The organism is Aurantimonas sp. (genome assembly GCF_964217435.1).
GTDB classification, from domain to species: domain Bacteria; phylum Pseudomonadota; class Alphaproteobacteria; order Rhizobiales; family Rhizobiaceae; genus Aurantimonas; species Aurantimonas coralicida.
Map to the genome: position 1 here is coordinate 166,927 of NZ_CAXPJM010000002.1, position 41,727 is coordinate 208,653.

At 64.9% G+C, this 41,727-nt stretch carries 35 protein-coding genes (1 of these 35 only partly in view); 18 read left to right on the top strand and 17 right to left on the bottom strand.

The features are described from left to right. From ACEQX1_RS00850 to ACEQX1_RS00890, 9 genes are all read right to left on the bottom strand, one after another. A protein-coding gene (locus tag ACEQX1_RS00850) for an amidase (protein WP_370195579.1) crosses the window boundary here: on the bottom strand, positions 1-318 show its beginning. 1,056 nt of this gene lie to the left of the window's left edge; 318 of the gene's 1,374 nt are visible here — the first part of the coding sequence; the start codon lies at positions 316-318; its stop codon lies off the left edge, out of view. Next, positions 318-494, bottom strand: a complete 177-nt coding sequence (locus tag ACEQX1_RS00855) for a hypothetical protein (protein ID WP_370196417.1) — start codon at positions 492-494, stop codon at positions 318-320. Before ACEQX1_RS00855 ends, ACEQX1_RS00850 begins: the two co-directional genes overlap by 1 nt. 20 nt (positions 495-514) lie before the next feature. Next, on the bottom strand, positions 515-1,252 hold the full coding sequence (locus ACEQX1_RS00860; protein ID WP_370195581.1) for a DUF1028 domain-containing protein: 738 nt from the start codon (positions 1,250-1,252) through the stop codon (positions 515-517). 31 nt (positions 1,253-1,283) lie between these two features. Beyond that, positions 1,284-2,015: an ABC transporter ATP-binding protein gene (locus tag ACEQX1_RS00865; protein ID WP_024350980.1), complete on the bottom strand. Its 732-nt coding sequence runs from the start codon at positions 2,013-2,015 to the stop codon at positions 1,284-1,286. Continuing rightward, positions 2,012-3,829: an ATP-binding cassette domain-containing protein gene (locus ACEQX1_RS00870; protein WP_370196418.1), complete on the bottom strand. Its 1,818-nt coding sequence runs from the start codon at positions 3,827-3,829 to the stop codon at positions 2,012-2,014. The genes ACEQX1_RS00865 and ACEQX1_RS00870 overlap by 4 nt, the downstream gene beginning before the upstream one ends. Next, positions 3,822-4,658 carry a branched-chain amino acid ABC transporter permease gene (locus tag ACEQX1_RS00875; RefSeq protein ID WP_370195583.1) on the bottom strand — a complete coding sequence of 279 codons (837 nt, stop codon included), beginning with the start codon at positions 4,656-4,658 and terminating at the stop codon, positions 3,822-3,824. The genes ACEQX1_RS00870 and ACEQX1_RS00875 overlap by 8 nt, the downstream gene beginning before the upstream one ends. 86 nt (positions 4,659-4,744) lie before the next feature. Continuing rightward, entirely contained in the window at positions 4,745-5,896 is a 1,152-nt protein-coding gene (locus tag ACEQX1_RS00880) for a substrate-binding protein (RefSeq protein WP_370195584.1), read from the bottom strand. A gap of 30 nt (positions 5,897-5,926) precedes the next feature. Next, entirely contained in the window at positions 5,927-6,796 is an 870-nt protein-coding gene (locus tag ACEQX1_RS00885) for a nitrilase family protein (RefSeq protein WP_370195585.1), read from the bottom strand. A 250-nt stretch (positions 6,797-7,046) separates the two neighbouring features. Then, positions 7,047-7,628 (bottom strand): cupin domain-containing protein, encoded by a 582-nt coding sequence (locus tag ACEQX1_RS00890; protein WP_370196419.1) that lies wholly within the window; start codon positions 7,626-7,628, stop codon positions 7,047-7,049. A 1,342-nt stretch (positions 7,629-8,970) separates the two neighbouring features. On the opposite strand from ACEQX1_RS00890, the gene bcsA reads away from it, so the two are divergent. From bcsA to ACEQX1_RS00910, 4 genes are all read left to right on the top strand, one after another. Further along, a complete protein-coding gene (gene bcsA, locus ACEQX1_RS00895) occupies positions 8,971-11,130 on the top strand; it encodes a UDP-forming cellulose synthase catalytic subunit (protein ID WP_370196420.1) in 2,160 nt (719 codons plus the stop codon). A 46-nt stretch (positions 11,131-11,176) separates the two neighbouring features. Further along, the gene (locus ACEQX1_RS00900) at positions 11,177-13,474 is read left to right on the top strand and encodes a cellulose biosynthesis cyclic di-GMP-binding regulatory protein BcsB (protein ID WP_370195593.1); all 2,298 of its coding nucleotides are present in this window, start codon (positions 11,177-11,179) and stop codon (positions 13,472-13,474) included. Beyond that, complete coding sequence (locus ACEQX1_RS00905; protein WP_370196422.1) at positions 13,471-14,565, top strand: glycosyl hydrolase family 8; 1,095 nt, start codon at positions 13,471-13,473, stop codon at positions 14,563-14,565. Before ACEQX1_RS00900 ends, ACEQX1_RS00905 begins: the two co-directional genes overlap by 4 nt. Positions 14,566-14,789: 224 nt before the next feature. After that, positions 14,790-16,670, top strand: a complete 1,881-nt coding sequence (locus ACEQX1_RS00910) for a hypothetical protein (protein ID WP_372521412.1) — start codon at positions 14,790-14,792, stop codon at positions 16,668-16,670. 175 nt (positions 16,671-16,845) lie between these two features. On the opposite strand, the gene ACEQX1_RS00915 is transcribed toward ACEQX1_RS00910, so the two are convergent. The 4 genes from ACEQX1_RS00915 to ACEQX1_RS00930 form a co-directional block, all read right to left on the bottom strand. After that, entirely contained in the window at positions 16,846-18,105 is a 1,260-nt protein-coding gene (locus ACEQX1_RS00915) for a glycosyltransferase family 4 protein (protein ID WP_370195594.1), read from the bottom strand. 4 nt (positions 18,106-18,109) lie between these two features. Further along, a complete protein-coding gene (locus ACEQX1_RS00920) occupies positions 18,110-19,366 on the bottom strand; it encodes a polysaccharide pyruvyl transferase family protein (RefSeq protein ID WP_370196423.1) in 1,257 nt (418 codons plus the stop codon). After that, entirely contained in the window at positions 19,363-20,706 is a 1,344-nt protein-coding gene (locus ACEQX1_RS00925) for a glycosyltransferase family 4 protein (RefSeq protein WP_370196424.1), read from the bottom strand. Before ACEQX1_RS00925 ends, ACEQX1_RS00920 begins: the two co-directional genes overlap by 4 nt. A gap of 101 nt (positions 20,707-20,807) precedes the next feature. Further along, entirely contained in the window at positions 20,808-21,614 is an 807-nt protein-coding gene (locus ACEQX1_RS00930) for a Crp/Fnr family transcriptional regulator (RefSeq protein ID WP_370195590.1), read from the bottom strand. 299 nt (positions 21,615-21,913) lie between these two features. Here ACEQX1_RS00930 and ACEQX1_RS00935 point away from each other — a divergent pair, with 299 nt between their 5' ends. The 8 genes from ACEQX1_RS00935 (at position 21,914) to ACEQX1_RS00970 (ending at position 30,703) form a co-directional block, all read left to right on the top strand. Then, positions 21,914-22,621 (top strand): sugar transferase, encoded by a 708-nt coding sequence (locus ACEQX1_RS00935; protein ID WP_188077187.1) that lies wholly within the window; start codon positions 21,914-21,916, stop codon positions 22,619-22,621. A 129-nt stretch (positions 22,622-22,750) separates the two neighbouring features. Beyond that, positions 22,751-24,247, top strand: coding sequence for a hypothetical protein (locus tag ACEQX1_RS00940; RefSeq protein WP_370195591.1), 1,497 nt, complete (start codon positions 22,751-22,753; stop codon positions 24,245-24,247). Further along, on the top strand, positions 24,244-26,052 hold the full coding sequence (locus ACEQX1_RS00945) for a Wzz/FepE/Etk N-terminal domain-containing protein (protein ID WP_370196425.1): 1,809 nt from the start codon (positions 24,244-24,246) through the stop codon (positions 26,050-26,052). The genes ACEQX1_RS00940 and ACEQX1_RS00945 overlap by 4 nt, the downstream gene beginning before the upstream one ends. Positions 26,053-26,056: 4 nt before the next feature. Continuing rightward, entirely contained in the window at positions 26,057-26,701 is a 645-nt protein-coding gene (locus ACEQX1_RS00950; protein ID WP_370193493.1) for a methyltransferase domain-containing protein, read from the top strand. Beyond that, a complete protein-coding gene (locus tag ACEQX1_RS00955) occupies positions 26,698-27,591 on the top strand; it encodes a glycosyltransferase family 2 protein (RefSeq protein WP_370193492.1) in 894 nt (297 codons plus the stop codon). Before ACEQX1_RS00950 ends, ACEQX1_RS00955 begins: the two co-directional genes overlap by 4 nt. Continuing rightward, entirely contained in the window at positions 27,485-28,720 is a 1,236-nt protein-coding gene (locus tag ACEQX1_RS00960) for an acyltransferase family protein (protein WP_370196426.1), read from the top strand. Before ACEQX1_RS00955 ends, ACEQX1_RS00960 begins: the two co-directional genes overlap by 107 nt. Before the next feature lie 49 nt (positions 28,721-28,769). Beyond that, positions 28,770-29,645 (top strand): hypothetical protein, encoded by an 876-nt coding sequence (locus ACEQX1_RS00965; RefSeq protein WP_370193490.1) that lies wholly within the window; start codon positions 28,770-28,772, stop codon positions 29,643-29,645. Next, positions 29,642-30,703 (top strand): glycosyltransferase, encoded by a 1,062-nt coding sequence (locus ACEQX1_RS00970; RefSeq protein WP_370193489.1) that lies wholly within the window; start codon positions 29,642-29,644, stop codon positions 30,701-30,703. The genes ACEQX1_RS00965 and ACEQX1_RS00970 overlap by 4 nt, the downstream gene beginning before the upstream one ends. A gap of 68 nt (positions 30,704-30,771) precedes the next feature. Here the strand turns inward: ACEQX1_RS00970 and ACEQX1_RS00975 are convergent, their stop codons facing one another. After that, positions 30,772-31,596 carry a glycoside hydrolase family 16 protein gene (locus ACEQX1_RS00975; protein ID WP_370193488.1) on the bottom strand — a complete coding sequence of 275 codons (825 nt, stop codon included), beginning with the start codon at positions 31,594-31,596 and terminating at the stop codon, positions 30,772-30,774. A 187-nt stretch (positions 31,597-31,783) separates the two neighbouring features. On the opposite strand from ACEQX1_RS00975, the gene ACEQX1_RS00980 reads away from it, so the two are divergent. Next, positions 31,784-33,268 (top strand): polysaccharide biosynthesis C-terminal domain-containing protein, encoded by a 1,485-nt coding sequence (locus ACEQX1_RS00980; protein ID WP_370193487.1) that lies wholly within the window; start codon positions 31,784-31,786, stop codon positions 33,266-33,268. 36 nt (positions 33,269-33,304) lie between these two features. Then, on the top strand, positions 33,305-34,684 hold the full coding sequence (locus ACEQX1_RS00985) for a polysaccharide biosynthesis/export family protein (protein ID WP_370193486.1): 1,380 nt from the start codon (positions 33,305-33,307) through the stop codon (positions 34,682-34,684). Between the two features lie 12 nt (positions 34,685-34,696). Here the strand turns inward: ACEQX1_RS00985 and ACEQX1_RS00990 are convergent, their stop codons facing one another. From ACEQX1_RS00990 to ACEQX1_RS01000, 3 genes are all read right to left on the bottom strand, one after another. Beyond that, a complete protein-coding gene (locus tag ACEQX1_RS00990; protein ID WP_370193485.1) occupies positions 34,697-35,029 on the bottom strand; it encodes a hypothetical protein in 333 nt (110 codons plus the stop codon). 673 nt (positions 35,030-35,702) lie between these two features. Then, complete coding sequence (gene galE, locus ACEQX1_RS00995) at positions 35,703-36,710, bottom strand: UDP-glucose 4-epimerase GalE (RefSeq protein ID WP_370193484.1); 1,008 nt, start codon at positions 36,708-36,710, stop codon at positions 35,703-35,705. 312 nt (positions 36,711-37,022) lie between these two features. Continuing rightward, positions 37,023-37,460 carry a PA2169 family four-helix-bundle protein gene (locus ACEQX1_RS01000; protein ID WP_188077200.1) on the bottom strand — a complete coding sequence of 146 codons (438 nt, stop codon included), beginning with the start codon at positions 37,458-37,460 and terminating at the stop codon, positions 37,023-37,025. 132 nt (positions 37,461-37,592) lie between these two features. Between ACEQX1_RS01000 and dsbD the strand changes: the two genes are divergently transcribed. The 4 genes from dsbD to ACEQX1_RS01020 form a co-directional block, all read left to right on the top strand. Next, complete coding sequence (gene dsbD / locus ACEQX1_RS01005; RefSeq protein WP_370196427.1) at positions 37,593-39,482, top strand: protein-disulfide reductase DsbD; 1,890 nt, start codon at positions 37,593-37,595, stop codon at positions 39,480-39,482. A gap of 1 nt (position 39,483) precedes the next feature. Next, positions 39,484-40,290 (top strand): prolipoprotein diacylglyceryl transferase family protein, encoded by an 807-nt coding sequence (locus ACEQX1_RS01010; protein WP_370195693.1) that lies wholly within the window; start codon positions 39,484-39,486, stop codon positions 40,288-40,290. A gap of 1 nt (position 40,291) precedes the next feature. Continuing rightward, the gene (locus ACEQX1_RS01015; RefSeq protein WP_370196428.1) at positions 40,292-40,972 is read left to right on the top strand and encodes a L,D-transpeptidase; all 681 of its coding nucleotides are present in this window, start codon (positions 40,292-40,294) and stop codon (positions 40,970-40,972) included. Between the two features lie 249 nt (positions 40,973-41,221). After that, the coding region (locus tag ACEQX1_RS01020) for a glutaredoxin domain-containing protein (protein ID WP_370196429.1) at positions 41,222-41,727 on the top strand (506 nt) is incomplete at its 3' end.

A 41,727-nucleotide genomic window follows, 5' to 3' on the forward strand; every position in this document is an offset into this window, starting at 1 on the left:
GCCGTCCTCCTTCGGAAAGGCGATCTCGGCAGCCGTACCGGCCGTCGTCGGCATGTCGGCCGTCAGGTAATTGTCCTTGACCGCGATCGGGATGCCGTGGAGCGGGCCCAGTGCCCGACCGTCGCGCACGGCCAGTTCCGCCGACTTCGCCTGCTCCAGCGCGTCGCCGGCCAGATGGACGAAGGACTGGAGCGTGCCGTCGCGGGCGGAGATCCGATCGAGGCAGGCCCCGACGAGAGCCACCGGTGACAGCTTCGCGTCACGAATTGCCCTTGCCACCTCGCCGATCGGCGCATCGAAGGCGGTGTCGATGTCCATCAGGCGTTCTCCCCGCGGCGCAGGGGCCGGAACACGATGGCCGGGTGGGTCTCGCCCAGATCGAGACGGCGCAGCGCGGCGATCTGTTCGGCGATCGCGGTGTAAGCCGTCCGGACTTCCGCCACCCGATCGGCGCGGATCAGCGTCTCGGGATCGATCATGCGTTCGTCCTGCATCGGCTCTCTCCTCGTTCCGGTCACGGCTCGCGGCCGCCGCCGCCGCCCGGACGGTCCGGCGGTGATTTGAGCAGGAGGTCCATCACCTCCTGCGGGAAGGCGCTCGGCCGTTCGCGCCGCGGCATGCCGTCGACAAAGGGCAGGAGCTGGAGCTTGGCGATCTCGAAGGTCCGGCGTAGCCGCGCCACCGGATCGGCATCCTCATCGACGCGCAGGTCGAGCCGCGCATAGGCTTCGCCGGCATAGACCAGCAACGCTGCCGACTGCTTGCCGCGCTTGTCGCCGCCGGCTGCCTGAGCAGCTTCGAGGCAGCGCATCAGTCGTTCGCCGAGCGGCTCGTCCGCCGTTTCCCGGAAGCTAACTTCCATGGCGACGATGACTTCGGGGCTGGTCAGCATGTTGCCCTGCGCGGCATAATCCGTGCCGGTGGCCGCGGCATGGGCAGGCGTGCAGGCGTCTCCGGTCCAGGACGCGGAGCCGCCGGCCGCGTCGACGACGCCGACCTGCCTGAGATGCGCTTCCGGATCGGCCGCCATGGCTGCCGCGAGCGCGGCTTCGGCGCCCGCCCCTTCCCCGAGCGCGTCGAGAATGGCCGAGGCGAGATAGGGATTGACCCAGGACTGGGTCGTCACCGCGCCGAGGCCCGGCCTCACATAGGGGCACATCGACCCGACGGCCGGGACCGCAGAGGCCACCGCGACGCCCAGTTCGCCGGTCCGCGCGCATCGCGCAACGATGGAGAAGGTGTTGGCTTCCATGGCAGTGACGCAGCTCCCGTCTGGCTTGCCGCTAGATCCGCAGATGCTGTTCGAGCGTCGCGGCGGTGTCGGCGTGGGCCGCATCCCCCTGCTCGACGATCTCGCCGATCTTGAGGATCGCGTAGCGGTCGGCGACCGACAGGGCGAAGGGCAAGTTCTGCTCGACCAGGAGCACGGCGACGCCGTTCTTCTCCTTGGTCTGCCGCAGCACCTCAGCCATCTTGGTGACCATGGAGGGCTGCAAGCCTTCGGAGATCTCGTCGATGAGCATGATCTTCGGCCGGGCGACGAGGCCGCGCGACAATAGCAGCATCTTCTGTTCGCCGCCGCTCAGCGTGCCGGCGCGCTGGCGAAAGCGCCGGGCGATGACCGGGAAGGCTGCTTCCACGTCGCCCATCCGCTCGGCGAGCAGCCTGTCGCTTTCCACGCCGAGGCGGAGGTTTTCCTCCACGGTCAGGTCTTGGAAGATCGCGAATTCCTGCGGCGTATAGGCCACCGACTGGCGCGCGATCAGGTGCGGCGGACGGTTGGTGATCTCCTCCCCGCCGAGGCGAATGGTGCCACGCGACGCCCGCACATAGCCCATGATGGTCTTGAGCAGGGTCGACTTGCCCATGCCGTTCTTGCCGAGGATCACCAGGATCTCACCGGGGGCGATGCCGAAGCTGACGTCGCGCACCACGGTTGCCGCGCCGTAGCCGCTGCTGACATTCTCGACGGCAAGCCAGTTCTCGCGGGGCGTGAGGTTCTGTGCTGCGCTCATGCGGCGGTCTCCAGATTGTGGCCGGCATAGACCGCCTTGACGAGATCGGACGAGACGACCTCCTCGACGCTGCCGTCGAGCAGGAGCTTGCCCTGGTGGAGGACGACGATCCGGTTGGAGATTTCCCGGACGAAGTCGAGATCGTGCTCGATCAGGAAGACGCAGAGCCCGTATTCCTCGACAAGGCGGGTCAGGACGTGGCCGATGGCGGTGCGCTCGGACTTGGTCAGCCCGGCGGTCGGCTCGTCGAGCAGCAGGACGCGCGGCTCGGTGGCCAGCACCATGGCGAGTTCCAGACCACGCTTCATGCCGTGGGACAGATAGCGGGTCTCAAGGCCCAGCTGCTGGTCGAGCCCGGTTGCCCGCAGGATCTCCAGCGCCGGCTCCGGCAGCGTCACCCTCTGCCGCCGTACGAAGGCAGAGGCGCCGTCGATGCGGTAGCGGGCCAGCCGCAGGCAGTCACCCACCGTCAGGCTGTCGAACAGGCTGGTGTTCTGGAAGCTGCGACCGACGCCGAGCCCGACGATCTTCTGGGGCGAGCGGCGACCGATCTCGGTGCCAGCGACGGTCACCTCGCCGCTGGTGCGCTCGGTGCCGTTGCTGATGCAGCGCATCAGCGTCGTCTTGCCGGCGCCATTCGGGCCGACGATGCGCAGAAGCTGCCCTTCGCGCGCTTCCACCTCGATGCCGTCGAGGACGGTGAGGCTGCCATAGCGACACGTCAGGGCCGCGATGCGGATCGGCGCAACGGACGTTGCCGTGGGCCGCACGCCGGTTCCCTCGGCCGCGACCAGACGCACGCCGGTGGCGTGATGGCCCTCGCCTTCGGGGTTGGAGCGCGCGCGATACCGGCGCCAGGCACCGGTGACCAGCGAGGCGAAGCCGTTCGGCAGGAGAATGATGACCAGCACGAAGACGACGCCGACGATGAACTTCCACAGGAACGGCAGGCTGCCGGACAGATACGAGGACGTCACGTCGATGCCGATGGCACCGAGGATCGGACCGAGCAGCGTGCCGCGTCCGCCGAGCGCCACCCAGATCAGCGATTCCGTGCCGAGAAGGAAGCCGCCGAGTTCGGGCGCCACGACGTTGGTGAAGGCGGCATAGCCGAAGCCGGCGACCGCGCCGATCGCGCCGCATGCGACGAACAGGCCGATCTTGATGCGCGAGACCGGGATGCCGAGATAGGCGCAGCGGTCCTCGTTCTCGCGGATCGCCACGAGGATGCGGCCGTAGTCGGAGCGCACGAAGAGCCAGGCGACGGTGGCGACCGCCACCAGCAGGATGCCGGCGATCACGAACCAGGTGTCGATCGACCAGTAATAGGTCGGGAAGCCCGACAGGCCGCTGCTCGAGCCGGTGAACCGGCCGCCCGCGAAGATGATCTGGACGAGCACGATCGGCAGTGCCAGCGTCATGATCGAGGAATAGAGCGGCGAGGCGCCATGATAGAAGGACAGCAGCCCCACCAGCCAGGCGGTCACCGCCGCGGCGACGATGCCGATGACCAGCGCGAGCGCGAACCAGCCCGGACCGAAGCCCCAATGGGTGGCGACCAGTGCGCAGGCATAGGCGCCGATGCCGAAGAAGGCCGACTGGCCGAAGGTCAGGACGCCCGTATAGCCCCAGACGAGATCCACCGTCAGCGCCAGGACGCCGAGGAAGAGCGCCCGGATCAGGACGTTGGTCATGTAGGTGTCGAGATAGAGCGGTGCGGTCGCCACGATGACAAGTGCGACTGCGGCCCCGGCGAGCGTCGTCCAGATCTGGCGCGACGAGCGCTGCGACGCGTTCGGAATGTTGTCAGCCACGGGACAGTCCTTGGGGTTTGATACGCAGGATGACTGCGGCGAGGACGACAATGGTGATACCGCCGAGGATCGGGCTGACGAAGGTGCTGACCAGCACCTGAGCGCCGCCGAGGAACAGCGAGGCGAGCACCAGCCCGGGGATCGCGACCCCGGAGACCAGCACCAGCATGAAGGAATTGACCAGCCAGGGCAGACCCATGTTCGGGTCGACCGAGAGCAGCGGCGTGATCAGCGCGCCGGCGGCGCAGGCCAGCGCGGCACCGAGGCCGAAGGTCATCGCGCGCACCCGGACGCTGTCGATGCCGAGGCCGCGGGCAAGGTTCTCGTTCATGATCACGGCCCGGGCGTGAAGGCCGAAGCGGGTGAGATACAGAAGCGCGGTCAGAAGCCCGCCGATGATCACGGCGACGGCGACAAGGATCAGCCGCCAGGATGAATAGGTCGTGGCGAGGATATCGGTCGTGCCGGAGATCGGGCTGGCGGCGAACTGCACCTCGCGGCCGAAGATGAAGACGATGACCTGCGCGATGACGATGCCCAGCCCCCAGGTGGCGAGGATCGCGTCAAGCGGGCGCGAATAGAGCGGCCGCACGATCAGGCGCTCCACCACGACGCCGAGCAGGAAGCCGACGATGGCGGCGGCCGGAATGGTCAGCCATGGACTGAAGCCGGCATCGGTCACCACATGCGCGGCGTAGCCGCCGACGGTCAGGAAGGCGCCGTGGGCGAAATTGATCAGTTTCATCACGCCGAGGATGATCATGAGCCCGGCGGCCACGATGAACAGCATCGACGAGGTCGTCAGAATATCGAGAAAGAGCGTCGCCATCCGGTCTCCAGCGGCCTGTGCCTGTCGGGTGGAGATGGCCGGCGGACATCGCCCACCGGCCATCTCTCATGGTCTGGGTGGTCGGCTCAGAGGTTCGGGCACTGCTCGCCGGGATCGACATTGTCGAAGGTCTTGATGACCTCGACGCCGCCGGCATCGGTGACCTGGCCGAGATACATGGTCAGCGGCGTATGGTGCTGCTTGTTCATCTGGATCGCACCACGCGGGCCGGTGAAGGAGACCTCCGGCAGGGCGTCGACGATCGCCTGGGGCTCGACCGAGCCGGCCTTCTCGGCGGCGGCCTTGTAGAGATAGATCGCCTCGTACTGCGGCACGGACAGATCGTTAGGGGTCTTCAGCTCGTTGCCGAACTTCTTCTCCATGGCGGCCAGGAAGGTCTTGTTCTCCTCGCTGCCGATGCCGGTCAGATAGGACTGGGAGATGAAGATGCCGGCCGCGTCGGCGCCCATGTTCTTGGCGGTGCCCTCGTCGACGGCGAGGTTGCCGTAGGGGATCGAGACGCCCGAATTGCGCAGCTGCTTGGTCAGGGTGACGTTCGGCGCGCCACCGGCCGTCGAGGTGATCAGCGCATCGGGATTGCTCGACTTCAGATCGCTGATGATGGCGGTCCAGTCGGAGCCGTCCATCGGCAGATACTGCTCGCCGAGCACCTCACCACCCCGCTCGGTGATGTAGTCGCGGGTGAATTCCAGCATTCCGCGGCCGAAATTGTAGTCGCTGCCGATCAGGTAGAAGGTCTTGGCGCTGAGGTTGTCGACGAAGTGGTCGACGATCGGCTTGACCTGCTGCTCGGGCACCCAGGCATCGACGAACATCCAGGGGCTGCAGGACCGGCCCTCGTAGAAGGATGTGTAGATGAACGGCTTGCCGGCGCGGTTGACGATCGGCAGGCCGGCATTGCGGGCAGCGCTCGTCTCCATTGAGATCAGAACGTCGACGTCGTCCTGGAAGACCAGCGAGTCGAAAGCGCGCTGGGCGCCCTGGGCGCCGCTGCCGTCATCGGCCACGACCAGTTCGACCTGCCGGCCGAGAATGCCGCCTGCCGCGTTGATCTCCTCGACGGCGAGCTCGCTCGACTGGACGACGGAGGGCGCGACGACGCTGTTGGCGCCGCTGAGGCCGACGGGAATGCCGATCTGGATCGGCTCCTGCGCCGAGGCGCTGCAGGCCATGGCTCCCAGAAGCGCGACGCTTCCGGCTAGACTCTTGATGTTCATGACGTGTTTTCCCTGTTTGAGAGGCCTGTTTCAGTACCAGCCGGGCCGAACCGCCGTGCCCAGCATTTCCCCGTAAAGATCCGTCCGGCGATCGCGCATCACCTGGTTGAAGTCGTTCCAGTTGCGCTTCCTGCGGGACTGGGAGAGGTCGCAGATGGCGGTCACCAGTTCCGGCTCGCGCGCACTTGCGGGGCCGGCGACCGGCCAGCCATTGTGGTCGACGATGAGGCTCTGGCCGATGAAGGGCTGGCCACGCTCGGTGCCGACCCGGTCGCAGGCGGCAACCACCATGGAATTGCTGTGCGCCGCGCCCATGCACAGGACGTTCGCCATGGCCGGCATGCCGCCCGGCTGCTCGGCCATCGGCACCCAGTTGGTGGGCACGCAGACAATGTCGGCGCCCTGCAGCGCCAGGAGACGCCAGGCCTCGGGGAACCAGCCATCGTAGCAGATGAGCACGCCGATCCGCCCGAAGGGCGTATGGAAGACCGGAAAGCCCAGATCGCCGCGCTCGAAATAGAGGGCTTCGTCGGCCCACAGATGGTTCTTGCGATAGGTGCCGATGACCCCGTCGGGGCCGATGACGATCGCGCTGTTATAGAGCTTGACCCCGTCGTGCTCCAGGAAGCCGGCCACGATGTAGAGGCCGCGCTCGGCCGCCAGCGCCGCCCAGCGGGCGATGGAGCTACCGGTCGAGACCTCCTCAGCCAGGGCATAGGCTTCTTCGCGGCTTTCCAGGACATAGCCGGAATTGCACAGCTCCGGCAGGACGATCAGCCGGGAGCCGGAATCGGCGGCCTCACCGATCAACTTCAGGCTGGTCTCGACATTACGCTCGATCTCACCGATGCGCGGCTCGAACTGCGCACATGAGATCTGGATGCCTGCCGCCTGCGCCATGAACCTTCGCCCTCACCTTCGCGTTTGTGCCAACCCGCACCGGCCCTTGCCGGCATGCCACGAACAGCGGCGCGCCAAGGGCTGCGATGGGGAAAGCCTACCCGATCCGGGTGCGCGTTCAAGTGACTTGAACGGATTTCTGAAAGAAATTTAGGCGCGCACAATACGCAGGCAGCCTGCCGAATACGCGGGCAGAACCGGCCAGGGCGGCAGCGCCGTGGGCGCCGCGCACTACCGGCGAATGACGTGCTCAGAAAGTAGGCGGTGTGTTCACCCAGAGAACCCGCGCGACCGTGTCGCCGTCATTGCGATATTCGTGCGGACGCTCGGAGCGGAAGGCGAACGAGTCGCCAGGCGCGAGCACATGGGTGACGCCCTCGACGGTCAAGGTGAAGGTGCCTTCGAGCACGAAGCCGATTTCCTCGCCGACATGCGAGAAGGCGCCGTCGGTCGAACCGCCGGGATTGACGATGTGGATGTTGGCCTCGAGCACGTTGCGGGGCGCGGCGGGCGGGAGCCGCTCCAGCATGATGCCGGCGCCCCGGCGAGACTGGCCGACGCCGATGACCTGTCGCTCGCCGGCCCGATGGACGATCGCCGCGTCCTCGTCCTGCGGTTCGAACAGGAAGGCGATGTTGATTCCCAGCGCATCCACGAGCTTGCGCAGCATCGTCAGGGTGGGATTGACCCTGCCCGTCTCGACCTTGGACAGCATGCTTTCCGAACAGCCCACCGTCGCAGCAAGCTGCTTCAGCGAGAGATTGTGCAGGTTGCGCATGTGCCGGAGCTTGCGGCCGACATCCTGCGGCACCGAGTTACGCATCTGTTGCATCCGGCAAACAACCTCAACTTGGCGGACGGATCGCTCCAGCTACAACCGAACCCATCCATGGCTCGGGCCAGATAACCGCAAGTGGCATGCAACCGGAACCCCTCGTCGCCCTGCAAAGTGTGATGCGAGGATCGCTGCCGCGTGGCTCGACGCTCGGGGCGATGACGATCCTCTTTCTCGGACCGTCCGAAGTGTTGCAGGATACCGCAATCCTTTGCCGGGACAGGCGCGTGCGCAGCGCGAGCGACCTTGCGAACCGGATAAGGACCCTCTGTAGGTCCACGCGGCGCGCGCTGTGGCACATGCCGCTTCCTGTCCGCAGCCCGACCAGGCAGTGGCCACCACACTCCCAGCACTTGACGGCGAGATGCCCGCGTGGCGCGATCGAGCCCATCAAATGCGAGGTTCTCGATGAAGATGGTCGCCGTCGCTTGCTTGGCTACGCTCGGCTTCGCAACGAGCACGCAGGCGCAGCTCCTCAGCCCCCTGCGAATTGTGCAGTGGAGAACGCCGGTCAGCCCGTTTCAGCCGGACAGCGTCGGGTCGCTTCTTCGTCTGATGAGTCGGGGGGAAGCGTACGCACCGCCCTTGCCGCGCCATCTGGAGTTCCGCAACGACCTGGTTCGCATCACGACGGCATCGGGATCCGCATGGCATCTGATACCACTCAGCCCAGAGCCTTCTCATTGCGGCGGAGCCTGGTGCGGGATGGTGGATCAAGATGCGCGATAAGGCGTCGACGCCGCATTAAACCGCGTCCCGCGGGCGGAATACGTGCATGCCATCTGCCGCAAAGCTCACAGGAACTGATGGTCCCGCCGCCTATCGACATGGAATGTACGGCGGCACCTTGGGGAAAAAGCCATCGGCCCCTTTGGCCTTCACAGAATGCTCCTCGCGCACCAAGGCCATAGCGCCGTAGCCACGATTGCCGCACCCACACCAATCGAAGTGCTTCTCGCACAGCCCTCCGCGGCGAAATCCGTCTTCCACGATGGCTCGTAATGGTCGTTGGCGCGGCAGAGCCCGGCCGGACGCCATCACACCACCGTTCGCCGCTCATCCACACGCCTCAAGCGGAGGCAGTATGTGCAAATTATGCACAGCCGATGCCGAATAAATTCTCATTTTCCTCAGCGTAATAATGATATATCTCTGGATTAACCAGACATTAAATCAGGAGTTATCGAAGATTGACGCAAGGGGCCCCGCCCTGTCTAAACCTACATATTGATTTCGCGAGTTAATCCAGCACGCTCTCGCGCAAAAAGTAGTTGAGGTTTCGATGCTCAGAACTATCCTAGGTTGCATCTGGCTAATTTGCGCGTTGCTCTTCTTTATAATGGTTCAGCAACCTGTAAGCGTAGAAGCGCAATGGCTGATTGCAATTACCGCACTGGCCGTAGCTATTGGCATATACACACTTCGTCTGAGCGGTACATGGAAATATATATTCCTTGGCGCCGTCAGCCTTGTGGTTCTTCGATATGCGTACTGGCGCACGACATCGACCCTGCCCTCCGCGGACGATCTCACCAACTTCATCCCGGCCATCATCCTCTATGGCGCCGAGATGTATTGCCTGCTGATGCTGGCGATGAGCCTCTTCGTGTCTGCCGATCCGCTCGAACGCCCGCAGGCGCCGCAGTATCCGGACGAAGAGTTGCCCAGTGTCGACGTGTTTGTGCCCTCCTACAACGAGAGCTCCGACATCCTGTCGCTCACCTTGGCGGCTGCGAAATCCCTCGACTATCCGCAGGACAAGTTGCGCGTGTATCTGCTGGACGACGGCGGCACGGACGAGAAGCGACTGTCGTCGGATCACAAGACCGCGCTCGCAGCGCAGACGCGTCACGAAGAACTGCAGTATCTGTGCCGTGATCTCGGCGTCGGCTATCTGACCCGGCCCGCCAACGTTCACGCCAAAGCCGGCAATCTCAACAACGGACTGGCGCATTCGTCCGGTGCGCTGGTGGTCGTGTTCGATGCCGACCACGCACCTGCCCGGGAGTTCCTGCGCGAGACCGTCGGGTTCTTCAAGCGCGATCCCAGGCTGTTTCTCGTCCAGACGCCGCACTTCTTCTCCAATCCCGACCCGTTGGAGAAGAACCTGTCGACCTTCCGAACGATGCCGTCGGAGAACGAGATGTTCTACGGCACGATCCAGAAGGGCCTGGACAAGTGGAACGCCGCGTTCTTCTGCGGTTCGGCTGCGGTGCTGCGCCGCTCGGCTCTCGATCAGGTTGGCGGCTTCTCCGGCGTGTCCATCACTGAGGATTGCGAGACGGCGCTCGATCTCCATTCGCGCGGTTGGAACAGCCTGTATGTCGACCGGCCGATGGTCTCCGGGCTGCAGCCGGAGACCCTTGTCAGTTTCATCGGCCAGCGGTCGCGCTGGTGCCGGGGCATGATCCAGATCCTGCTGCTGAAGAACCCGGCATTCCGGTCCGGCCTGACCTTGGCACAGCGCATCTGCTACATGTCGAGCGGCATGTTCTGGTTCTTTCCGTTCGTCCGCCTCGTCTTCCTGGCCTCGCCGCTGCTCTTCATCCTGTTCGACATGAAGATCTTCGACGCCTCGGTGGACGAGTTCGTCGCCTACTCCCTCACCTACCTCTTCGCCGGCGAATTGCTGCGCAACTATCTCTACGGCCGCGTGCGCTGGCCCTGGGTGTCGGACCTCTACGAGTACATCCAGTCGGTTTATCTGGTGCGCGCCATCATGAGCGTGCTGATCAACCCGCGGCGCCCCACCTTCAACGTCACGGCGAAGGGACTGACGATGGACCGGGACCGCCTTTCGGACCTGTCCTGGCCCTACTTCGTGATCTTCGGCGCGCTCCTGCTCACCATGGGTGTTGCGATCTATCGCTATCAGACCGAGCCGGAAATCGGCGGCATGCTGCTGGTCGTCGGAACCTGGAACCTCATGAACCTGGTCGTCGCAGGCGCGGCGCTTGGGGTCGTTACCGAGCGGATGGAACGCCGGCAGGCGCCGCGGATGCCCAGTGCCCGCAAGGGCGAACTGGTCGTCGCGGGAGCAACGGTTCCGGTGGTGATCGAAGACGTATCGCTGGGCGGCGCCAAGGTCGCGGTGCTTGGCAGGCTCCCCGAAGCGATCGATCGCGAGGATGCTCGGCTCCTCGTCTGGACCCAGGACGGCACCCGCGAACTGGGCTCGCTGCCGGTGACCGTGAAAAGCTTCGGCGGTGGCGAGGACGGTCTGGGCCTGGGACTGCGGTTCCGCGCCGGCGTCACGCACTACCCGCTGATCGCCAACCTGATGCTGGCCGATCTCGGTCCGGTCCGTGCCGCCCGTCTGGCCCGGCGCAACCGCCGCGGCATCCTCGGGGGAAGCTTCGCCTTCATCGGCTGGAGTCTCGCCTACCCGCTGGGCGCGTTCCACCATCTCATCTTCGATCGCGATGCGAAGCAGCCGGCGTTGGAGGCGGACACCGCACCGGCCCCGGCGGCAGCCCGGCCGAACTCAGCCAACGCCTGAAGGTATCACCATCATGATTTTCTCCAGGACCCTCCTGTCGACCACCATGCTGGCGGTCGCCAGCCTCGCCCCGCTCGCGGCATCCGCCCAGCCTGCCAACCCTTTCGCGGCACCGGCGCCTGCCATCCCGGCCCCGCCCGCGGCGGTTACGGCTCCTGCCAATCCGGGCGTATCCGCAACCCTGCGCAGGTTCAACGCAGGTTCGGCCGAACTGGCCTTCGCCGGCGAGCGTGTGGAACGGGCCTACCCGTTCTACGTCACGGCAGCGGAAACCGCCCAGGCGGCACAACTCGTCCTGTCCTATCAGAGCGCCGTCTCGATCATGCCCGAGACATCGCGAATGGCCGTCTTCATCAACGACCTGCCAGTCGGGGAAACACAGCTCGGTCGCAGCGGCGAATTGTCGGTCGCCATTCCCGCGGGCGTCCTGCAGCCGGGCTATAACGGTATCCGCATCCTGGTCGACCAGCACCATCGCGTGGACTGCTCGATCGAGGGAACCTACGAATTGTGGACCCGGATTGCCCCGTCGCTCAGCGGCCTCGACTTCGGAACCCCCTATGTAGAGCTCTCCTCGCTCGCCGATCTGCCGGCCATCGCCCGTACCGGGACTGACCGGATGGCGATCAATCTCGTGCAGAGTGCCGGCCGGACGGCGGACCTCGACCGCGCGATGAGCGTCCTTCAGGCTACCGTACTCCTGGCTGGTATCGATCGTCCCGCCGTCACCGTTTCCGGCAGCGCCGGGAGCGGCCCCGGCCTCGACATCATCATCGGCACACCGCCGGGTGGCGTGCGGCCGGCCTCGACGCGTCCGGCCGTTCAGGTCGCCCCGGACGTATCCCTGATTGCCCCCGAGGCGGGCGGCAGGGCGACCCTGCTCGTCGGCTCGCAGATCACCGGTGACATCGACAGGACGATCGCCGCGCTTGTCGAGGAGGCACGGTCGAACGCGCCGATGGGAACGGCAGCGGGCCTGAGGTCGCTGTCCATTCCCCAGGGCCAGACTGTCTCGTCCAAGACATCCATCCCGCTTGTCGACCTGGGGCTCGATACGCGGGAATTCGCCGGCCGGGCCTACCGCTCCGAGATTGCCTTCGGCCTGCCCAGCGACTTCTACGCGGCAGACTACGACGCGGCACACATCACACTCGATGCCGCCTATGCTGCGGGCTTGTCGGAGGACGCCACGCTCATCGTCCGGGCAAACGGTCGCCAGGTGTCCTCACTGCCCCTAAGTTCGACCAGACAGGGACGCATCGAACAGCAGACGTTGAAGGTGCCGCTGAGCGCACTCCGACCGGGGCACAATCGCGTCACCTTCGAGGCGACGCTCCTGAGCGGCAGCGACGAAACCTGCGAACCCATCGCATCGATCAGCGATATGCCAGCCCGCTTCGTCATCGGCCCAGGCTCCGCCCTGCATCTGCCGCGCGTCGCGCAGATGGGTCACCTGCCCGATATGGCAGCCATGTCGGCAGGACGGAGCGTAGGCGGCGACGAGAGCGAGACGCTGACGATCTACTCCACCGGCCTGAATGCGCCGGGCCTGGACGCGGCGGCAACGCTTCTGGCGCAGATCGCCGCCTCGTCCGGAAGCGTCCAGCCGGTGAAGGTCTCGCGCGACGTACCGATGGTCGCCTCGGGTGATCTCCTGGCCGTCGGCACATATGCCGATCTCCCGCCTGCTCTACTGGATCAGGTCGGGCTGGCTGTCCCCTCGAGGCTCGGAGCGGAGGCGGAGACGGACGGCACGCAGGCGTCGCTGTCGCAGGAGGAAACGGGCGGAGCGGGGCTCGGCAACATCCGGATCGCCTCCTTTGCGGATGCCTTCGCTGCCCCCACCGACATCGCGTCCCGCATCGAGGAACTCGGCGGCTGGGTCGGTGGTCTCGTCAGTGCGCAGGCATCGAATTTTCTCGGCCTGGGCGAGAACGACGCCTTCACCAACGGTGGTGGTCACGTGCCGGAACCAGCCAGCAGGCTGGTCATGGCGCAGGCCGCCACGCCCGGTGATCGCCCCTATGCCTGGACGGTCGTCGCTGCAGCGGATGCCGCTACACTGACGGCCGGCGTCCAGACAATGGCTGCGGCAGCAAACTGGGCGCAGCTCGGTGGCGCCGTCACGGTCCTTCACGATGACGGCCAGGTGGTCTCCCACGACGCCAGCGAGGAGCGCCTCTACGAGACGCAACCGCGATCCTTCGGCAACCTGCGGCTGGTCTTCGCCGGCTGGCTGTCTCGCCATCTGCAGGCATATGTGCTGACGCTGATCCTTCTGGCCCTGATGCTCGGCATCTCAACGCGCCTGTTCCTGTCGCAGGTCGGAAACCGCGACCGATGAGATCGATCCTCACACTCTGTGCCCTGGCGTCGCTGGTCCCCGCCATGACCTATCCTCCGGCCGCGCACGCCAACCCCGTCACGGCGACGTCTGCCGCACCCGAGGTCCTGCCGGCCGACTATATCGTCGGGTCGTGGCAGCTCTATCGTAGCCTCTTCATGTCCGCCGAAGGGCGGATCATTGACCGTGAAAACGGCTCGATTAGCCACAGCGAAGGCCAGGGCTACGGCATGCTGATCGCCGTTGCCGCAGGCGATCGCCAGAGCTTCGATGCCCTGTGGGACTGGACCGAACGCGAACTGATGGTGCGGGACGATAATCTGGCGGCGTGGAAATGGGATCCGGCCGCCTCGCCCCACGTCACCGACCCCAACAACGCCACGGACGGGGACATCCTGATCGCTTGGGCGCTGCTGCGAGCCTGGAAACTCTGGGGCGTCAGGGATCATCTGCGCGAGGCCCGCGCCATCGTGGGTGACGTGGTGGCGCTTGCCACGACCGACAGTCGCTACGGCACGGTTCTGCTGCCTGGTGTCCAGGGGTTCACCGTCGAGGACAGCGCCGACGGGCCGGTCGTCAACATGTCCTACTGGGTCTTCCCCGCAATCGCGGAGCTCGGAGAGACAATGCCCGAATTCAAGGCGCTGAACCTCGCAGCGAGCGGCTTCGCGCTGCTGCATGCGATCGACGCCACACCTGAGAAGATCCCGTCCGACTGGACGGGGATCGGCGGTGAGGTTCCGCACCCGGCGGCGGCCTTCGCTCCGACCTTTGGCTACAACGCCGTCCGGATCCCGCTCTACATCGCCTGGCAGACGAACACCGAACCGCAACTGCTCGAAAGCCTTCAGCGGGCCTGGGGCGACGAAGGCCGCAGCGGTCTGGCGGTGCTCGACGTGACCACCGGGACGCCGATCGAGCCGATGGTCTCGCCGGGCTACGACGCAATCCTCGACGTCATCGCGTGCAGCCTGGGCCAGAGCAATTCGGCGCGTCGCGCCAAAGCGTTCGAGCCGTCAACCTATTATGCCAGCACGCTCCACATTCTCAGCCTGATGGCCCTCTCAGAAAGGTATTCCGAATGCTTCTGACGAGATCCCGCGGACTTGCGTCCGTCGCCTTTCTCACCGCCATGTTGGTCGCTCCCGTGTCGGCCGAATCCGATTCCGCGACCCCCGGGAGCCTGTCGTTCGGACTGTCTACGGGGGCCACCGCACCAGGCGCATCCGCTCCCGATAAGAATGCAGCGCCTCCCGTATCGAGCCGCAGTGGCGACATCTTGCGAACCTTCTATCCGCAGATTGACGCCGGTGCGGTGTCCCCTGCTCCAGCCGGCCTCGCCCCGACCGGCGTCGCACAGACCGCCGGCGCGGCTGCCGCCAATCCGTTCGCCATCCCTGCCCCGGTCACGACACCGGCAGCGGTGGCCGTCGCTCCAAATCCATTCGTCGTGCCCCCGGCAGCGACCACTGGCGCCCCCGCCGATGCGACGCATCGGAACCGTCCGGCTTTCTCCATCGACGGAGGCGCCGACGCCCAGACCGGATCGGGCGACAGGAGCGGGATCGACGAGAGTGCGCTGCGCTACTATGCGGAGCAACGCAATCTCGAGCGGGTCGGCGCCGAAATCCGACGCCTGAAGACGCTGTATCCGGCCTGGACCCCTCCCGCCGATTTGTTCGCTCCCAAGAGTGATGTCGACGAACAGCCGCTCTGGGATCTGTTCGCGGCCGGCCGCTTCGCTGAGGTGCGTAGCAGGATCGCGACCTACCAGGCACAGCATCCGACCTATCGACCGTCGGCGGATCTGGCGACCAAGCTCGACGATGCCGATGCCCGCCAACGGATCAAGGCATCTTTCGAGGCCGGTGACTGGTCATCGTCGCTCGCTGCCGCCCGGGAGCGTCCGTCGCTTCTGGTCTGTGCGGAAATGGATGTCCTGTGGCAGGTCGGAGAAGCCTTCGCCCGATCCGGCGATCTGGCTCGTGCCTTCGATCTCTACGGCTACGTTCTGACCACATGCGACAATCCCGGCGAACGCCTCGCCACGATGCAGAAGGCGGCCCTGCTGTTGCCGCAGAAGGGCGTCGACGCCCTGATCACCTTCGGCAGAACCTTGGCGAACGGATCGCGCGAGTTCGACGGCATTCGCTTCCAGAAGCTGCGTGCCGAGATCGGCGAAGAGATCGCCGCCGGACAGAAACGCTCGCGGGTCTCCGCGAACGACCTTCAGGCCTACGAGCGTTTCGCCAAGGCGACGCTGTCGGCCGAAGATGCCAGCCTCCTGGGCTGGTATCATTACAATCTCCAGCGGTTTGACATGGCGAAGGAGTGGTTCAGCCTCGCCTCCGACATTGAGCCCAACCCGAAGCATCTGGAGGGCTATGTCCTCTCGCTGCGCAATCTGGACGAACTCGATACGGCCGAAGATCTGGCTTATCGCGAGTACGAGGACTCGCCCGAACTGGCGAAAATCTACGTCGAGCTGGTGGCCGACAGGATGAACGATCCAGCGGTCGCGGCGGATCTGTCCGTTGCCGATCTCGGTCGCTTCCAGACCGTGGTCGAGGATACACGTTCGGCCCTCGGCGCCCAGACGCTGGGCTGGCACCTTCTGGAAGACGACAAGATCGACGAGGCCGGAACCTGGTTCGAGAAGTCGGTGGATTGGGACGTCACCGAAGAGGGCGTTCTCGGCCTCGCGGTCGTGGCCAGCCGGACCAAGAACAACGCCGGTCTGAAGCAGATCAAGGCCCGGTACGGCGACGAATTCGCCACGCTCGCCGAGATCGAGGAATACGCCCCTCCCGCCCGCGTCGTGTCGTACCGGCCGGGCAGGTCGGCTGCATCGCCGTCGCGCGGAACGCGGCGGGCACGGTCTGGCGGCGGCGGCGGCGGTGGCGACAAGCTGATGCGGCAGGCCAACCAGCAATTCCAGGCTGGCGACTACAATGGCGCCCTGGCGACCCTCAACAAGCGAGAGGCACGAAGCGGCAAGTCCTACGGCGCCGAAGTCCTGAAGGGCTGGGTCAACATCAAGCTCCGGCGCTGGGACGAGGCCGACCGCATCTTCCGGAACCAGGACAAGAAGCGCTCCACACGGGACACCCGCTTCGGCATCGGTGCAGTTGCGAACTCGAAATACGGGATGTGGCCGGAGAGCCAGAACAACTGCAAGGTCCGGTTCAAATGCTAGATCGTCGGGGGCCGGTCATTTTCCGGCAACGGCTCATATCCACCGACAGCCACGCGATCCGTATGTCGGTATAGGGCCGGCGAGTCTTGACCGACGCACCGGGTTGGTCGCGAGAGCCCGCGCTCGGCCTGAACGAGATGCAACGACAACCTGGAGTACTTGGGCTCGTCCCCGTTCAGGCGCGATGCAGCATGGGATCGGTGCGATACGGGGCACCAAGCGCGGCGTTCAGGGATTCGGGCCCCAGCCCGGCCTCGCGCCAGCTCTTGGCCACCACACTGGCGATGGAGCGGCGGAAGCGGCTGCTGGAGAATTGTTCGGCATGAGCCCTGATCAAAGTGGGCTCGAACGTATCTTCCCGCGCCTCGAACTCGCCGATGGCATCGAGCACCGCCTCGACGGTCTGATCCTGGAAATGGACCCCGACGGTATCGTCAATCACGGTTTCCAGCGCGCCGCCGGAAGCGTAGGCGATCACCGGACGTCCGCAGGCCATCGCCTCGACGGGCAGGATCCCGAAATCCTCCTCTCCAGGAAACAGCAGCGCCCGGCAGCGCGATAGATGATCCTTGAGGACATCGAAGGGCTGGAAGCCGAGAAACCGCACCGTCGGCCCGGCGATCGCCTTCAGCTGTTTCGTCGCCTCACCCTCGCCGATGATCACGAGAGGCTTGCGGGCACGGGTGCAGGCCTCCACCGCCAGATCGACGCGCTTGTAGTGCGTCAGCTGGCCCGCATAGAGATAGAAGTCGCCGCGCTCCTCGCCGATGGCGAAATCGTCCACGGCGACGGGGGGATGCACCACTGCAGCCGGCCGGTTGTAGTAACGGGAGATGCGTCGCGCGACATGGGCGGAGTTGGCGATGAAATGGTCGACCCGTGCAGATGTGGTGACGTCCCACATCCGCAACATCGGCGAGGTCACCGACATGGCCAGCCGCCCGGCAGCGTTCAGGTTGTTTCGGTAGACGTGATAGTGGTCCCAGATATAGCGCATCGGCGAATGGCAGTAGCACAGATGCAGTGCATCCGGCCGGGTCACGACACCCTTGGCGGGTCCCGATTCGCTGGAGATCACCAGATCGTATTCCTGCAGATCGAACTCCTCGATCGCGAAGGGCATCAGCGGAAGCAGCTTCTGGTAGTGGCGCGTCGCTCCCGGGATGCGCTGGAGAAAGGACGTCACGATCCGGCGTTCGCGCAACATCGGCGATAGCTTCTCGCGATCGCAGACCAGCGTGAAGATGTCGGCCTCGGGAAACATCTCGCAGAGGTTTTCGACCACCTTCTCGCCGCCACGCATGCCGACGAGCCAGTAATGAATGATCGCGACCCTGGCCGGACGATCGCGGCGGGCGATCCGCGGGCTGGGGATCCGCCCAGCGGAAAGGGAAAGTGCTGCCGGTTGCGCCGGCGGAGACGCGCGAACATTCATCGCTTTATACCTCCAGAGCGGTGGCAAGCCGTCCGATGCCTGCGCGCGTTTCAGCGAGGATGCGCTCTCGACACCGTTCCGAGGGAAAGACCGCCGCCGCGGCATCGAGCCGGCGCGGAATTCCGTCGGGAGCAGCTTCACCGATAGCCACGACCTGTTCCGACAGGCCGACCGACGCCATGAACGCGTCGAGCTTCGGGTCCCAGCGCAGGGCCAGCGCCGGGACGCCGTAGGAATAGGCGACAATGATCGCATGCATTCGGAAGGCGATCAGCCGGTCGAGCCCTGCGATGGTCTCGCAGAGTTCGGCCGGCGTGCGCGGCTCGACGAAAGCGATCGATGGCGCGGCCGCTTCGAGGCGCTCGGCGATTGCCACCAGCATCGCCTTGTCCTCGGGGCTGCCATTGGTGAAGGCGACGACACTCGCGCCGTTCTGACACAGGGTAGAGGCGACGGCGACATACCAGTCGGCCAGTTCGCCGGGCCGCAGCACCACATCGGAATGGTAGCGCACCGCCGTATCGCTCATGATGCCGAGACCCACCCGGCGCCCGACGGATATGGGCCGCGCGGCACGGTAGGTCTCGCTGGCGAGAAGACCCGGATCGCGGACCAGTTCGGCGGGAACATGCAGGGCATGACCGAACAGACGGTTCCAGTTGATCCTTGAAGCGTCGTCGCGGACGAACACTGCCTTCAAATCGGTACGCGCCAGCACTCTCGCCAGCATATGCCGGCCGGTGTCCGACCAGCGGGCGGCGCAGCCGACGCCGTAGAAGGCGACGGGCAGATCGCGGCGGGCCGCCTCGTCCAGCGCCAGGGCAAGCTTCGTGGGAAAGTTGAGGTCGAGATCGGCGAGAAGATTGCCGCCGCCGATGACCACCGCATCGCACGGCTTGACCCCGGTCCTGTAGTGGGGTCGCCATTTGCGCCGCGACTGGAGCACCAGCGGCAGACGTATGGCGGCCCGGCGGACCGGTTGCGGGAGGTTGTTCAGAACGGCCAAGGCCAGATGTCGCCCGGCGCCGGACCCGCCATAGGCCTCTCGCCCGGCCAGATCGATCGACGCGACATCAGCGCTGCCCAGTTCCTGGGCCAAGGCCTCCTCCAGGCACTCCGACAGGACGCCGTCCCCCAGATTCGGACTGTATTTCACATTGAACAGGCGGATGCTCCGCCCCGCGACCGACGCCTCGCTTTTGCGGGCAACGGCTGCAAAGGAGAGAGGCAGCGTGTTTTCGGCGAGGGCATTCAACGTCATGGCCGCAGCCCATCTGCCGGCATTGTTGCAAGCACCTCTCGGTAATGCCCCAGAAGCGCGTCGCACCAGGCATCGGGCGACTGAGCGATGCGCCCGGCCCGCGCGAAAGCCCGCAGGCTCATCGCCTTCGTCTCCGCTTCGGAGAGCGCCGCAAACCTTGCCATAGCCTGTTCCAGAGTCGAGGGATCGTCGCCGCGATAGGAAAACCCGATCCCGGCCGCGTCCACGTCGGCCGCAAGCAGAGCGCGATCGGACAGGATGACAGGAAGACCGCTGAACGAGGCCTCGGCCGCCACCAGGCCGAAGGGTTCGGCATATTGCGTCGGCATGACCAGTGCGCGCGCTTTGGTGGCCATGACCGCGATATCCTCGCGCGCAAGCCACCCGGTGAATTTCGCCGACGGGTGGCGCTGTTCCAGCATCTGGCGCAGCGGTCCGTCGCCGACGACGATCGCTTCGAGGTTCAAGGCGTCGGCCGCGGCCAAAAACGCCTCCACCCCTTTTTCCGTCACCAGGCGGCCGACGAAGAGAAACGCCGCGTTCGCCTCCGACCTGACCCGCTCCGAGGTGAACGGCCGGACAGGGTTGCGCACTGTATGCAGCGCGCTCCCCGGATAGCCGGCCCGCTCCAGAAAGGGCTGCATGCCTTCATGCAGCATCAGGATGCGATGCGCGGCCTGCTTTGGAAAACTCGATGCGAGGGACAGCGATCGGGCGCTGCGCCAGAGCTTTTGGGGGTAACTCCGCTTGTCGCAATGGGTCCGCATGCACGACAGGCCAAGCGGCTCGCGCTCGCAGACCTCGCCGGCCTGATAGTCATGATACGCGCCGTTCGGGCAGGCGAGAAAGAAGTCGTGGGCATGGACGATCATGCGCCCGGACACCGGGGCCAGTGCACGAAACAGCGTCGGTGAGAGGATCTTCGACCAACCATGGACGTGATAGACAGTGCCCGGCGTGTCGTTGGCCCGGATCCACTTTGCGACGAAGCTTGCAACTGCGCCATTGTGAATGCCGCTCACCGCCGCCCTCAGGCCCTGGTCGAGGATATGGGCCTCTCCCATCGCGACCAGGTCGACGCCGCTCGTGGCGAGTTCGCCGTGATCTGTCTCACCGCCCGAGATGAAGGTGACGGGAAACCCGCGTCTGCGGATCATCCTGGCAGACAGGAGTGCGAGGTCGGTCGCCCCGCCCTTGGCTGTCGAGACGTCGTTGAGAATGACGACACGGTCGATATCCCGACTGGCCGCGCGCCCGCACCCGTTGCCGGCGTTGGCATAGGCGAGCGGTCGGTCTTCCCGGTCTTTGTCCCGCAGGACATCACCCTCCATCGCGTCCATCCCGTGTCATGACACTTTCCGCACGAAGAGTGGCGTCGCCACATCCCGGACCGACGCGGTGGGAAGGCCGTGCGCGGCCCGGCTCGATCGGCGAACGCCCCTCAGCCCGCCCACGCTGCACCGTTGCACCCGTTGCGGTAATCAAGTGCGGTCGGACCGCTATGGGAGTTCGACGGGGTCGTGGTATCGGTTCCCTTCGGAACCGGATCGCAGAAGGCGAAGGATGCAAGCGCGTCCCGCCTGAGGACCGTGATGCACCCCATCCCAAGCTCGATGAGCTTCCTCTCCTCCCAGCTGTGCAGGCAGCGGTTCACCTTTTCGCGGGAAGCGGGCAGCATGCAGGCGAGATCGTGCTGGGATATCGTGACCGTATCGCCGGCCTCGCCGTCGCTTCGTTCAGACTGGGCCAACAGCCGCAACAGGCATGATGCAAGGCGTGCGGGCAGGCTCGGTGTTGCACCGCACACGACCTTGGTCTTCAGAGTGGCGATCTTTGCGAGCGCCTCCGCCCACATCGCCTGCCGGAATTTGGGCCAGATATCCATGGCTTCGAGCAACGTCCGGCGATCGATAAGCAAAGCTGCACATTGAGTCTTGGCGACCATTTCCATCGCCACAGCTCTCGTTTCGGAAAGATTATTCCAACCGAAAAGCGACCCCCGTGACAGGACATCGATAATGAACACACGCCCATCCGCGAGATATGACGTTGTGTAAGCCGTCCCTTCGATGAGTATCGCCATACCGCCAGTGGAGTCCTCCGAGGAGCTGATAACCGCTCCTTTGGCGAAGACGCGAACGGTAGAAAGATTGACGAAATGCTCCGTCGCATCCGGTTCTATATCGGCTAGAAACGGGACGCGCTGCAGCAATTCTGCGCTATTGTATCGGATTTTCTCGGGGTGCATTTCATCGCCCTTCAGGAAGAAGACGAACCGGCCTACAATGCTCGTACACCCACTTATGAACGTAGAATCTATTCATAAATCACAACCCATCGTTGTGCATTTTTCTGGTATTCTTTGATGTGCGTCGCACAAGGGCACTATGCACGTCATACTAGCGCGATTGTTCTTTACGGCTATCACAATTATTTTTTTGCACCTATGACCTCGGTCACAGACTTCCTGACCTGACCTGACGTTAGGTCCCGTTATCAAAGCGTTAACGGAATTGTGCGTCGCACAATCGCCTTCTGGAGGTCTCAATGCCGTCCGATCCGTCGCACGCCTCTTTGCTGACGAACACAGCCAACTTTTCTGATGCCTCACCATCACGACGCAACGTCAGCGAAACCGGACCTTACGGCGGCCGGGCCAAGCGTGCCGTCGATTTCCTGCTGGCGCTGGCCGGGCTGATTCTGCTCGCTCCGCTGTTCGTCCTGACCGCGATCGCGGTCAAACTGTCGGATGGCGGCCCCATCTTCTTTTCGCATAAGCGAGTGGGGTTTCGCGGCAACTCCTTCGGTTGCCTGAAGTTTCGCACGATGCGCGTCGATGCCGCCGAGCGGCTCACCGCCTACCTCCAGTCCGACCCGGACATCGCGAAGGAATGGAACGCCACGCGCAAGCTCAAGGATGATCCGCGGGTCACTGCCATTGGAACGATGCTGCGCCGGTCGAGCATCGATGAGCTGCCGCAGCTCATCAATGTCCTGCGGGGCGAGATGAGCCTTGTCGGGCCGCGGCCCGTGGTCGTCGACGAGCTGACAAGATACGGGGCCCTCGTCAGCCTTTATCTTTCGGCCCGCCCAGGCCTGACCGGCCTGTGGCAGGTCAGCGGCCGGAGCGACACGTCCTACGACCAGCGGGTGCGGCTCGATGCCGACTATCTGTCCCGGTTTTCCCTGGTCGCCGACACGGAAATCATCCTCAAGACCGTACCGGCCCTGTTCTCCCAGCGCGGCTCCTACTGAGCTGCCTCCAGCCCGCTTCGGCGGCTTCCGGGCCGCCGATCCACGCCAGTGACAAGTGCAGCCTCATCACGGGGCGCCGCGGGCTTGCGCAGGAACCGCACCTTCCCGTGACGCCTTGACGGAGTCCCGATGCAAGTTGAGTTGATTGGCCTGATTGTCGCGATAATGGGCGCCCTGACAGTACATCGGGGCCTTGGCTTCGGACTCGCCGCTCTGTCCCTGTTCAGTCTGCTCGGCGCCTCGGCAGCCCTGATCCTGCCTGCCCTCGGCGGCGCCAGCATCCAGCCGGCCCATCTGTCACTGGCCTTCCTCTGCGCCGCTCTGGCCCTGCGTCCCAAAACCTTCGGCATCGGCTTCTCGGCCTTCAACTATCCCAGCCCGGGCTTCTGGTTTGCCCTGTTCACCATCTATGGCGTCGTCACGGCGATGTTCCTGCCGCGCATCTTCGCCGGCTCGACCGTGACCTACTCGCTCGCGCGCGGCAACGACCTCCATTACATCCTCGCCACCCCGCTGAAGCCAACGGCCACCAACCTCACACAGGCCGTCTATCTCCTTGGCAACCTCGTCTGTTTCGGGGCCGCCTTCGCCTATGCCCGGCTTGGTCGCGCAACGACTCTGGCAAAGATGCTCCTCGCCACCGGCGTAGTCTGCGTGGGCTTCGCCTTCCTGGATCTGGCGACCTACGCCACCGGCACGCAAGGGTTGATGGATGTCATCCGCAACGCCAACTATCGCATGCTCGGGGATGGCGAGATCCACGGGTTCAAGCGGATCGTCGGCTCGTTCAGCGAAGCCGGCGCCTATGGCTACGTCGCGCTCGCCTTCTACGCTTTCTCGCTGATGCTCTGGCTGGAAGGCGATCGCTCGCGGCTCGTCGGGCCCCTCGCCGCGACCTTGCTGGCGACAATCCTCCTGGCGACCTCGACCACGGCCTACGCTGCGACGGCCGTTCTGTCGCTCGGCGTCCTCGGATATTGCGTGGCGGCGGTTGTACGGCGCCGCGCCAGCGCCCGCCACCTCGTCTACATCCTGGCCTTCGTCGTGGTCGTACCGGTCATCATCGCCGGATCGACGCTGCTGCCGGCGGTGCGCGACACCGTCACAGCTCTCTTTCAGGAGACTGTCATCACCAAGCTGGACAGCCAGTCCGGCGTGGAGCGCATGCGTTGGAACGAACGGGCGCTGATCTCTTTCGCCGACACCGCGGGCCTGGGCGGCGGGCTCGGCAGCATCCGCACGTCGAGCTTCATCGTGGCACTCCTGTCGAATGTCGGCATTCCGGGCGCCCTTCTCTTCCTGACCTTCTTCGTCTCGCTGCTGCGCCTCGCCATCGCCACCACCAAGCAGGCCGACAGTGATCCGATCGTGATCGCGGCTCTGACGGCCTGTTTTGCCCAGATCACCGCCGCGTCGATCTCCGCCGGTTCGGTCGATCTGGGCATCGGCTTCTGTCTGATGGCGGGCCTTGCCACGGGGACAGCCCAGGCTTCGAGCGCGCGGCAGGCGATGACCCTGCCCTTCGCGCCCAGCTGGTTCGGCGGCCCTGCACAGGCCCTCCGCATCCCGGGCTCCCCCGCAAGGCAGCCGCTTCCCTCGGCTTCGTTTGGAGGATCACGGTCTTGACGTCGCATCGCAGTCCCCTGGCCACGATCCCGGTCGGCTATCCGCTCACGCCCCACCACCCCGAGCGCGAGCGTCCGCTCGATCTGCGCAGAATCTTCGAGTTTCTCATCGGCAGCTGGTTGCCGATCCTCGGAATGGCAGCCGTGTTCGGCGGTGCCGCTGCGACCTACGCGCTGACCACGCCCCCAACCTATTCGAGCACCACGCAGCTGATGCTCAATCTTGGCCAGACGCGCGGTCCCGACGGCGCGTCTTCGATCGCCGAACAGGCCATGATGGAGGGCCAGATCGAGGTCGCCCAGTCCAACAACGTGCTGGCCGCGGTGATCAGGCAGCACAATCTGCTCGAAGACCCGGAATTTGCCGACAACAGCGTGTCGATCGTCGGAGGTCTGCGCGATCTCCTGGCGATGGCGACCGTCGACCCGACCCAGCCTGCCACGCCGGCTCCCGCAGTGGAGGCGCCGGCTGCTGGCGAGGAAGATGCCGCTCCTGGATTGGGCGGTGTACGGCCACAGGATCGCGTCATGGCGCGCCTGCGCAAGCAGATCTGGGTGCGCCGTGTCGGCCAGTCGCCGGTCATCGAAATCGCCGTGACCTCCGTCGATCCGGTCAAGGCCGCGACGCTTGCCAACGCCTTTGCCGCCAATTTCATCGCCCACAACATCGCGATGAAATCGTCGGCTGCCCGGCTGTCGGCCAACTGGCTCGCGGAGCAGGTCCAGGCGCTGCAGCAAAAGGTCTTCGACGCGGAGCGGGCGGTCGGCGCCTTCCGCTCGTCCGGCGCGCCGACCGACCAGTACAAGCTCGCCGAGCTTGAAGCGGTCGCCGACACCACCCGCGATCTTTACAAGACCTATCTCCAAAGGGCGGCTGAGACCCGCCAGCAGGTCTCCAACCCGCTATCCGACGCGACCGTCCTTTCCGAAGCCACCGTGCCGATCGGCAAGAGCCATCCGCGCAGCAGCCTTATCGTCGCCCTCGCTCTGGTGCTGGGCGCCGGTGCGGGAACCGCCGGCGCCATCGTGCGCCGCGTCATCAAGCGCGAGATCACCTCGGCCGAGCGCGTGCGCAACAGCACGGGCATCTACAGCGTCAGCACGGTCCGGCGCCTGCGCCGCCGCACCCTGCTCCGCCGCCGCAGCCTGCCTTTCCCGACCCTGTGCGACAGCAGCAAGACCGCCCGCGTCAAGAGCCGCTTCTTCCGCAACGACATGGACGAACTGCGCGCCAGCCTCGACGGACTTCGTCGCCGCCGCGACGCCAGGATCATCGGCTTCGTGGGGGCCGATGCCGATGTCGGCGCCACGACCATGGCGTTCAATCTGGCGTGGCTGTGGTCCCGGTCGGGTGCCCGTACCTTGCTGATCGACGCGGACAGCGAGCATCCGACCCTCAGCCAGACTCTGGGCATGCCTGACGGACCGGGGCTGACGGATCTCTTGGAAGGGACCGCTCAGACGGCGGCGACCCTTCGCGGTGTTACCCCGTCCTTGTCGTTTCTGCCGATCGGGCGCACCGACGACGTCACGCCGGCCGCCCGGATCTCGTCGCAGCGCACCGCGTGGCGCTTCTCGGACGTGGGCGATCAGTTCGATCTCATCATCGTCGACCTGCCGGCCATGGCCCATTCGGCCGATGCCCGATCCATCGCGCCCCATCTCGATGCGCTGGTGCTGGTCACCCGCTACGGCACGACGCTGGTCGACCAAGTCGTGACCCTCGTCGACTCTCTTCAGGAAATCGGCACCGAGCCCATCAGCATCGTCATCAACCAGGCACCGTCCGTATCGCAGCAGAGGTGATCCCATGAGCATTGCACAGATCGTCCAGAGCCCGGACCTGAAGGAAAAAGTCCGACGGACCTTGAAGTCGATCGGCTACGAGACCGACGACTGGGTCCGCGTCATGATGTATCGCGACGCCTTCGCCTTCATTCGCGAACTGGGGCCGCAGACACTCGACACGCTGGAGATCTCCGGTGGGGTGCAATGGCGCCGTGAGTTCGATTTCCGCAGTTACCGCGCCACCGAATATCCGGGCTTCGACATCTGTGTCGAGACGCTCGAAGAGCGCTTCGACCTGATCATCGCCGATCAGGTCTTCGAGCACCTGAAGAAGCCGGCAGCCGCCGCGCGCAACGTTCATGCGATGCTGCGTCCCGGCGGCTATTTCATCATCGCGACGCCGTTTCTCCTGCGCGTTCATGCCTCGCCGATCGACTGCAACCGCTGGACCGAGACCGGCCTCGCACAGCTTCTGGAGGATGCGGGCTTTCCCGCCGACCACATCACCACGCGATCCTGGGGCAATCGCAGCTGCGTGAAGGCCAATTTCTCACGCTGGGCCAAGCCCGGCCTGTTCGGCTCGCTGAAGAACGAACCCGATTTCCCGGTCATGGTCTGGGCCTATGCCCGCAAGCCGCTGGCCGGTGCAGAGGATCATCCGCAATGAGCCCCGCCGGCGCGTCCCCGTTGCGGATCGCCATCGGCATCGCGACCGCCGGCCGTCCGGACATACTGGAACGTGTCGTCGGCCTTCTCGACGGTCAGGCCCGGCCGGCGGACGCAATTCTCGTCTGCTCGCCGGATCAGGGCGACATCGACCGCATCGCAGCCGCCTTTCCGCAGGTCCGCGCCATACAGGGCGAACGCGGCCTGCCGCGGCAGCGCAATCGCCTTCTCACCGAAGCGCGCGACGTCGATATCCTGCTTTTCATCGACGACGACTTCCTGCTGGCGCCGGACTATCTGGTCACGCTGGAGCGCATCTTCGCCGGACACCCCGATATCGCGATGATCACCGGACGGGTGGTCGCAGACGGCATCAAGGGACCGGGCATGACCATCGACGAAGGCTTGGCGCGGCTTGCCTCCGCCGTGCCTGCGACCGGTGCCGACCTGGCCGAGGTCTACAATGGCTACGGCTGCAACATGGCGGTTCGCATGGATCCCGTCTGTCGGCACCGGTTGCGCTTCGACGAAGCGCTGCCGCTCTATGGCTGGCTGGAGGACATGGATTTCAGCCGCAGCGTTGCGCCCTACGGGCGGATCATGCGCGCCCGTGACGCGGTCGGGGTTCATCTGGGGGCCAAATCCGGCCGCCAGCCGGGGTTGCGGCTCGGCTACTCCCAGATCGCCAATCCGGTGCATCTCATGCGCAAGGGCACCTGCTCCTGGCAGAAGGGCCTGGCGCAGATCGGCCGCAACCTGCTCGCCAATCTCTACGGGACGGTGCGTGGCGAAGCCGGCATCGACCGACCTGGGCGCCTTGCCGGCAACGCGGCGGCGATCGCCGACCTCGTTCGCATGCGCCTCAGCCCGTCCAGAATCCTGGCGATGTGAGGCGGTCATGAGCAAGCTCGCGACGCTTCAGGTGCTGCGTGGTCTGGCTGCGGTTACGGTCGTGGTCGATCATGCCATCCTGCGGCAGGCCGAGTGGTCGCAGACCTCGGAGACCGTCATGCGGGCGGCCGAGTACAGCGGCGCGCTGGCGGTTGCGGTCTTCTTCGTGATCAGCGGCTTCATCATGCTCCACACCAGTGCGCGCAACTACGGCGCCCCCGGTGCGGTCCGGGGCTTCCTCGTCAAGCGGCTGTGGCGGATCGTGCCCCTCTACTGGATCGCGACCTCGCTCGAACTCGCGCTGCGTCTGCGGGCCGGCTCGGAGGTGACCCTCGACCGGGTTCTCGCCTCCTATCTGTTCATTCCCTACCCGGTCGCACAGGGCGAATACATGCGCCCGCTTCTCGGTGTCGGCTGGACGCTCAACTACGAGATGTTCTTCTACCTGCTCTTCGCGGCCTCTCTCGCCCTGCCCATCCGCCGCGGCCTGCCGCTGCTGTTCGCCGCCCTGGTCTCCATCGTCGCGTTCGGCGCGATCTTCATCGCACCGCTGACCGACGTTTCGGCGCCTCACACGATCCTGAGCTTCCTGAGCGAACCGATCATCCTGCTGTTTCCCGCCGGGATGCTGGTCGCGCTCCTGCACAAGGCCGGTTGGTTTCCGATCGTTCCCGGTGCCTTGGCGATCATCCTGCTGCTGCTCGGCGAGAATCTGCTCGGCTTCTCACTCTTCGTCGATCGGATGCCCGCCCCGTTCGTCTGGTGGGCTGCGACCTGGATTGCGTGCGCGATCGCCGTCGGCCTGAGCGTCGCCGCCCGCGAGCCGCAACGCCCCACGCCCATCCTGAGGTCGGGCGTCTGGCTCGGTGATGTCAGTTACGCCCTCTATCTCTTCCACTTCTTCAGCATTGTCGCCGCCGAAAAGATCTGGTGGTCGCTGTTCGGCGTCGCGCACAGCCAGATCGCCTTCGTCGCCTTTGCGTCCGCGACCTCGATCGCCGCGGCCGGCGTGATCCACGTCGCCGTCGAGCAGCCGATCATGAGGCTGTCGCGCGGTCGCAACGTCGCATCCGGGCCCATCCATCAGACGGCTCTCGCCAGCTTCATGCGCAGTTTCGGGGGCTCCTGATGCGTGGCCCCGGTCTCCTCTTCCGATGCAACAAGGGAACGTAGCGATCATGCGTCATGCCACCTGGACCGCCATCGAAGGCAATTCGCTCGCCATGGAAGCCTACCGGGCCTATCGGCGCCTGCCCGGCTTCGTGCGCACGCCGGCGCGCTGGCTCGTCGCCCCGCGTTGGAACGCGGCCTGCGCCTATGTCGTCGGCCGCTCGGGTGGGCGGGTCGTGGATGGGCCCTTCGAGGGCATGAAGCTGCAGCTCAGCACCGTATCGAGCCGTCACCTCCTCGGCTATATCCTGGGAACGCAGGAACTCGAACTGCACGGGGTCGTCGAGGACATCATCGCCCGGGGTTACGGCCACATCATCAATGTCGGCGTGGCCGACGGCTATTACGCCATCGGCTTTGCCCGCCGCATGCCGGCCACCCGCATCATCGGCTTCGAGGGTCTGCCGGAGCATCATCCGCTGGTGCGAAGCGCGGCCGAGGAGAACGGCGTCTCCGACAGGATCGTCTTGCGCGGCTTCTGCGAGACGCGCGACCTCGATCGCGCGCTCGACGAGACAGGACCAGGCAGCCTCATCCTCTGCGATATCGAGGGCGGCGAAAAGGCACTCCTCGACCCGAGCCTCACGCCGGCGCTGGCCCACGCAGATCTCCTCGTCGAGACCCATGACGACCTCGTGGCCGGCTGCACCCGAACGCTGATCCAGCGCTTCGAGAAGACCCACGACATCCTCTCCATCTTCGCCGAACCGCGGACGGCGGCGGATTTCCCGTCGGAGAAACTGCCGGCTCTGGCGAAACTGGCGCCGGCGACGGCGGTGGAACTGATGAACGAGCGCCGGACCGGGGTTCAGGAATGGCTGTACATGACGGCCCATGCGCGCGCCGGCGTTGCCGACGGCTGCGGGGAGCCCATGCCTTCATGAACCTGCTCCTCGCCAGCGGTACCCCGCATTTGCCCCAGCTCTCGGGCGGGCTTGAAGTCAACTCGCATCTGGCGGCCCTGGAACTGAACAGACGCGGCCACCGGGCCTCCGTGCTCGCCAAGCTTTCGGTGCGCGACGGCTTCGGAATGACCCGCTTCATGGCGAACTGCCTTGCCCGGCGGGATGTCTCCCGTGACCGCGAACTCGGCTACGACGTCTATCGTTCGATCCGCCCCTGGAGCGATCTGCGCGGCCTCGACCGGCCGGACATCGTGGTCGTGCAGAACGGCAACATGGTGGAGATGGCGCGTAATTTCCGCCGCGAGGGGATCGCCAGCGTTGCTTATCTCCACGGGCTGGAATTCGAAAGCGGCCCCCGCGCCTGGCACGGCACGGCCGCCGACCTGCCATTCTCGCACTACATCGCCAATTCCGAATTCACGGCCGACAAGTTCCAGCGGCGGTTCGGCATCCGGCCCAGCGTCATTCCGCCGATCTTTCCGGCGAACGAATACCGGACGGTGCCGCGGGCCCGCAACGTCACCTTCATCAACCCGGTGCCGGTCAAGGGACGCGATCTCGCCTTCGCCATCGCCGAACGCTGCCCCGAGATCCCTTTCCTCTTCGTTCGTGGGTGGCCCCTTTCGGGCAAAGCCGAAACGGCGCTGCGCCGTCAGGCGGAGGCGCTGGGAAATGTCCATCTTCTCGACCGGCAATCGGCGATGAAGCTGGTCTACGAGCAGACACACATCCTTCTCGCGCCGAGCCAGTGGGAAGAGACATGGGGCCGCGTCGCCAGCGAGGCGCAGTTCAGCGGCATTCCGGTGCTGGCGAGTCTGCGGGGCGGCCTGCCCGAAGCCGTCGGCCCCGGGGGCCGGCTTCTCGCCCATGACGCCTCGCCCGACCTCTGGGCCGAGACGCTGCGCCATATGTGGCATGATGAGCGCGAGCATGCGCGTCTCAGCGAGGCTGCCTTCGCCCATGCGGCACGCGCCGAGATCGATATACGCGAGCAGACAGACCGGCTGGTCGTCATTGCCGAAGCGGCTGCCGCATGACCCTCCGGCCGGCCCCTCACGGTGCTCTGCAGGACCGCGCTCCGGCGGGAAGGCCTGCCACTGGCCGCCTACTCGGCCGCCAGCCGCCAGGCCTTCACGTAGTCGACCTCCATGATGGAGGGATTCGGGGCGTCGTCGATGGGCCATCCCGCCCCGAGACCGAGGTCGACCAGCATGTAGAAGGTGCCATCGCCGAGTTCGACGGGCGTCGGCTGCGACCAGACCTTCCGGCCATCGAAATAATAGTCGATGGTCATCGGCCGGATGGCCACTCCGTAGGTGTGGAAGTCCGAATAGAGGCGACCCTCGGAAACAGGGACATGCCCGGTGGCGCTGCGGCTGTTTTCCGGAATCTGTCGATCCCAGACATGCAGCGACGCGCTGTAGCGGGCCGGCTCGTGCCCGTAATGTTCGACCACATCGACCTCGATCGTGCGCGCATCGTTGCGGTTGATCAGCCAGAAGGCCGGCCAGGTGCCCGCGCCTTCCGGAAACCGCGCTCGCATCTCGAAATAACCGTAGGAAAGGCTGAACCCATCGCCGTTCGGATCGACGGACGCGAGAAGGCCGGATTCCCACTCGCCGGCCTCGTCGCGGCGCGCCTCGATACTGAGCACGCCATCTTGGACGGTGAACGGAAATCCTTCGCGCGGATCGACGAATTTGGCGTCGCCGAAATCCCCGTTCCAGGGCGTGTGAGCGATCCAGCGGGTGCCCGGTCCCCAGGCGGACACATCCAGGGCATCGAAATCGTCCTCGAAGACCAGTTCCGCCCCGCCCAGATCGATGCGCTCGCCGAAAAACCGGTCGAACGCGCCGGTGTAGGCGGCAACGCCCGCAGCGGCGGCAATCCCTACCGCCGCGATGGAAAGAACGCGGACGAACAACGCCATCAAATCCGACCTTCCATTTCCGCGCATCGTTGTGTGTGGAGAACCACTACGCCAATTTCAAGCGATTTTCAACAGTATCCATTTATTATTTCAGGTCAATACTTCCACTATTCTATGGTATCGACCAATGTCTGATGCCCTCCTCAAGAAATCGACGGGATCGGCTATTGCCGGAGCGGCCACTCTGTTGGCAGGTTTCATCAGCACGGTGGTCGTCGCCAATCTGCTCGGCGTCGAGGGCGCCGGGCTCGTCGCCTTCGCGGTCTGGCTCTCGGTGGTCCTGGCTCCGGTCATCGACGGCGGGACGTCGCTGAGCGTGCTGCGCTTCTTCGCCGACCGGACGGGGCGCAAGGATCATCAGGGGGCGCAGGCCCTCGCCGGCTTCCTGCTGCGCCGCCTTCTCGGCTTCGCGATCGTCGCGGCGATCGCGGCAGTGGCGATCGCCGTCATAGCACCGGGAGGGGCGCGCGATGCGGTGGGAACCCTGTTCCCGGCCGTCGACATCGCGACCGCGACCGGCCTGGTCGCGCTGGTCGTCGCTCTGACCCTCGCCCAGGCTCTGGCGACCTTCACCATCAGCTATCACCGCGGTGCGCAAGCCTTCGGCTTCCTCGCCAAGATCGCCGCCGTCGCCTTCGTCCTGCAGGTCGCCGCCGTGACGATCGGCACACTTTTCTACGGCGCAACCGGCGCAGTCGCCGGCTACGTGCTCGGCCAGACGACGCTCGCCCTCTTCGCGTTGCCGCTCGTCCTGCACCGAGCCCCCCTGGAGCCGCTCCTGAGACGCGAGATCTGGCAGTACGGCCGCTACGCCTGGGCCGCCAACATGTGCAACATCTTCGTCTGGTCGCGGATGGAGATCCTGTTCCTGCAGCTCTACTGGGGTGCGGCCGAAGTGGGGCTGTTCAGCGTCGCAGTCGCCCTGGCAGCACTGGCATCACAGGGACCGCTGCTGCTCACCGGCGCCTTCCTCCCGGTCCTGGCCGCCCACAACAGCCGCGGCGACCGGGACGCCGTGCAGAAGGTGTTCTCCAACGGGACGACGATCGTCGCGCTCCTGGCCCTGCCCGCCTGCTTCGGAATGGCGGCTATTGCCCAGCCGATGATCGTGCTGCTCTACGGGCCGGATTTCGCCGCCGCGGGAACGGCCACCGCGATCATCCTTGTCGCGGCCGCGATCTCGGTCTCGTCGACGATCGGCACCCATCTGGTCAATGCGCTCGGTCGCAGCGATTTCATCTTCTGGTCGTCCATCGCCGGGGCAGTCGTGGCGGTGGCGCTCGGCTTCCTGCTCGTCCCCGAATTCGGTCTCGTCGGTGCGGCGCTAACCCGCGCCTCGGTGCAGATCGCCGCCGTCATGCTCGGCATCTGGTTCATCACCCGGCGCCTGAGATACGCCTACCCCTTCGCCCGTCTGATCCGCCTGACCCTGGCCGCCGCTGCCCCGGCCGGCGCCGCCTTCGCGGTCACTCAACTGGTCGCCGGGCCGCTCGGCCTTCTGGAGGCGATCCTCGCGGGTCTCGTGGTTTATCCGCTTTCACTTCGACTCTTCGGGGCTCTCGGCCCGGATGAACGCGCCGCGATCATCCATTTTGCCGAGCGCTTTCCGCCCTTCTCACGTCCCGCGGCCAACGCCTTCGTTTCGTTTCTCGCGCCTGCCCATCAATCCTGACGCCACGCTTTTTGGCGATCGATCAAGAGGTGCCCCATGTTCACCCACCGTTCGACCACATGCAGCGTCCGGGCCAGCAGCCGGATGCGCTGGCTTTCCGGCCTTCTGGCGCTTCTCGCGATCATCCTGTCCTCTGGACACGCAGCTCAGGCCGAGTCGCGCTCCGCCTACAGCCTCGTCGGCGACGACAAGGTGAAGGTGACCATCGTCGACTGGCGGTCGGGCGAAGGTGAGTACCGGGAATGGGAGGCACTGGGCGGTGTCTACCGCATCGATGCCGTCGGCCGTATTGCGATCCCTCTCGTCGGCGAAGTGGACGCGGCGGGCGTGACGACCAGCGAACTCGCCGATCGGATCGCCGGCAAGCTCGCCGGCCGATCGTCCACCGGCAAGCCGCCGTCCGTATCGGTGGAGATTTCGGAATACGGCCCGATCTACGTCACGGGCGAGGTCGAGAAGCCAGGGCAATATCCGTTCGCGCCCGAACTCACCGTGATGAAGGCTGTGAGCCTGGCCGGCGGCTTGCGCCGTCCCTCGGATTCGGCTGAATCCCGCGTCGAGCGCGAGCAGATCCAGTCGGCCCGCACCCTGAAGGAAGGCGAGATCGACCGGAGCGATCTCCTCGTCCGCCAGGCTCGCTTGCGCGCAGAACTCGCTGGCGAAGACGATTTTGCCGTGCCCGAGGCGATTGTCAGCGCACCCAACGTCGAACAGATCGTGGCCGACGAACGATCCTTCCAGAGACTTCGCTGGACCGAGTTTCAGGGTAAGCTCGAGGCTGCTCGCAGCCTCAAGGCGCTCTTTGCCGAGGAAATCGACTCGCTCGTCGCCAAGATCGCGTCGCAGGAGGAACAGGTCGCGCTTGTCGGCCGCGAACTCAAGAGCATCAGCGATCTCGTCCAGCGCGGACTGACAGTGTCGTCGCGTGAATTCGGTCTGCAGCGGATCGTGGCGGAATCACAGAGCCAGCTTCTGGATCTTCGCGTAGCCCTCACCCGCGCGCGGCAGGCGCAGGAGCAGGCCGAGCGGAGCCTGACGGAACTGGCCAACGAGCGCAATTCCCAGATCCAGTCCGAACTGGGCACGATCGCCACCCAGCTTCGGAAGGCCGAGCTCGCGATCCGCATTGCAGGATTGATGATGGACGAGACAGCCTACTTTTCCGCTCGCCTGGATGCCGGCGACGATGAGGACAGCAGCAGGATCGCCTACCGGATCACGCGGAAGAACGCCGCAGGAGGACAAACGGTCATCGCCGCCGATCCGCAGACGATCATAGCGCCCAGGGATCTGGTCGAGGTCATCGCGATGCCCCACGGGGCATCGACCTCCGCGGTCGATGGAGAAACGGGAAACAGCCCGCAGGCAGCCGACAGGCTCACGAGACCGAATTCGGGCGCGGCCGGGCCGAGCTGACCGCGCGCCTTGTCAGTGCGTGGGTTGTTCGGACTTGGCGTCGGGACGGGGCGTTGCAGCCTTGCCTGGAAACCAGGAACCGGATTCCCTGCGCGTGGATCTCGATGCGCTCTGCTTGCTTCGCATCCGATCGGTCAATCCGGCATGCACCAGGAGGCCGGCGAAATAGGCGACCTGCCCGGCCAGATAGAAGATCAGAACGGCGAAGAGACTGGTGCCCATAGCCAAGGTGGCGGCGAGCTTGGCGGCCAGTAGAATCGTGAGAAAGATCGCGAAACCACCGATACGCAGTTTGAAGCCGGCTGCAAAGCAGACAGCACTGACTGCAATCAACTCCCAGGGCACATCTTCCTCCAGCGGCTTGGTGCGGCCCGGTTCTGCCGAGCACGTGCCTTAATCCCCACAGCATACTATATTTCTTCAGATACCGTTACAATTTTGAACCGTTGTCATAATTGTCGGCACTGTTCCGTTACGTCGCAGGGCTCCAAACGCAAACGTCGAACCGCTGCATCTGTGGCCCAGACGTCCGATCCAGACGAAACCCGATTTGCGCGATCCACCGGCATCAACCGAGGATTCCCCTCACGCAAGATGCTTGCTCCCGCATGGCGCAAACAGCCATGCGTTTCCCGCCACTTCGTCGGACGGAAAGACTGCATTTCCCGCATCACTTCGCCGAAAAACTGACCATGGCACCCAAGCTTGGCGCAATTCGGGCCAAGGCTTGACATCATCGCGATCAAATGATTCTCAAACAAGAATCGGCACACGGACAGGTGGCATTCTGTAGCGGCTCGAGCTTCCCGACATCTGGGGAGCGTCCGGCCGGTCTGGTCACCGACGGATCGCAGAAGGCCAGCGTCGTGATCTTTGCGCAGCCAGTGGCGCGGGTATCCGATAACCGCGCAATGCCGGAACGCATATCGAACGCGATCCCAAGACCGTCGCTCAGGTTATTCGATGGTACGAGGATCTGTCGGCGCTGCTTCCACGCCGCGCAACTCGCTGGCGCTGCTCAGAGCGTACCGCGTGATGCGCCAGCCGCCAGGAGATTGCTCTTTGTGTGCCAGCGCCATGCGCTCTCGATGCTCGAAGCAAGATCGTGTTGCGGCTGCCAGCCAAGAACGTCCCGCGCGCGCCGGTTGTCGGCCAAGAGGATGGGAGGGTCCCCTGGGCGCCTTTCTGCCCTCCGGGTCTTGACCGGACGGCCGGAGACCATCGCCACTGTCTCCACGAGTTCGGCGACCGAGGTTCCGGTCCCCGTCCCCAGGTTCAGGGCCACGCTTGCCCCATCGTTCAGCAGATACTCGACGGCGCGGACATGGGCATCGGCGAGATCGATGACATGAACATAGTCGCGAATACAGGTGCCGTCGGCAGTGGCGTAATCGTCGCCGAAGATCGTGAAACAGTCACGCTGGCCGAGCGCGGTCTCGATCACCAGCGGCACCGCATGAGTCTCAGGGGTATGCCATTCACCGATGCGCGCCTCGGGGTCCGCTCCGGCCGCATTGAAATAGCGGAGGATGGCGCAACGGATCCGGTCCAGCCCGGAAAGATCACGCAGGATATGCTCGACGAGGAGCTTGCTCCACCCATACGGACTGATCGGGGCCTGGACGTGATCTTCGGTCAGCGGAGTGAACTGAGGAATTCCGTAGGTGGCGCAGGTCGAGGAGAAGACGATCTTGTCCACGCCCGCCGCTTCGGCCGCAGTGAGGAGCGACAGCGTTCCCGACACGTTGTTGTTGTAGAATGCGAGAGGATCGCGCACTGACTCTGCGACCTCGATCAACCCGGCGAAATGAATAATGGCGTGTGGCTGATACTGCCTGAACACGCTGCGCAGCCGGTCCGTGTCTCGAATGTCGCCCTGTTCGAACGGCCCCCATCTCACGAACTCAGCATGACCGTTGGACAGATTATCGTACACGACGGCCTCGTAGCCACGCTCGGCGAGCAGCAGGCACGTGTGGGCACCGATATACCCAGCGCCACCGGTGATCAGGACTCTCTTGGTCATGCCGAACGCATCCTGCATGCTTGCTAATCCACGGACTAGTCAGCCGAAATGGCGGGTCTTACGCGATACCATCGGGCAGACGGGAGCAGATTGGAAGCAATTTCGCTTCCCCCGACAAGCCGACCTGGGCTCTTCCAGCCTCATGCGAACATTCGGGCTGGTTTGCGGAAGCTGGCAACACGGGACGGGAGCGTGGCGCGAAGGGGCGTCCACTGAACATCGATACTCCGGAGATCCTTCAGCCGCAGAGCGCCCCCGAGAAGCGGCTCGGCAGTCCCTAAGAACCGCCGAGCCGACTTCGCTACGGGAGCCTCAGGCAAACCGCTTCTTCAAGACATCGGTGATGCGTTCGCCCTTGCTGATCTCGTCATGCGCGCGCTGAATCACAACGCGCGTCTCGGCCGTGAGGTCCTGATGGTCCAAAGCCGCTCGGAACTTCTGTTCGATGTAATCCTCGCCTTCTTCCACCCGTTCGGCGGCCGCTTCATTGCTGTCTTCGAAGGCATCAGCTAAGCTGGTGAAGGCCCGATGCGCAGCGCCCATTGTGCTGCCACTCTCTCGGGGTTCGCCACCCAGTCGCACAATCTCGGCATTCAACATGCGGACGGTGTCGCGCCGCTTCCCCGCCTGCTCCCGAAGTGTCTGTTTCAACCCGGCGTTATCAGCTGACTCGGATGCTGTTTCGTAACCGAGGGCGCTGTCGACTGCGGTATCGGTCAGGGTCTCGATGATCGAAAGTTCGGTAGCCATCGGCGTTCTCCATGTATGTTTCCGCTCGGCAAACTGACGACGAGCGAAAAGGATGCACCGGCCGACCCGACTTAAGTCTGCCTTAAGCTGAGCGTCCGACCAGCCGGTCCGAGAAGTCGACCGGAGAGAATGATGGCGATCACACGTGTCCTGGCCGCGGTTGCTTTTGCGGTCACCGCCGGAACCCCGAAAGCAGCCACCGCCCAGTCGGAACCGCTTCCCGTCGATCAGGCCTTCGCTCTGACCAGCACGGCGACTGCCACGGGCGGAGTTGAACTCAACTGGGCGATCGCAGGTGGCTACTATCTCTATCGGGACAGGATTGCGGCCGCGACGCCGGCTGGGGAAACCGTAGAGCTCGACATACCCCGTGGCGAGTCGAAGGATGATCCCAATTTCGGCGCGATGGAGGTCTTCCACGGCGCGGCGACGGCGACGCTCGCTTCGGTGCCAACCAGGACCACCGAGATCGCGGTTTCCTTCCAGGGGTGTCAAGAGAATGGCATCTGCTACCGGCCAGTCACGCGGACGATCGAACTGGCAGCACAAAGCGGGCCAGGCGCACCGGGGCAGAGTCTGGCACGCCCAACCAATGGTGGAGGCGAACGGCCGACGTTGACGCCTTCCGGCTTCCGCAATGCCTTCGAGGCAGCCAGCGGTCCCGCCGGCACGGCGAAGAGCAATCTGCCCGCGACGAACCCGGCACCGGGCACAGGGATTCAGGTTGACGCCGCGTCCGGAGGTCTCGTCGCATCTCTCCTAAACGATGGCGGGGCGGGTTGGGCCATTGGCACATTCTTCCTGCTCGGCCTCGGCCTCGCTTTTACCCCATGTGTCTTCCCGATGTATCCGATCTTGGCGGGGCAGCTCGGCCGGCAAGGAGGCCGCACCTCGACCAGGCACGGGCTCCTGCATTCCGCAGTCTATGTGCTGGCCATGGCGACGGCCTTTGGCCTGCTGGGCGTCGCTGCGGCCTGGTCCGGCCAGAATCTCCAGATGGCCTTGCAGTCGACGCCAGCAATCCTCGTCGTGTCGCTGGTCTTCCTCGTTCTGGCCCTGTCGATGTTCGGCCTGTTCGAGTTGCGGCTGCCGAGTGCCTGGACCAGTGCCGTTGCCGGCGTCACGGGCGGGCGTAGCGGAATCAGGTCGACCGCAGCGCTTGGCTTCACGTCAGCGCTCATCGTTGGTCCTTGTGTCACGGCACCCCTCGCGGGCGCGCTCATCTATATCGGCCAGACAGGCGACATCAGTCTCGGGGCCGCTGCGCTCTTCGCCCTCGGCCTCGGACAAGGCGCGCCGCTCGTCGCATTCGGCACCTTCGGTGCGGGTATCATGCCCAGATCCGGACCCTGGATGCAGACGGTCACTCGCGCCTTCGGCATCGCCTTCCTGGTGCTCGCCATCTGGATGATCGCGCGCATCCTGCCGCCCTTCGTGGCTTTGTGGCTCTGGGCCGCGCTGCTGATCGGCGTCGGTTTCGAGTTGGGCGGGCTCGGCGGACGCAGCGGCCCCCGGGGGCCGCTGCAGCGAATCGGACGGACGGTGGGCGTGCTGTCCCTCATCTATGGAGGCACGCTTGCCGTCGGTGCCGTCGCGAATGCCGACGATCCCCTGCGCCCACTCGCACCCTTGACCGCGAACGGAGCTGCGCGCGACACCGCGAAGCTCCCTTTCGAGACGGTTGATGCGCCCATGGAGGTGGCTGATGCCATTGCCTCTGGAGACAAGCCTACACTCCTGTATTTCACCGCCGATTGGTGTGTCAGTTGCGATGTTCTCGAGCGCGAGGTGTTCGAGGATGAGAGGGTGCAGGCGCGGCTCGCCGGCTATCGGCTGCTGCAGGTGGACGTCACGGACGAGCGCCCCGGGTCAGCCGCACTGATGTCGGAACTGGCGGTTGTCGGGCCGCCGACCATGTTGTTCGTTGACCAAGAAGGCTTGGAGATACCGGGATCGCGGATCGTAGGCGAGATCCCCGCCGAGGCCTTCATCGAGCGCATTCGTCTTGCGGAGGGCAACTAAGGTGGCTGCCCTGACACTGGGTCCCCTCGTCTTCGCCGGAGACCGCCTTGCGGCCATCGTGGCAATTGTCGTGTTTCTGGGCGTCGCTGCCATTCTGACAGGACGTGTCGACGAACGGCTGGGCAACTGGTCGCTGACGGTCGTGCCGATTGGGATCATCGCTGCCCGGCTGGGGCATGTCGTCCTTCACTGGGAGACCTTTGCACCGGAGCCGCTCCGCGTTTTCAGCATCTGGGAAGGTGGTTTCGCGGGGTCGGCCGGGCTTGCGGCCGCCCTTCTCTACACCCTCTACGTGTTTCGGGACGTTCGTCTCCGAGTCTGGTCGATCGGCGCGCTCGCCGGCGCTTTCGTTGTCTGGAACATCGCCTGGCAACTGGTCGCAAGCACGGAGGCGGTCGCGGCTCCGATCGAGAGCTTTGCCATGCTGGACGGTCCGGACCGCTCACTGGCCGATTTCGGAGCGAGGCCGATCGTGCTCAACCTCTGGGCCTCATGGTGCCCACCATGCCGCCGCGAAATGCCGATGATGGCGACAATGGCTGCAAACCGAGCTGATGCGGTGTTCGTCTTCGCCAACCAGGGCGAAAGCGCGCAAACCGTGTCTCGGTTCCTTGCCGGAGCCGACCTCGAAATCGACCATATCGTACTCGATCAAGGGTATGCGCTCGCACAGCATTACGGCGTGTCCGGCTACCCCGCCACGTTGTTTCTCGACGCGACCGGAACGCTCCGTTCGCTGCATTTCGGAGAGATCTCGCGCGAAACAATCGCGGCGGGTATCGATAGCGCCAAGGCGGAATGGGACTGACATGACTTTGAGGAACGCTCACCGCACAGGCCTGCTGGCCGCGGCTCTCCTTACGATGGCGGGTTGCTCGTCTGTCGGCGAACTGCCCCGGACCGTCCTCGGCTACGCTGCACCGAGCCTGATCGGCGACCCGCGATATGCCGCCTTCGAGGACAATGGCCGCACCATCCCCCCCATTCCCGCTGCCCATCTTACCGATGAAAACCGGCGCCAGATCGTTGATTTCGCCGGCTCTGAAGCTCCGGGCACCATCGTCGTCGATCCGGCCGCGCATTTCCTCTATCTCGTCGAGGAAAACGGCAAGGCCATGCGCTACCGTGTCGGCGTCGGCAAGGCAGGCTTCGCGTTTACTGGCAACGCGACAATCGCCCGCAAGGCTGAGTGGCCGGGCTGGACGCCGACCCCCAACATGCTGAAGCGTGAGCCCGAACGGTTCGGCCCCTACGCGAGCGGCCTTGAGGGCGGGCTCGGCAACCCTCTGGGAGCCCGCGCTCTCTATCTCTATCGCGGTGGCCGGGACACTTACTACCGGATCCACGGCACCAACGAGCCCTCAACGATCGGCCGATCAGTGTCGTCAGGCTGCATTCGTATGTTCAACCAGGACGTCATAGATCTGGAAGATCGTGTTCCTGTCGGAGCGAACGTCGTTGTACGAAGTGCGCTCGGCACCGCTGCGTAGGGCATTCCGAAAAACGGATGCCAGTAGACGCTGACTGGCGATCTGACGCCGAGTTCGTCTCAACGCTGATCCAGTACCTGATCGCTGTGTATCGCCGCGTCTCCGGATGCGAGCGCTCTTGAATTACGACACGCCTCATGTGCGGATTTTCGATCTCGCCTTGACCTTCCAGTAGCTGGAATCTCCATCTGATACCGACGATCGGCGAACGAACGAGTGTTCGCTGACCATCGTTGCAGGAGAAGCGGCATGAGTACGATATTGCGTTCACCAACACGGAAGACGGCCGTCCTCTACCGGATGGTCATGGAGGAGCATGTCTGCCCCTATGGACTGAAGTCGAAGGACCTTCTCGAGCGCGAAGGGTTCGCGGTCGACGACAACTGGCTGACCACCCGCGAGGAGACCGACGCCTTCAAGGCGAAGCATGGCGTCGAGACGACGCCGCAGGCCTTCATCGGCGGCGAGCGCGTCGGCGGCTACACCGATCTGCGCGAACATTTCGGCAAGTCGGTCCAGTCTGAGGACGAGACCACCTACCAGCCGGTGATCGCCATCTTCTCGGTCGCCTTCCTGATGGCGCTGGCGGTCTCCTTCGCCGCATACGAGACGACCTTCACCCTGCGGACGATCGAGTGGTTCTTCGCCATCTCCATGTGCCTGCTCGGCATCCAGAAGCTGCAGGACGTCGAGAGCTTCTCGACCATGTTCCTGAACTACGACCTCCTGGCCAAGCGATGGGTGCGCTACGGCAA

What these genes read in the sequence shown, in the direction of transcription:
- ACEQX1_RS00975 (WP_370193488.1), bottom strand. Translation starts at nt 31,596, where the DNA reads ATGGCGTTGTTCGTCCGCGTTCTTTCCATCGCGGCGGTAGGGATTGCC.
- ACEQX1_RS00935 (WP_188077187.1), top strand. Translation starts at nt 21,914, where the DNA reads ATGCCGTCCGATCCGTCGCACGCCTCTTTGCTGACGAACACAGCCAAC.
- ACEQX1_RS00875 (WP_370195583.1), bottom strand. Translation starts at nt 4,658, where the DNA reads ATGGCGACGCTCTTTCTCGATATTCTGACGACCTCGTCGATGCTGTTC.
- ACEQX1_RS00860 (WP_370195581.1), bottom strand. Translation starts at nt 1,252, where the DNA reads ATGGAAGCCAACACCTTCTCCATCGTTGCGCGATGCGCGCGGACCGGC.
- ACEQX1_RS00865 (WP_024350980.1), bottom strand. Translation starts at nt 2,015, where the DNA reads ATGAGCGCAGCACAGAACCTCACGCCCCGCGAGAACTGGCTTGCCGTC.
- ACEQX1_RS00880 (WP_370195584.1), bottom strand. Translation starts at nt 5,896, where the DNA reads ATGAACATCAAGAGTCTAGCCGGAAGCGTCGCGCTTCTGGGAGCCATG.
- ACEQX1_RS00985 (WP_370193486.1), top strand. Translation starts at nt 33,305, where the DNA reads ATGTTCACCCACCGTTCGACCACATGCAGCGTCCGGGCCAGCAGCCGG.
- ACEQX1_RS00925 (WP_370196424.1), bottom strand. Translation starts at nt 20,706, where the DNA reads ATGGACGCGATGGAGGGTGATGTCCTGCGGGACAAAGACCGGGAAGAC.
- ACEQX1_RS00955 (WP_370193492.1), top strand. Translation starts at nt 26,698, where the DNA reads ATGAGCCCCGCCGGCGCGTCCCCGTTGCGGATCGCCATCGGCATCGCG.
- galE (WP_370193484.1), bottom strand. Translation starts at nt 36,710, where the DNA reads ATGACCAAGAGAGTCCTGATCACCGGTGGCGCTGGGTATATCGGTGCC.
- bcsA (WP_370196420.1), top strand. Translation starts at nt 8,971, where the DNA reads ATGGTTCAGCAACCTGTAAGCGTAGAAGCGCAATGGCTGATTGCAATT.
- ACEQX1_RS01000 (WP_188077200.1), bottom strand. Translation starts at nt 37,460, where the DNA reads ATGGCTACCGAACTTTCGATCATCGAGACCCTGACCGATACCGCAGTC.
- ACEQX1_RS00885 (WP_370195585.1), bottom strand. Translation starts at nt 6,796, where the DNA reads ATGGCGCAGGCGGCAGGCATCCAGATCTCATGTGCGCAGTTCGAGCCG.
- ACEQX1_RS00950 (WP_370193493.1), top strand. Translation starts at nt 26,057, where the DNA reads ATGAGCATTGCACAGATCGTCCAGAGCCCGGACCTGAAGGAAAAAGTC.
- ACEQX1_RS00905 (WP_370196422.1), top strand. Translation starts at nt 13,471, where the DNA reads ATGAGATCGATCCTCACACTCTGTGCCCTGGCGTCGCTGGTCCCCGCC.
- ACEQX1_RS00900 (WP_370195593.1), top strand. Translation starts at nt 11,177, where the DNA reads ATGCTGGCGGTCGCCAGCCTCGCCCCGCTCGCGGCATCCGCCCAGCCT.
- ACEQX1_RS00970 (WP_370193489.1), top strand. Translation starts at nt 29,642, where the DNA reads ATGAACCTGCTCCTCGCCAGCGGTACCCCGCATTTGCCCCAGCTCTCG.
- dsbD (WP_370196427.1), top strand. Translation starts at nt 37,593, where the DNA reads ATGGCGATCACACGTGTCCTGGCCGCGGTTGCTTTTGCGGTCACCGCC.
- ACEQX1_RS01015 (WP_370196428.1), top strand. Translation starts at nt 40,292, where the DNA reads ATGACTTTGAGGAACGCTCACCGCACAGGCCTGCTGGCCGCGGCTCTC.
- ACEQX1_RS00940 (WP_370195591.1), top strand. Translation starts at nt 22,751, where the DNA reads ATGCAAGTTGAGTTGATTGGCCTGATTGTCGCGATAATGGGCGCCCTG.
- ACEQX1_RS00965 (WP_370193490.1), top strand. Translation starts at nt 28,770, where the DNA reads ATGCGTCATGCCACCTGGACCGCCATCGAAGGCAATTCGCTCGCCATG.
- ACEQX1_RS00890 (WP_370196419.1), bottom strand. Translation starts at nt 7,628, where the DNA reads ATGCAACAGATGCGTAACTCGGTGCCGCAGGATGTCGGCCGCAAGCTC.
- ACEQX1_RS00920 (WP_370196423.1), bottom strand. Translation starts at nt 19,366, where the DNA reads ATGACGTTGAATGCCCTCGCCGAAAACACGCTGCCTCTCTCCTTTGCA.
- ACEQX1_RS00915 (WP_370195594.1), bottom strand. Translation starts at nt 18,105, where the DNA reads ATGAATGTTCGCGCGTCTCCGCCGGCGCAACCGGCAGCACTTTCCCTT.
- ACEQX1_RS00930 (WP_370195590.1), bottom strand. Translation starts at nt 21,614, where the DNA reads ATGCACCCCGAGAAAATCCGATACAATAGCGCAGAATTGCTGCAGCGC.
- ACEQX1_RS00855 (WP_370196417.1), bottom strand. Translation starts at nt 494, where the DNA reads ATGCAGGACGAACGCATGATCGATCCCGAGACGCTGATCCGCGCCGAT.